This is a genomic window from Streptomyces sp. NPDC104096, assembly GCF_055584385.1.
The window spans coordinates 1-56,880 of record NZ_JBVJMD010000013.1; the positions used below are offsets into that span (position 1 = coordinate 1).

Below are 56,880 nucleotides of genomic sequence, written 5' to 3' on the forward strand. Positions count from 1 at the left end.
TATCAACATATCTGGCGTTGATTTTTGGCACGCTGTTGAGTTCTCAAGGAACGGACGCTTCCTTCGTACTCACCCTCTCGGGCTTTCCTCCGGGCGCTTCCCTTCGATGTCCCCAACTCTATCAGCGTTTTCCCGTCTCCCTGACCACCGTCCCGCAGGCATGCGGAAGGGGATCCCGAGATAGGATCTGACAAGTTGGGTTCTGCCTGGCGAGGGCACCTCGTGGCGCCGCTCATCCCCAAGCAGGAGTACGACTGTACCCGGGCCCACGAGGCGGTGCAAATCCAAACGGGATGTGGTCTAGACCACCATTGGTACGTATCGTGCGGAACCGGCACTTCATATGACATAACCTGCTGCCGAGTGGGCCGACCCGCACAGGCAGTGACGGCCCGTATGCATCTCCACCGCCGGGAGGCTCCTTATGACCACCGTGACGTCCCCTGTAGAAGGACGCGCCATCGGACTGGCGGCTGTGCCGGATCCGGTCTTCTCCGGAGCCATGGTCGGCCCGGGAACCGCTGTCGACCCCGTGCGTGAGCCTTCGGTGGCCGTCGCTCCGGTGAGCGGCGTCATCGTCTCCCTCCACCCGCACGCGTTCGTCGTCGTCGACGAGAGCGGTCACGGTGTCCTCACCCATCTCGGGATCGACACCGTGCAGCTCAACGGGGAGGGCTTCGAGCTGCTCGTCAACAAGGGGGACACCGTGGTGTGCGGGCAGGCCGTCATCCGCTGGGACCCTGCCGCCGTCGAGGCCGCCGGCAAGTCCGCGGTGTGCCCGATCGTGGCGCTGGAGGCGACGGCGGAGGCTCTTTCCGAACTCCGCGAGGACGGTGACGTGAAGGCCGGCGACAGCCTCTTCGTCTGGAACTGAGGTCAGCGCCGTCCCGCGACGGCGAGTCGGACAACCACCGCGGCGGTGGAACCCGCCGCACAAGCCGGAGAGGGTGACATGGAGACAACTCTGCGAGGCGTCGGCGTGAGCCACGGAGTCGCGATCGGCGAGGTTCGGCACATGGGAACGGCGGTCCTGGAACCGCCGGCCAAGCAGATCGGGCCGGACGAGGCGGAGCGGGAGCAGGGCCGTGCCCGCCAGGCCGTCGAGGCGGTGGCCGCGGACCTGTTGGCGCGCGGCAACCTGGCCGGTGGCGAAGCCCAGGCCGTACTGGAGGCCCAGGCCATGATGGCCCACGACCCCGAGCTGATGGCGGACGTGGACCGGCGTATCGCCGTCGGCAGCACCGCGGAGCGAGCCGTGTACGACGCCTTCGCCTCCTACCGCGAGCTGCTGGCGAACGCGGGTGAGTACCTCGCCGGTCGCGTGGCCGACCTCGACGACGTGCGGAACCGTATCGTCGCCCGGCTGCTCGGCGTGCCCATGCCGGGTGTGCCGGACAGCGACGAGCCGTACGTCCTGGTCGCGCGTGACCTCGCCCCGGCCGACACGGCCCTGCTCGACCCGACCCTGGTGCTCGGCTTCGTCACCGAGGAGGGCGGGCCGACCAGCCACAGCGCGATCCTGGCTCGGGCACTCGGCGTGCCGGCCGTGGTGGCGCTGCCCGGTGCCGGTGAGCTCGCCGAGGGGACGCCCATCGCCGTCGACGGCAGCACCGGTGAGATCTTCGTCCGCCCGAGCGAGGAGAAGACGACGCAGCTCCGGGCCGCGGCCGCCGAGCGCAAGGCCGCGCTGGCGGCCTCGACCGGGCCGGGCGCCACCGCCGACGGGCACAAGATCCCGCTGCTGGCGAACGTCGGAGGCCCTTCCGACGTGCCTGCCGCCGTCGCGGCCGGGGCGGAGGGTGTCGGTCTGTTCCGCACCGAGTTCCTCTTCCTCGACGACAGCAAGAAGGCGCCGTCCGAGGAGAAGCAGATCGAGGCCTACCGTCAGGTCCTCGAGGCGTTTCCCGAGGGTCGGGTCGTCGTCCGCGTCCTGGACGCCGGCGCGGACAAGCCGCTCGACTTCCTGACCCCGGCCGACGAGCCGAACCCGGCGCTCGGTGTGCGCGGGCTGCGGACGCTGCTGGACCACCCCGACGTGCTGCACACCCAGCTCACCGCGCTGGCGAAGGCGGCCGACGGACTGCCGGTCTACCTCGAGGTGATGGCCCCGATGGTGGCGGATCGCGCCGACGCGAAGGCGTTCGCCGACGCGTGTCGGGAGGCGGGACTGCAGGCGAAGTTCGGCGCGATGGTGGAGATTCCGTCGGCCGCTCTGCGGGCGCGCTCGATTCTTCAGGAGGTCGAGTTCCTGTCGCTGGGCACGAACGACCTCGCGCAGTACACCTTCGCGGCGGACCGGCAGGTGGGCGCGGTGTCCCGTCTCCAGGATCCTTGGCAGCCCGCGCTGCTCGACCTGGTCGCGCTGTCCGCGGATGCGGCGAAGGCCGAGGGCAAGAGCTGTGGTGTCTGCGGTGAGGCCGCGTCGGACCCGCTGCTCGCCTGTGTGCTGACGGGACTGGGTGTCACCTCTCTTTCCATGGGGGCGGCGTCGCTTCCTTATGTCCGGGCAGCGCTGGCGAAGCACACGCTGGCGCAGTGCGAGCGGGCCGCCGCCGCGGCGCGGGCCGCGGACAGTGCCGCGGAAGCACGTGAGGCGGCTCGGACGGTGCTGTCCGGCGAGTAGCCGGACCGTGCCGGCCGTCGGCTGTTCGTGAGGGGCGCTCCACCGCCGGGTGGGGCGCCCCTCCTTGTTCAGTGGTGGTGCCCCGGGCTCGACCCGTCCAGTCCGAGGTCGGGCGGTTCGCAGTAGTCGACGTCGGACTCCGGGGAGATCAGGTCCCCGTTCTCCACGTCGGTGCAGTAGGCGTCGAAGACCTCGCCCGCGGTGAGGGGTACCAGGTCCTCGCCGCGCAGGCGCCATCCGTAGATCCGGTCGGACTTGCCGGGTGCGCTGGTCCTCATGACGATGCCGCCGGGGCTCCGGGTGCCGATGCCGAGTGCCAGGACCGTGGTGAACTCGAGCGCTTCGGCCTCGTCCAGTGGTGTGTCCCCCTCGATGTCGTCGTCCGCGTGGAGGACGGCGACGAGTGCCTCGGGTGTGGTGGAGACGCTGCATACGAGGTGTCGGTCGCCGGGCGGGGCGGTGTCGAGGATGCGGGCCACGAGATGCCAGGCGCGGGCGAAGGCGGCGCGGCCGATGTCCTCGCCGCAGGATGCGCAGGCGCCGAGGCGGGCGAGGAGGGTCGTCGCGTACTCCCAGGTGGCCTGTCGGACGGCCTCGTCGACGAGGGCGGGCACGAGGTCGCTGAGCGGGCCGCCGTCGTAGGGGACGGTGGGGCCGGTGGCAGCGAGCTCGGCGGTGAAGCGGGTGCGGCTGGCGGGGTCGTCGGGGTCGAGGTCGGCGGCCGCGCAGTACTCGGCGTACTCCTGCGGGTCGAAGAGCGCGACCGTGGTGTGGCTGCCCTGCGTCGCCCGGTTCTTGAGGAGCGTCTCCACCTGTTCGAGGTAGGTCGCGTGATCGTCGAACGCGAAGCTGCGGTAGCGGAGCATGGCGCGGAAGTCGTGTTCGTCGGTCAGCAGGCCGATGGTGCCGGCGATTTCGCGGCCCAGAACCCGTCGCATGGTCCGGGCGTCGGTGAGTGCCATGTTTCCCCCTGTGCACGGTCGATCAATTCTCACTCACAGTAATCGTCACCGCTGACAATGGGGTTCGATGGGCCGCTCACGGACCACACCTTGCTGAAATACGCAGGTCAAAGCGATGAAGTCGGCGCAGGGGGCCCAGCCTGCCGGTCCCGCGACGACGGCGGTGGTGACGTTCGGTGGGCGGCCGGCCTCGGACCTCGCCGTCGTACTCGGCGGGTCCGGGCCGGCTGCGGAGGATGGCCGACTCCTCCCGGAGGAGGGTCAGGCGCGCTTGCGGGCGAGGTCCTCGTAGAAGTGGAGCAGTTCGAGGTTGTCGATGGAGCCGGGGTTGACCGCCTTCTCCAGCGCGGTGCCTTGGAGCAGTCGCTTGACGGGGACCTCGATGCGCTTTCCGGTCAGGGTGTGCGGGATGCCCGGCACCTCGATGACCTCGTCGGGGACATGGCGGGGTGAGAGCTGTTCCCGGATGGTCCGCTTGATGCGGTCCAGCAGGGCGTCGTCGAGGACCGCTCCCGGGGCCAGGTGCACGAAGAGGGGCATCCAGTAGCCGCCGTCGGGCTGTTCGATGCCGATGACGAGGGATTCCTTGATCTCGGGGAGGCGTTCGACGGCTTCGTAGATGTCGGCGGAGCCCATCCGGACGCCCTGGCGGTTGAGGGTGGAGTCGGAGCGTCCGTGGATGACGACGGAGCCGCGTGCGGTGACCGTGATCCAGTCGCCGTGGCGCCACACACCGGGGTAGGTGTCGAAGTAGCTGTCGTGGTAGCGGCTGCCGTCCGGGTCGTTCCAGAAGCGGACGGGCATCGAGGGCATGGGGTTGGTGACCACGAGTTCGCCGACCTCCTCGACGACGGGCCGGCCGTCGGGGTCCCAGGACTGGAGGTCGGTGCCCAGGCCGGGGGCCTGGAGTTCCCCGATGTACACGGGGAGGGTGGGGACGGCTCCCGCGAAGCAGGAGCAGACGTCCGTGCCGCCGCTGACGGAGGCGATCCAGAGGTCGTCGCCCACCTCGTCGTGCAGCCACCGGAACCCGTCGGGCGGCAGGGGCGAACCGGTGGTGGCGACGCACCGCACCCGGGAGAGGTCGAAGTCGCGCGAGGGATGGACCCCCGCCTTGCGGCACGCCATGACGTACGCGGCCGAGGTGCCGTAGAGGGTGGCCCCGGTGCGTTCGGCCACCCGCCACTGGGCGCCGGTGTCGGGGTAGCCGGGGCTGCCGTCGTAGAGGACGACCGTGGTGCCGGTGAGCAGGCCGGAGACGAGGAAGTTCCACATCATCCAGCCGGTCGAGGTGTACCAGAAGAAACGGTCCTCGGGGCCGAGGTCGCAGTGCAGGCCGAGCTGCTTGAGGTGCTCGACCAGGATGCCGCCCTGGGACTGGACGATGGCCTTGGGCAGGCCTGTCGTGCCGGAGGAGTACAGCACCCACAGCGGGTGCTCGAAGGGCACCTGTTCGAAGACGGGCTCCACGTCCGCGGCGGTCAGCGCCGACCATTCGAGTGCGCCTTCGGGGGCCTCGGTGCCCAGGAGGGGGATGTGGACGACGGCGCGCAGGGTGGGCAGTTCGCGGCGCAGTTCGGCGACGGTCTCGCGGCGGTCGTGCTCCTTGCCGCCGTAGCGGTAGCCGTCGACGGTGAACAGGACGACGGGTTCGACCTGCTGGAAGCGGTCGAGGACGCTGCGGGCGCCGAAGTCGGGAGCGCAGGAGGTCCAGACGCCGCCCACGGCCGCGGTCGCCAGGAGGGCCACGACGGCCTGCGGGATGTTCGGGAGGTAGCCGCTGACGCGGTCTCCGGGGCGTACGCCGAGCGCGCGCAGTTCGGCGGCCAGGGAGCCGACCTGGCGGCGCAGTTCGGTCCAGGTCACCGGGCGCGGGTCATGGGTCTCGTCGACGTGCAGGAGGGCCGGTTCGTCCGGGCGGGTGGCGGCGGCGCGCAGCGCGTGTTCGGCGTAGTTCAGCGTCGCGCCGGGGAACCACTCGGCGCCCGGCATCGACCGGTCGCCCAGCACGCGCGTGCAGGGCGTGGAGAACCGTACGTCGAACCACTCCGTGACGGCCTTCCAGAAGGTGTCCAGCTCGTCGACCGACCAGCGGTGCAGCGCCGGGTAGCCGCCCCCGGCCGGGGCTCCGTGCCGTTCGGCCGCCCAGGCCTGGAACCTGGTGACCTGTGCCTTGGTACTACGCTCCGGATCGGGCTGCCAGAGCGGCTGGGGGTTCTCGGTCGACATGGGGCGGCTCCCGGACTGTGCGCGTGGTGTGCGTCGGTCGCGCACGGGCTGGGGTGTGCGCGTGACGCGGCTGACACGGACGATGCCATGTGATCGACATCCGCACCAGGGCGAGTCCCACATAGTCCGCGTCATGAAGATGTGGTGCCAGCCAGGGTGAACGGAAGTTGAACGCCACGCATTCGCGGTGCAGTCAATGGCAGGGTGAGCAGCATGGACGGTCGTGACCTGGTGCGTTCGATGATGGCGGTCGGCTCCGCGGGGGCGGCCCGGAGGTTGCGTACCATGCGCGCCGCGTGGCGCAGGAGGCGTGTGGATGCCGTCGGTCTGCCGCCACGGGGCGCGGAACGGGCCCGGGTGCCCGGTCCGGTGCAGAGCGCCGAGCCGGGTCCGGGCGGGGGCACGCTGCGGTTCAGCCGCTCCGAGCTGCGGATCCTCGTCGCCATGAACGGGGCGGTGTTCTGGGGGTGGGACGGGGCCGGTCCCGAGCCGTCGTACGCGTTGTCGGGGCGCTGTCCGCGGCCCGATCCGCGGGCGGTGCTGGAGCCGGACAAGGACGGTGGCTGGCGGGTCGTGGCGGAGCGGGTGACGATCGCGGTCTCGCGGCACGGCGCGGTCGAGGTGCGCACCCCGGGAGGTGTGACGCTGCGTCGTGACCTGCCGCCGCGTTGGTGGGAGCCCGTCGCCGGTGGGCAGGCCCGTTGGATGCAGCGATCGGAGGTGGCCGCGGACGCGCGGTTCTTCGGGCTGGGAGGGCGGGCTTCCGGCCCCCGGCTGCGGAACGGGACGTACCGCCTGTGGAACACCGGCCCCGATCGACCCTTCGCGGCCGGCGACGACCCGCTGCACGTCACCATGCCGGTGCAGCTCGTCGTGGCCGACGCGGCCACTCATCTGGTGTTCCACGACACCTCGTGGGACGGCACGGTGGCTCTGCGGGAGGGTGAGGAGGGCGCCGGTTCCGGGCACGACCGGCCCGGCAGATGCGAACTGCGGATGGACGGCGGCCCGCTGCGCTGCTGGGTGATGGTGGGCACCCCCGCGCGCGTGCTGCTCGCCTGGGCCTCGCTCACCGGTGCGCCCGCGCTGCCGCCGGCCTGGGCACTGGGGCACCAGCACGTGCGCCAGGGGGTCGGCGGTGAGCAGGAGGTTCGGCGCATCGTCGCGGGCCACCAGGAGCACGGTCTGCCGCTCGACGCCGTCCACCTCGGCGTCGAGCACTGCGACGAGCAGCAGGTGTTCACGGTCGACCGCGACCGCTTTCCCGGACTGCCGGGGCTCGCCAAGGAGCTGCGCCGGGACGGGATCCGTCTGGTGTCGATCGTCGACCCGGCGGTCAGGGCCACCGCGGGGAATCCGGTGCACGACGGCGGGGACGCCCTGAACGCCTTCGTCCGGGACGCCGCCGGGGAGTTCGTCCAGGGGGTCGCGCGGCCGGGGGAGGCGGTGTACCCGGACTTCACGCACGCGCGCGTACGCAAGTGGTGGGGTGGTCTGTACGCGGAGCGGCTGGCGCAGGGCTTCTCGGGGTTCTGGCACGACATGGACGAGCCGACCTCGTTCACCGCGTTCGGGGAGTCGACCCTGCCGCGGTCGGCCCGGCACTCGCTCGACGGGCGGGGCGGCGACCATCGCGAGGCGCACAACGTCTACGCGCTGTGCATGGCCCGGGCCGCGCACGAGGGGTTGCGGGAACTGGCGCCCCAGGAGCGTCCGTTCGTCCTCTCCCGGTCCGGGTGGGCGGGCATGCAGCGGTACGGGGGCACGTCGTCCGGGGCCGTGGCGGCCGGCTGGCCCGGGCTGCGGGTGTCGCTGTCGCTGGTCATGGGGCTGGGGCTGTGCGGGGTGCCGTACTCGGGGCCGGACGTGGGCGGCTTCGGCGGGACTCCGTCACCCGAGCTGTATGTGCGCTGGCTCCAGCTGGGCTCGTATCTGCCGCTGTTGCGCACCCGGGCGAGCCTGCGCGCGGGGCACGGGGAGCCGTGGGAGTTCGGCACGGACACACTGGAGCACGCGCGCGTGGCGCTCGCGGGGCGGCGGCGGCTGCTGCCGTACTTCATGACGCTGGCGCATCTGGCCAGACGCACGGGTGCGCCGTACGTACGCCCGCTTTGGTGGAGCACTCCCGGGGACCGGATGCTGCGTGACTGCGGGGACGCGTTCCTGCTGGGCGACTGTCTGCTGGTGGCACCGGTGCTCGATCCGGGTGCCAACCGGCGTGCGGTGCAGCTGCCGCGCGGTCTCTGGTACGACACGGCGACGGAACAGCCGTACGAGGGACCCGGTCAGGTGCTGGTGGACGCCCCCCTGTCGCGGATACCGGTGTTCGCGCGCGCGGGTGCGGTGATTCCCGTGCGGGGCGAGGACGACCGCCTGGAGCTGGAGGTGTGGGCACCGGCCCCGGACCGCACGGGAGGCGGCCTGGTGGTCCGGGACGGGGGCGACGGCTGGGACGAGGCGGAGCCGGAGCGCTACACGACCCGCTGGGAGGACCGGCGCGTGGTCGTCGAGCGGGACGGCGGGCGTGAACCGTCCTACCCGGTGCGCGTACGGGGACTCGCCGGGCGCGGGGTTCAGGCGTAACGGCCCTCGAAGAACGCCCGCACGGCCAGGGTGTGCAGCGGGAAGGCGAGTTCCTCGGGCCGGCGCAGCAGGTGCCAGCCCTCGGTCTCGTCCGTGGCCGCCGACGCGGGGAGCCGGTCCGCCGGGCGTTCGGGAAGGAGTCCGAACAGCAGCAGGTGGCCGTCCGGGGAGCTCATCGCGTCGGCGAGCCGGACCTCGCGGCTCGGGGCGTCGATCCCGGTCTCCTCCATGAGCTCGCGCACGACGGCGTGCCGCCAGTCCTCGCGGTCGTCGATGTAGCCGCCCGGCAACGCGGTGCCCCCGCGCGCGGGGGTGATGGTCCGGGTGATGACGACCAGCGCGGTGCCCGACGTGTCGTACACGGGCTGGAGCGCGACCGCCACGGGAAGCGGGTTGCGGTAGGTCACGCCGCCGCAGGCGGGACAGGTGCGGGGCCAGTCGGAGACGCCCTCTCCGTAAGGCGCTCCACAGCTCGAACAGTGGGCACCGGGCGCGGAGTTGGGCGCGGAATGTGGATTTTCGGACACGCGGCGGACTGTATCCGATGACGGGGAGGGCGTCGCCCCTGGCCGTTCAGCGACGTCCGGCGAGGGACCTCGCGGAGACGGGGAAGTCGAAGTAGGTGTCCGGGTAGGGCTCGGGCTTGAAGGTGTAGTGCCACCATTCCTCGGCGAGGTTCACGAAGCCGAGGCCTTCCAGGGTGCCCTTGAGCAGCAGCCTGTTCGCGCGCTGCTCGCCCTGGACGCGCGGGTCGAGGGTGTGGGCCAGGGTGTCGAAGCAGTCGAACCCGGTACCCATGTCGACGGAGTTGTCGGGGAAGCGTTCGCTCCTGGGCGCGTGGCAGGACACCAGGGGCTCGCCCGGGACGTAGGGCCGGGTCGGCGCGGCCGGGAGCCTGACGATCGTGAGGTCCGTCGTCGAGCCGCGGCTGTGACCGGACTTCTCGGCGATGTAGCCGTCCTCGAACAGTCGGGTCTTGTCCACGTCGGGGTAGAACTCGCTCTTCATCCGCTGGTCGTCGAGGTTCTCGGCCCAGCGCACGAAGTGGTCGACGGCGCGCTGCGGCCGGTAGCAGTCGTAGACCTTCAGGCTGTAGCCCTGGCGCAGCAGGCGGGTCTGGGCCCGGTGGAGGGCTTCGGCGGCGGGGCGGGTGAGGAGGCACAGGGGCTGCTCGTAGCCGTCGACGCGCGCGCCGACGAAGTTGTGCGGGGTGATGTAGCGCATCTCCTGGATGATCGTGGGGTCGACGGTTCTCAGGGCCACGAAGTCGGTCGGTGCCTCGGGGGCGGTCCCCGCCCGCACGGTCGCGGAGGCGGCGGTCACGGAGGCGGCGGTCACGGCCAGCAGGGCGGCGAGCGCGGTGATCAGAGCGCGTAAGGCGCCGGAAAGTCGCGTCATGCCTCATGCGTCTATCAAGAACAGGTCGGGCGGGGGAAGCGGTCGTGTGCGGTCCTGCCCAATTCCGGTGACCCGTGGCACACTCCTGACGTACCGTCAGATCTGCTGTCGAGGAGGTGCCGTGGCGCGCACCCGCACACCGGTGGTCGCCGGATGGTTCGCCGGCGGTCCGGGGGACTTCAGACTCCTGGGCACCCGCTGCTCCGTCTGCGCCTGTGTCTTCTTCCCGCGCGAGGACACCCACTGCCGCAATCCAGGCTGCCCGGGTGGCGAGTTGACGGAGGTGCCGTTGTCGCGGCGCGGGCGGGTCTGGTCGTACACGGACAGCAGGTACCGGCCACCGTCACCCTACGTGACCGATCCGGAACTTCCGTGGGAGCCGTACGCGTTGATCGCTGTGGAGCTGGAGTCCGAGCGGATCGTGGTGCTGGGTCAGGCGGCTCCAGGGGTCACCGTCGCCGATCTGACGGTGGGCATGGAGGTGGAGGTCGTCCCCGGCGTGCTGCACGAGGACCCGGAGACGACCTGGACGACCTGGCACTGGCGGCCGACGGGGGTGTGAGGGCATGACGGACGACGTGGCGGTGCTCGGCGCGGGGATGCACCCGTGGGGCAAGTGGGGTCGCGGCTTCGTGGAGTACGGGGTGGTGGCGGCCCGCGCGGCCCTCGCCGACGCGGGGCTGGACTGGCGGGACGTCGGCTCGACCGTGGGCGCGGACACGGTCCGCGGTGGCTATCCGGGGTATGTGGCGGGGGCGACCTTCGCCAAGGCGCTGGGCTGGCAGGGGGCCCGGGTGACCAGCGTGTACGCGGCCTGCGCGTCCGGTGCCCAGGCCGTGGGCACCGCGCGGGCACAGATCCTCGCGGGCCTGGCGGACGTCGTGCTCGTGGTGGGGGCGGACGCCGCGCCCAAGGGGTTCTTCCGGCCAGCGGACGGGGACCGGCCCGACGATCCCGACTGGCTGCGTTTCCGGGTGCTCGGGGCGACGAATCCGATGTACTTCGGGCTGTTCGCGCGCCGGCGCATGGCCGTGCACGGAGACACGCCGGAAGACTTCGCGCAGGTCAAGGTGAAGAACGCGGCGATGGGGTCGCTGAATCCGTACGCGCGCTACCGCTCGCGGGTCACCGCGGAGGAGGTCGCCGCCTCCGCGGTGGTCGCCGATCCGCTGCGGCTGCTCGACATCTGCGCGACCTCGGACGGCGGGGCGGCACTGGTGCTGTCCAGCATGGAGTTCGCGCGCCGCAACTCGTCGCCCGAACCGGTGCGGATCCGCGCGGTCTCCACGGTGACACCGCGGTATCCGCACACCGTCCTGGACCTTCCGGACATCGCCACGGACTCGGCGGCCGTGGTGACGCCCGCCGCCGAGCCGTTCCGCGCGTCGATCGCGCGGTCCGCCTACGAAGAGGCGGGCGTCGGTCCCGAGGACCTGTCCCTCGCCGAGGTCTACGACCTCTCCACCGCCCTGGAGTTGCAGTGGTACGAGGATCTGGGGCTGTGCGCCGGGGGCGAGGGCGCGAAACTGCTGCGCGAGGGCGCGACGGGGCCGGGCGGGCGCATACCCGTGAACGCGAGCGGAGGGCTGGCCTCCTTCGGGGAGGCGGTTCCGGCCCAGGCGATCGCTCAGGTGTGCGAGCTGACCTGGCAGTTGAGGGGCACCGCGGGGGAACGCCAGGTCCCGGGCGCTCGCGTGGGGATCAGCACCAACCAGGGGTTGTTCGGGCACGGGTCGGCGGTCGTCGCCGTCCGCTGAGCGCAGGACGGACGGCCGCGGCGACCGGGAAGCGAACCCGGGCGCGCACCCCGGTTCTCCCACTCTGTGTGATCACCTCGGAATGCTGCGTGAACGTCTCATGAACTGGGCTTGGGTGTACGCCGGTAGCGCCATCATGCTTCCCGTGCACTCCTGGGCGGATACTCTCCGTTTCGCGTTCCAACCGGTGATCAACCTCTCGACCGGCGGGGTCGCGGGGCTGGAGATCCTTGCCCGCCCCGAGACCGGCGACATCCTGGCCGAGGCCCGGCGCAACCCCGAGGTCGACGGCAGGCTGGCGGTGCTGGCGATCCGGGCGGCGGCTCGCAGGGAGGCGCTGCTGCCGCTGCACGTGAACGTGTTCGCGGGCACGCTGGCCGACCTCGGCGGACTCACCACGCTGCACAGCGCGGTGCGGCAGGCCGGGCGGATGCCCTGGGAGGTGACGGTCGATGTCGGACCGCCCTTCACCCATGTGCCGCAGACCGCGTTCCTGGAGGCGGTGCACACGCTGCGCGGGCAGGGCTTCCGGATCAGCGCGGACGGGGTCGGGGACGGGGACGTACCCCTGCGCCTGCTCACGGACATGGCGCCCGACCTGGTGAAACTGGACGCGTCACTGCTGGCGCGGCCGGCCGCGGTACGAGCGATGCGCACCCTGTGCGACGGACTCGGAGCGCTGGTGTGCGTCGAGGCCGTGGAGACCGAACTCCAGTGTGCCGCCGCGCTCTCGGCCGGTGCGCAGCTGGCGCAGGGCGAGCTGTTCGCAGCGCCGTCCCGGTTGCCCGCGGTGGACGTATACGTTCCGCCGCGCTCCCCCGATGCCGTGCCCCATCCACGCTCGGGACTGTCGATCCGGGAGTTCGTGCGCCCGGCCGCGCTGCTGCCCGTGACCGCGTCCGCCGCACAGGTACGGCAGCTGCTGACCGGGGCGCCGGAGGTGTCCGGGGTGCTGCTCGTGGACCGGGCCGGGGTGCCCGTCCGGTCCGTGCACCGCTCCAGGTTCCTGCTGTCGATGTCGGGGCGGTACGGGCACGCGCTCTACGCCGATCGGCCCGCGGTGAAGCTGGGCGACGCGCCCCGCACCGTCGGCATCGACGCCACCGCCTGGGAGGTGCTCGACGTGGTGGCGGTGGGCGGTCGCGGGCGGACCTCGGACGATGTGGCGGTGGTCGACCACGACGGCCGGTGCGTGGGCGTCGTACGGCTCGCGGACCTCGTCCGGGCGCTGGCCGAGTCCCGGATCGAGGAGGCGGCCGGGCTCAATCCGCTGACGCGGCTGCCGGGCTCCGACACGATCACCGGTGAGGTCGACCGGCGGATCGCGGCCGGCCGGACGTTCGCGCTGAGTTGGCTGGACGTGGACCACTTCAAGCAGGTCAACGACGGGGCCGGGTTCGCGGCCGGCGACGAGCTGATCCGGTCGGTGGCCCGCGTGCTCCAACGGGCCGCGTCCGCAGGCGCCCGGGTGGGGCACATCGGCGGGGACGACTTCCTGGTGCTCGCCGATCCGGAGGGCCTGGAGCCGCTGGCCGGTGCCGTGCTGGACGCGCCCTGGTCCGCGGGCGGCCGTCCCGTCACGCTCTCCCTCGCCACGGTCGTGTGCACACCCGGCAGCGTGACGGACCACCGGCAGGCCGCCGCCTGGCTGGCGCCGTTGAAGAAGACCGCGAAGGCGTTGCAGGGCGCCAGCTGGGTCCTGGGGCACGCGGGCCTGTCCGGGTACGAGGTCCTGCGCGGCTCGGGGGCGGCCCCCGCCGGAACCCGGTGGGCGGTGGCCGAGCCCGGAACGGGGTGAGCGGGACGGGGCGCCTGGGCGGGCACCGGGTCTCACGGGACGGGCGGATCCCGGCGGGGCGGCGGATCCCGGCGGGGCGGCGGATCCCGGCGGGACGACTGCTCACCCGGTGCCGGACGCCGGGGCGGCCTGTCCTGCCGGTCCTGGGGCGATCTGCCGGGCGGATGCAGGGGTGTGCTGTCCGGCCGGTCAAGGACCGGCGTGTCGGGCGGATCCAGGAGGGCGGCGGGTCAGAGGCCGGTCCGCGGTCGGTCCGCGGTCGGTCCGCCGCCGATCGGAGGCGCGGGAGACGCGGGAGGCGCGGGAGGCGCGGGAGGCGCGGGGCGGCGCATCCGGGTCGGTGCGGGCCCATGGCGTCCGGCCTGGGGCGGGACGCGCCGGACGGGCCCCCGAGCCCGGCCCGGGGTAGCCTGACACTGAAGGCCGCTCCGACACTGACGAGCTCACCGGACGGCCGCGGTGCGGGCCGCACGCTCCGGCACGTCGGGCGCAACCGTTGCTGTCGGTGCGCTTGACGCTCCTCGGGTGCCGGTGAAAACTTCCCGGTGTCAGTCGACATCGCCGTACATTCTCGGCGGATTCCGGCACTGCGCCGCGCGGGCCCCTGGGCCGAGGGCCGCTCCCCCGTGGGCGGTTCGGCTGCGACGGCACGCTCGTCACGGACGCCGGGCGGGGTGCGGGACTCCCTGCCCCGGCAGAAGTGACCGAGAGAACCGCACGCTGCACGGAGCAGCCGGGGCCGACCCCGGGCCCGGCCTAGGAGCCGCCATGAGCAGTGGAGACACAGTCGTCGGCGAGATCACCGGTGCCGCGTTCCTCGTCCTGTCCGGCGCCGGCGCCCGCGCGGCCGTCACCCTGCCCATGGCCGGTATCGGCCTCTCGCCCGGCGGACCGACCGGCTGCGCCGTCGACCCGGCCGGCGACCTCGGCCGGCGTACCGTGCACACTTTCCCGCCGATCCCGGACAAGGGCACCTCCGACCGGGCGGACGTCCGGGTCCTGGTCGCCGGTCCGTCGTCCGGCGGGGTACTGGCGGGCCTCCTCCGCACCGCAGCCTTCTGAACCCGAGCCCAAGGGATAGCCATGACGGACAACGCCGAGAAGTACGTGGCCGCGATCGACCAGGGCACCACGTCCAGCCGTTGCATCGTCTTCAACCAGGACGGCGCGGTCGTCGCCGTCGACCAGCGCGAGCACCGCCAGATCTTCCCCAAGCCCGGCTGGGTGGAGCACGACGCCACGGAGATCTGGGCCAGGGTGCAGGCGGTGGTCGCCGGGGCGCTCGCGAACGCCGGCCTGCGGGCCGACCATCTCAGTGGGCTCGGCATCAGCAACCAGCGCGAGACGACGGTCCTGTGGGACCGGGCGACCGGCAAACCGGTGCACAACGCCATCGTGTGGCAGGACACGCGCACCACGGCCCTGTGCAACCAACTGGGCGGCGGGGACGGACAGGACCGCTTCCGCGACCAGACCGGGCTCCCGCTGGCCAGCTACTTCTCCGGCCCCAAGGCCGCCTGGCTGCTCGACAACGTGCCGGGCCTGAGGGACCGCGCCGAGCGCGGCGAGATCGCCTTCGGCACGATCGACTCCTGGCTGATCTGGAACCTGACCGGTGGGACCGACGGCGGGAAGCACGTCACCGACGTCACCAACGCCAGCCGCACCATGTTGATGAACCTGGAAACCCTGCAGTGGGACCCCTCGATCCTGTCCGCGATGAACGTGCCGGAAGCCGTCCTGCCCGAGATCAAGTCGTCCGCCGAGGTGTACGGAACCGCCGTCGGCCAGCTCGCCGGCGTGCCGGTCGCCTCGGCCCTGGGCGATCAGCAGGCGGCCTTGTTCGGCCAGGCCTGCTACGACGTGGGGACGGCGAAGAACACGTACGGCACGGGCAGTTTCCTTCTGCTCAACACCGGAGACCGGCCCGTACCGTCCAAGAGCGGGCTGCTGACGACGATGGGCTACAAGATCGGTACCGCGGCGCCCGTCTACTGTCTGGAGGGCTCCATCGCGATAACGGGTGCTCTGGTGCAGTGGTTCCGCGACCAGCTCGGCATCATCCGGACCTCCGACGAGATCGAGACCCTGGCGGAGTCCGTCGACGACAACGGTGGCGCGTACATCGTGCCCGCGTTCTCGGGTCTGTTCGCGCCGTACTGGCGCTCCGACGCGCGCGGTGTCATCACGGGCCTGACCCGGTACGTCACGAAGGGACATCTCGCGCGAGCGGTGCTGGAGGCGACGAGCTGGCAGACGCGCGAGGTCGTGGACGCCATGTTCCAGGACTCCGGGGTGCAGATCACGACCCTGAAGGTGGACGGCGGCATGACGAAGAACAACCTGCTCATGCAGCACCAGGCGGATGTGCTCGACGTTCCCGTGATCCGGCCCAAGGTCTCCGAGACGACCTGCCTGGGCGCCGCCTACGCGGCCGGGCTGGCCACCGGTGTCTGGAACGACCTCGGTGAACTCAAGGCGCACTGGCAGGAGGACGTCGAGTGGACACCGGGCATGAACCCGTCGGTGCGCGACCACGAGTACCACAACTGGCGCAAGGCGGTGGAGAAGAGCTTCGGCTGGATGGAGGACGACGACGACCACTAGGGCCTGTCGTCCGCATCAGCGGAGACCACTCGGCCCTGTCGTTCGGATCGGACCGCGCGGTCAGGTGGTGACGGCGCGGCGGCGGTCCGCCGCGAGGGCCATCGCGTGCTCGACGACGCCGACGAGGACGGCCTTGACCGACTCGCGATCGCGGGCGTCGCACAGCACGAGCGGCACGTCGTCGTCGAGGTCGAGGGCCTTGCGGACGGCTCCGGCCGGGTAGCGCGCGGCCCCCTGGAAGCAGTTGACGCCGACGAGGAAGGGTATGGAGCGCCGCTCGAAGTAGTCGATGGCGGCGAAGCAGTCCTCCAGGCGCCGGGTGTCGGCGAGGACGACGGCGCCGAGCGCGCCCTCGGAGAGCTCGTCCCACATGAACCAGAAGCGCTCCTGGCCAGGTGTTCCGAACAGGTACAGGACCAGGTCCTCGCGCAGGGTGATGCGTCCGAAGTCCATGGCGACGGTGGTGGTGTGCTTGCCCTCGACGCCGCTGAGGTCGTCGACCGGGCGCCCGGCCTCGGTGAGCAGTTCCTCGGTACGCAGCGGCCTGATCTCGCTGACCGCGCCGACCAGCGTGGTCTTGCCGACGCCGAAGCCGCCGGCCACCAGGATCTTGAGCGTGACGGGCTCGATCAGGTGCTTGCCGCGCTCAGAACGCCCGAGGATCATCGATCTCTTCTCCTGCTGTGTGGGGGTCGGCCGACGGCGGGCCGTAGCCTCCGCCGCCGGGGGTTTCGACGACGAGCACGTCGCCGGGGCGGACGTCCACGGAGTCGCTGCCGCGGAGTCGGACGACGGTGCCGTCCGCGCGTTCCACCCGGTTGGCGCCCAGGGCGCCGGGCGCGCCGCCCGCCATGCCGTACGGCGGCACTCTGCGGTGCTGGGACAGGGTGGAGACGGTCATGGGTTCACCGAACCGGATCCGGCGGACGGCTCCGTCCCCACCGCGCCAGCGTCCGGCGCCACCGCTGCCGGGCCGGACGGCGAACTCCTCCAGCCGGACCGGAAGCCGCCACTCCAGGACCTCGGGATCCGTCAGCCGCGAGTTGGTCATGTGGGTCTGGACGACGCAGGCGCCGGGGAAGCCGTCGCCCGCGCCTGATCCGGAGGCGACGGTCTCGTAGTACTGGTGGCGTTCGTTGCCGAAGGTGACGTTGTTCATGGTGCCGGAGCCCTCCGCCTGGACCCCGAGCGCCGCGTAGAGGGCGCCGGTGATCGCCTGGGAGGTCTCCACATTGCCCGCGACGACGGCGGCCGGCGGCTGCGGGGCGAGCATGGAGCCCGGCGGTACGACGATGTCGAGCGGACGCAGACAGCCGTCGTTGAGCGGGATGTCGTCGTCGACCAGGGTGCGAAAGACGTACAGGACGGCCGCGTCGACCACGGAGAACGGTGCGTTGAAGTTGGTGGCGAGCTGGGCCGAGGTGCCGGTGAAGTCGACGGTCGCCCGGCGGTTGTCGCGGTCCACGCGCACGCGTACGCGGATGACGGCGCCCGAGTCGGTCTCGTAGGCGCACTCGCCGTCGTCCAGGGTGTCGATGACCCGGCGCACCGCTTCCTCGGCGTTGTCCTGTACGTGCCTCATGTAGGCCTGGACGGCGTCGAGGCCGAAGTCCTCGATCATGCGGCCGACCTCCTCCACGCCCCGTTGGTTGGCCGCGATCTGGGCACGGAGGTCGGCGAGGTTGGTCCTCGGGTTGCGCGAGGGGTGCGGGGCCTCGGTGAGCAGGCGGAGGGTCTCCTCCTCCCGGAACCGGCCCCCTTCGGCGAGCAGCCAGTTGTCGAACAGGACGCCCTCCTGCTCGATCGTGCGGCTGTCGGCCGGCATGGAACCCGGGGCGATGCCGCCGATCTCCGCGTGATGGCCGCGGGAGGCGACGTGGAACAGGATCCGGTCACTCTCCGTGCCGTCGGCCGTCCCGGCGCCGAAGACGGGGGTGATCACGGTGACGTCCGGAAGGTGGGTGCCGCCGTGGTACGGGTCGTTGACCGCGTAGGTGTCGCCGGGCCGCATCGTGTCGCGTCGGCGGCGGACGACCTCCTTGACGCTGGTGCCCATCGAGCCCAGGTGGACGGGGATGTGCGGGGCGTTGGCCACCAGGTTCCCGTCCGGGTCGAACAGGGCGCAGGAGAAGTCCAGCCGCTCTTTGATGTTGACGGACTGGGCGGTGGACTCCAGCCGGACGCCCATCTGTTCGGCGATCGACATGAAGAGGTTGTTGAAGACCTCAAGCAGAACCGGGTCGGCTTTCGTGTCGAGGTCGGAACTCTGCGTGACCGTCGCGCGTTCCATGACCAGATGCCCGTCGTGGGTCGTCGCGGCCCGCCAGCCGTCGTCGACGACGGTCGTGGCACCGGCCTCGGCGATGATCGCGGGGCCGGCGACGGTCTCGCCGGGGGGCAGGCTCTCGCGGTGATGCAGGGGTACGTCGCGCCAGACGCCGCCGGTGTGGAGGCGGACGGTCTCCGGCGCGCGGGTGCGGCCTTCGTACGGGGCGAGGGCGGACAGATCAGGGGGGTCGGTGAGGCCGGTGGCTTCGACGGAGAGGGCTTCGACGACGATCGGGCGGTCCAGGACGAAGGAGTACGTGGCGCGATGACGTTCTTCGAAGGCGTGTCTCATGGTGTCGGGCTCGGACAGCTCGACGGTGAGGGTGGTGTCGGTGCCGTCGTAGCGAAGCTGGGCGCGGCGGGTGACCCGGACGCGGTCCTCGGGGACGTCCTCGGCCCGGAGTTCGGCGCGGCCCGCGGCCTCCAGGTCGGCGGCCGTCTTGTGGATCCCGGGCATGGCGGACGCTTCCAGCGGTGCCTCGACGGACTGCTCGCGCATGGCCGTGGTGTCGGCGAGGCCGATGCCGAGCGCGGACAGGACACCGGCCATGGGGGGCACGAGGACCGTGCGGACGCCGAGCGAGTCCGCGACCATGCAGGCGTGCTGGCCGCCCGCGCCGCCGAAGGTGGTGAGGGTGTAGCGGGTGACGTCGTGGCCCTTCTGGACGGAGATCCTTTTCACCGCGTTGGCGATGTTGGCCACGGCGATCCTCAGGTAGCCCTCGGCGACCTGTTCGGGGCTGCGGTCGTCGCCGGTCTGCTCGTGGATCTCGCGTGCGAGGGTGGCGAAACGCCCGCGGACGAGGGCGTCGTCGAGGGGCTGGTCGCCGTCGGGTCCGAACACCCGGGGGAAGTGGGCGGGTTGGATGCGGCCGAGCATGACGTTGGCGTCGGTGACGGCGAGCGGACCGCCGCCGCGGTAGCAGGCCGGGCCGGGGTCGGCGCCCGCCGAGTCCGGCCCCACGCGGTAGCGCGAGCCGTCGAAGTGCAGGACGGAGCCGCCCCCGGCCGCGACCGTGTCGATGTCCAGCATCGGCGCGCGCAGCCGCACCCCGGCGATCTGTGTGGTGAAGACGCGTTCGTACTCCCCCGCGAAGTGCGAGACGTCGGTGGAGGTGCCGCCCATGTCGAAGCCGATGACGCGGTCGAAGCCGGCGAGCTGCGACATGCGGGCCATGCCGACGATGCCGCCGGCGGGGCCGGAGAGGATGGCGTCCTTGCCGCGGAACTGGTGAGCCTCGGCGAGTCCTCCGTTGGACTGCATGAACATCAGTCGTACGCCTTCGAGTTCGCCCGCGACGTGCTCGACGTAGCGGCGCAGCACCGGCGAGAGGTAGGCGTCGACGACGGTGGTGTCGCCGCGCGGGACCAGCTTCATCAGCGGGCTGACCTCGCTGGACAGCGAGATCTGCGGGAAGCCGATGCGGGCGGCCACCGCGCGGACGGCGTGTTCGTGTCCGGGGTGGAGATGACTGTGCATGCAGACCACGGCGACGGCCCGGATGCCGTCGTCGTAGGCCTCCTGGAGGGGACCCGCGAGAGCGTCCGGGTCGGGGGCGCGCAGGACGGTGCCGTCGGCGGCGATGCGCTCGTCGACCTCGACGACCCGCTCGTAGAGCAGCTCGGGCAGTTCGATGCGGCGGGCGAAGATGCGGGGCCGGTTCTGGTAGGCGATGCGCAGGGCGTCGCGGAAGCCGCGGGTGACGACGAGCAGAGTGCGTTCGCCCTTGCGTTCCAGGAGGGCGTTGGTGGCGACCGTCGTCCCCATCCGGACGGCCGCCACGGGGTCCCGGGAGCCTTCGAGGAGGGCGCGCACCCCTGCGACCGCCGCGTCGGCGTAGCGCGAGGGACTGTCCGACAGCAGTTTGTGCGTCAGCAGCCGGCCGTCGGGGCGCCGCGCGACGATGTCGGTGAAGGTACCGCCCCGGTCCACCCAGAACTGCCAGCCTGTCACGTCTTCACCTCGCTTCCGCGCTGCTCACAGCGCCCGGAGGCCGTCGATCACGTCGCGCAGAATACTCTCGTCCGGCAGTTCGGCAGGGGGTACGGGCCGGTTCACATGGACGAATTCCCCGGTCACGAGGTCACCGACGAGGACCCGGACCACTCCGATGGGCAGATCGAGCTCGGCGGCGAGTTCGACGACCGACTGCGGGGTGTCGCGACACAGCTCGACGATGTCCACGTGCTCCGGGGACAGGCTGTGGTCCCCTTCGGGGTCGTCTCCGTGGGGTTCGGTGACGACCACCGCGATCAGGTCGAGGCGGTGCTGAGCCGCACCCGCGGTGCGGCCGCGCGTCATGGCGTACGGACGGACGACCGGTCCGGCGTCGTCGTCGAACCAGAGGCTTCTGCGCTGACCGTCTGTGCTCATGCCATCTCACTACCCGCCCGAGGGCAGGTCGGTGCGCGGGGAGGCACCCAGATGTGCGCCCACTCTCTTGACCAGCAGCGTCATCTCGTAGGCGACCTGGCCCACGTCGGAGTCGGCGTCCGCGAGCACGGCGAGGCAGCTGCCGTCGCCGGCGGCCGTCACGAACAGGAAGGCCTCCTCGAGCTCGACGACCGTCTGGCGGACGTTGCCCGCGTCGAAGTGCCGGCCCACACCCTTGGCGAGGCTGTGGAATCCGGACGCGACGGCGGCGAGGTGCTCGCTGTCCTCCCGGGTCAGGTCCTTGGAGACCCCGATGGCGAGACCGTCTCCGGAGAGCACGACGGCCTTGCGAATGCTCGCGACGCGGTCCACCAGTTCGTCGAGGAGCCAGTTCAGCTCGCCCTTGCCGCTCGTGGTGTGGTCGGTTGCCTTCGGTGCGGTCATCGACCGTCCCCCTCTGTCGTTCCTTGTGATGCCGTGTCGCTGTGGGAGTCGTCGCTCTCGGCGTTCTCCTGGCGGCCGCGTTGCCAGCCGCGCTGGAGTGAGGCCATGCGGCTGCGCACCTCGTCGGCGTCGCGTTCCGCGAGCTCCGTGCTGTCCTGCGGGCGCCGCCCGGGATCCTGTTTCAGTTGCGGTGCCAGGCTGGCCTGCCGCACCCGCCGGGGCAGTGGGCCGGTGCCGGGGGCCGTCTCGTGAGCAGGGGTGCGCGGGGGGTGTTCGGTGGCGTCCTGGCCGCTCGGCGGGTCCGTGCGGCGCCGGGTGCGGGCGGGCAGTGCCGGGGCGGCCGGCGACTCGTCCGGCCCGCCGGCCCGGGGGGCGGTGAAGTCGGGGAGCCCGTCGCCGCGGTCGGCGGCGCCTCGGGCCCGGCCCAGGGGCGCGGTGACCCCGCGGCGGCGGGTCGGCAGGGGGGCCGGGAGGTCCGTGGCCGGGCTGCCCGTGCCAAGGCCGCGCGGGCCTGGCACCGTGGACGGTTCCTCGTCCGGCTCCCGGCGCCGGGAGCGCTGCTCGGCCACGGGGCGGCCGTGGGAGCTGACCAGCTTGGGAGAACTGCGGCGGGGCAGCGGGAGCGGGGCGCTCGGATGCTCGCCGGGGTCGACGCGGTCCGTCGGGCGCTGGGGGTCGGTGTATCTGCGGTTCCGCTCACCGCCGGGGCCGCTCGGTCCGGCCGCCGCGCCCGCCCCTTCGGGCCTGCTCTCCCCGTCCGGCGCGGGGACGATGGAGCGGCGCGGGCGGAACAGCCCGCCGGCTTCGTCCTCCTCGCCGTCCTCGCTGTCGAGCACGCCCGGGAAGCCGTCGAGGCCGTCGAGGTCGAGGGGGCCTTCCAGTTCGACCGGCCCGTCCAGGAGCGAGGCGGGCAGACCGGGCAGTTGCGCGGGCGCCGGGGAGAGGGTGGTGCGCCGGTTGTCGACGGGAGATCCCACGGTCGACGCCCGGGGCCGGTCGAGGCGGAATCCGACGCCGTTGGTGTCCGGCACGTCGTCCGTCAGCAGGACGTCCGGGATGAAGACGACGGCGGTGGTGCCGCCGTAGGGGGACGGCTGGAGGGAGACCCGGACGTTCTGCCGCTGGGCGAGCCGGCTCACCACGAACAGACCGAGCCGGTCGGTGTCGGAGAGCTCGAACTCGGGGGTCTCGGCGAGCCGGAGGTTGGCGTCCAGCAGCGCTTCCGCGGTCATGCCGAGGCCGCGGTCGTGGATCTCCAGGGTGAAACCGTTGGCGACCCGTTCGCCCAGCACCTGGACGGCGGTGTGCGGCGGCGAGAACACCGTGGCGTTCTCGAGGAGTTCGGCGACGAGATGGGTGAGGTCGGCGACCGCCGGGCCGGTGATGGCGGTGCGGGGCAGCCGGCGCACCTCGATGCGTTCGTAGTCCTCGACCTCGGCGACGGCGGCGCGCACGATGTCCATGAGCTGGATGGGTTTGCGCCACTGCCGCGAGGGGGCCGCGCCGGAGAGGATCACCAGGCCCTCGGCGTGCCGCCGCATACGGGTCGTGAGGTGGTCGAGGCGGAAGAGGTCGGCGAGTTCCTCGGTGTCGTCGGTCCGGCGTTCCATGGTGTCGAGCAGGGTGAGCTGCTTGTGGAGCAGGACCTGGCTGCGGCGGGCGAGGTTGACGAACACCTCGGAGACTCCGGCGCGCAGCTGGGACTGTTTGACGGCGGCCTCGACCGCGGCCCGTTGCAGGGTGTTGAGCGCCTGGCCGACCTCGCCGATCTCGTTCCTGTCGTACTCCAGACGCGGCATCTCGGTCTCCACGTCGACCTGCTCGCCCGCGGACAGCCGGCGCATCACGCTGGGCAGCCGCACACCGGACGCCTCGTGGGCCTCGAGGCGCAGTTGGCGCAGGTCGCGGATGAGGCTGCGTCCGATGCGTACGGACAGGAAGAGCGAGAGCAGCAGGGCGATCAGGCCGAGCACGCCGACGACGGCCGACTGGACGATGACGCCCATCGCGATGGGGCGGACCCGGTCCTGGAAGCGGTCGCTCGCCTGGTCGTCGAGGTGGGCGAGTTCGTCGAGCACATTGCCCGCCGCGACGTCCCAGTTCTCGGCGGTCACGCCACGGGGCATGCCGTCCGGCCGGGTGGCCAGGACGGACTGCTCGGCCGTGCGCAGCGGGGCGGTGGTGGCGTTCTTCCAGAAGCGCTCGTAGCGGTCGCGTTCGGCGGTCGGCAGCTGCGGAAGGCTGATGTCGTACACCGCGGCCCGCTGTGCCTCGATGTTCGAGAGGTGGTGGACCTCTTCGCGCGTGACCCGGCCCACGACCAGGGCGGAGCCGAGCAGGGCGTCCTCCTGGGAGAGCAGTTCGCGGGCGCGCGCGACGTTGACGAGGGCGCGGTACTGCTTGTCCATGTCCGCGCTGTCGACCACGTCGATGGTGGCCAGCAAGGCGTAGCAGGGGTCGATCAGACGGTTGTAGAGATCGAGGGCCTGGGCCCGGGAGAGGGTGCCTTCCTCGACGCTGCGGCGCAGCGAGCCGATGCCGTCGAAGGCGTCCAGGACAGCGGTGAGGGCCTCGGCGTCGTCCTGGTCCAGCACATCTCGGACGTCGGCGCTGCCGGAGTTGCCGCGGAACTCGGCGATGACCGCGTTCGTGGTCCGGCGGGTGCGGCGGAGCGCGGCGAGGGCGTCGGCGGCGCGCGGGTCGGCGAGGTAGACCAGGGTCTGGCGGCGTTCCTGCTGGATGGCGCGAGCCGTGTCCTCGACCGGGTAGCCGATCCTGTCGACCATCGACGACACGTTGAACAGCCTGTTCACTTCGCGGCCCATGAGTACCGTGGCGAAGCCCCAGACGGCTGTCAGGGACACCAGCGGCACGAGAAGCAGCGCCACGATCTTCCGGCGGATCGACTTCCCGCGAAAGCGCATGGCCTCCCCCAGCTCGACCCCCACAGGGAAGGGGGGTACACATGTGCGTCAACAAACGGCGCGAGCCTACTACTGACGCACGAGTAACTCGAAGAGCCATCCGGAAGCAGAAATTCCGAACCAGCCTCGAGACATGGCGAGTTGTCCTGCCATTACGGGAGATTGCCTCCCCGAAACCGGCGGCGACCGAGGAGTCCGTTCCCGCGTTCCCGTACGGGTAGTTGGCCAGAATTTTTCGTTCATTGGGAATCTTCGGGAGGCTTCGTTCGTCTTTTTCTACGGGAGTCGGGGGCGGAATCGGCCACAGGAGCCGCATCTCGCACCCGGGCGGCGTAAAACAGCGCAAGCCGGGCAGCCACTGGGGAGTCGGGGTCTTCGGACCGGGCGAGGGGTCTGCTGGCGGTGGGGAGTGACACGGTGATGGGCACGGCGGAGCGGCATGACGCGCCGGAGTACGGCGCGGTGACGCACAGGACGGTGCCTCGGCGGCGCGAGGCACCGGATCACGACATTCCGACGGACGGACACGGACCGGCACCGGAGGCGGTCCGGGAGACGGTGCGGGAGACGGTCCAGGACCGGCCGCGGTACCGGCCGTTGTGGGTCGAGGAACCCGCCCGTCGGCGCCGGATGCCGGACCCGGTGCGCACCGCGGCCGTGCGCGCGGTGCTGATCATCGCGGTGACGTTGATCATGGCGATGACGGCCGTGCTGTGCACCCTGGCAAACTCGTGGCTGGCGTTCCCGATGGTGATCGGCAGCGTGACCGGCACCGTGGTCGCCACCTGGGGCGCGCTCGACGTCTGGGTCACGCGCCAGGTCTGGAGCCAGCGCAACGGCGTGGTGTCGGTCCCCAGCAGCACCGCCCGGTCGCTGCGCCGCGAGCGGCGCCGGGCCCGGCGGCAGGCACGGGTCGCCGAGCGGACGAGGAAGCGCATAGGCAGGGCCGACGGCGCCGGACAGCTGTCGCACTCCTGACCGGGTTCCGCGTCGGCCCCGCTCGCGGGGAGAACCGCTCGGCTCTCCCCGCGAACCGCGGCACGCACCACAGTGCGACCCACGACGCGGGCCACGGCAGTGCCGCGGCCCGTCCGGGCCACGGCTAGGCGGGCCGCTTGAACATCCGGGTCGCCGTGATCTCGCTGTGCACCGACTCGCCCTCCCCCGCGGGGGCCTGCTGGGGCAGACCCGGGCGCAGGTGCTCCTCCACGCTGATGTACTTCAGGCCGGCGCGCAGGTCGGCGTCGTTGCGCAGTCGGATGACCAGCGGGAACTCCGCCAGCGCCGTGGTGTCGAACAGGCCGGTGGTGTAGAGGAGTTGGACGCCGAGCGCGTCGGACACCGCCCGCTGGAGTTCCAGCAGATAGGTGGCGTTGGCGCGCCCGATGGGGTTGTCGAGGAACAGGGTGCCGGCGTGCCGGTGCTTGTCCCGGCCCCGGTCGTTGGAGCGCAGGGCGGCCATCGTGCAGTACAGGGCGATGGCCGCGGTGAGCAGCTGGCCGCCGGAGAACACGTCGCCCATCTGACCGACGGGGACCCGCTCGGCGCGCAGGACGGCGTCGGGCTTGAGGATCTCGACCGCGATACCCCTGGGCTGGAGAGCGGCGGCGACCCCGCGCAGCAGCAGGGACATGCCGTCGCGCCGGAGATCGGAGTTCTTCTTCACCGCGGCCCGGGTCGCCTCGTCGACGACCTCACCGAGGCGTTCGGTCAGCGTGGCCTGGTCGGGTTCCTCGAAACGGATGCGCAGGAACTCCTGCCCGGACCACTCGCCGAGCCCCTCGGGCAGCCGGGACAGACGCTGGGCCGAGCGCAGGGTGGCGAGGGACGACTCCACCAGTCCCCTCAGCCGGTCCACGATCGAGTCCCTGTTCCGCTCCAGCTGCGCCAGTTCGTCGGTGAGGACGCGCAGCCGGGGTGCGAAGGCGTCGGCCCACTTCTGGGCGTGCTCGGGCAGCGACGCGGCGGGCAGCTCGCGGATCTGCTGGCGGGCCGGGGTGCGGACCTGCTCGTAGCGGGTGGAGTTGGCGTGCCGGACCAGGATGTCGCCGGCTTCGCGTACGGACGCCTCCGCGGTGGACAGGTCGGCGGCGCAGCCGCGCAGCGAACGGCGGGACTCGGCGGCCGACTGCCGCGCCTCCTCCAGGCTGCCGGGGTACGGCTCGACCTCCTCCTGCTCCTCCTCCGACGCGTGTTCGCGCAGCAGGTCGCGGAGCATCGCGGCGGTCTCCTCGAAACCGCCGACGGCGTCCTCGGCGGCCCGGTGCGTGTCCAGCAGTTCGGCGTGCGCCCCGCGGGCCTCGGCCAACGCCTCGGTGCGGACGGCCAGTTCCGTGGCGGCGGTGCGCCGCAGCGCCTGCGCGTGGTCGGCGTCGCGCGGCTGGAGCTCCTCGGACAGCTCGGTGTGCGCCTCGCCGTCCTCCGGGGCGTGCCGCTCGGCCTCGCCGCGCAGCCGCCCGAGCTGCTCGCTCGCGTGGGACATCCGGGTCTCCAGGAGCTGCACCAGCTCCTCGGCCCGTGCGGCGGCGGCCTGCCGGGACGGTCCGTCGGAGCCGTCCGGCGACTGGAGCAGCTGCTCGGCACGGGTGCGGACCTTGTTGCTCAGCCGGTCCAGTTCGGTCCGTGCCGCGCTCTCGTCGCTCTCCGCGCGGGCCTGCTCGGCGCGCAGGTCGGCGCCGACGCCGACCTTCTCGTAGACCTGGGAGGCGGCCCGGTAGGCCTCGCGCAGGGCGGGCAGGGACGCCTGGGACGCGTTCGGGTCGTCCTGCGGCACGTCGTCGGGGGCACCGGCGATCTCGGCGCGCTCGGCGCGCAGCGCGCGGGCCGTGCGACGGCTGTCGTCGGCGGCGCGCTGGGCGGCGCGGCGGTCCTCGTCGGCGGCCCGGGCGCGCTCCAGACAGGTCTGCGCGCGGGCTTCCGACTCGGCCGCGTCGTCGGCCAGTTCACGCAGTTTCACCTGCCAGCCGGCGCGCTCGCGCAGCCGGAAGGCGAGCCCGGCGAGGGCGTCCGCGGCCCGCCGGGCCTTCTGCGCGCTCTCCTGGCGTTCGTCACGCATCCGTGCGGCCTCGGCGGCGGTCTCCTCGGCCTCGGCCCGCACGGTCCGCGCCTCGACCAGGTCGGCCTCGGCCTCCTCGGCGAACGCGCGTGCCTCCTGGGCGAGCTGGTCCAGCTGCGCGAGCCGGCCGGCCGGGCAGCCCGTGCGCCACGAGGCGAGCCGGGCGGCAAGTTCCCGGTCCTTGCCCAGGCGGGCGGCGAGGCCGCGGATCTCTTCGTCGCGCTCCGCGGCCCGCGCCCGCAGGGCCTGCCGCTCCTCGTCGGCGGCGTGCTCGTCGTGCATGGCCGGGTTCGGCGGTACGAGGAAGACGCCGCTGTCCTCCGACTCCGCGGCCGGGGCGGGCGCGAGGAGGGCGGCCGCCGTGCCGACCGCCACGGTCGACCGGGGCAGCAGCGCCGCGTTGCCGAGGGCTTCCCGGGCCCGCGCGTGCGAGTCCGGATCGGTGATGATCACACCGTCGACCAGTTCGGGGCGGGCGGCCAGCACCCGCGCGTGGTCGGTGGGGTCGACGGCCTGGGCGAGGTAACGCCAGCCGGGCAGCGCGGGAATGCCGTGCTCGCCGAGGAACTCCACGGTGGCCAGCACGTCCGGGCCGGGCGGCAGCAGACCCCCGTCGCCGAGCGCGCCGAGGATACGGGCGTCGTCGGCGGCCGCGGTGCGCAGCTCGAAGAGCTGCCGTTCCGCGGCGGAGACGGCGTCGGCGAGCAGTTCGCGCAGCTCGTCGGCGAAACGGTCCAGGTCCGTGGGCGCGAGGACGCCGTCGCGGGCGTCCGGGCCGGTGTCCTGCCGGGTCCGCGGGCCGTCCGGCTGCGCGTCACCGTGCGCCAGTCCCAGCAGTTCGGCCAGCCGCTCCTCGGCGGCGAGTGCCTCGGCGAGGCGCAGTTCGGCCTCGCGGGAGCGCTCTGCCGCCGTCGCGGCGTCCGCGGCGCGGGCCGCGGTCAGTTCGGCGCGGGACTCCGCGGAGGCCGCCTCGCGGGCGTGTTCGCCCGCCCGGCGGGACGCCTCGCGTGCGGTGTCCCAGGCCGCGACGGCCGTCTGCTCGGCGTCGCTCGCGGCGAGGGCCGCGCGCGCGGGGTCGGCGTCGGGCGCGCTGTCGTCGAGCCAGCCCGCCCGCACCGCCTCGGCCGTCTCCTGTTCCACCTCGGCCAGGCGCTGGCGCAGGTGTCCGATCTCGCTGCGGGCGCGCTGGGACTCGGTCGCGGCGGCCGTGGAGTCCCGGTGGGCCGAGTCGCCGGCCTCCTGGAGCGCCGCGGACCGCTCCTCCTCCTCGTTGGCGAGGGTCTCGGCGTTCTCCGCGGCCGTGTGCAGGGCCCGTACGAGGTCGACGGCGGCCTTGGTCCTGGCGGCGAGCGCGGGTGCGGCGTCGCGTTCGGCCTCCTGGATCGCGGCGGACACCCGGGTGACCCGGTCGGTGGCGGCCCGGTGGCGCAGTACGGCCTCGGCGGCCTGCCAGGCGGCGTGCAGGGTGCGCGCCTCGGCGAGCTCGCGCTTCTGCGCGGCGGCCGACTTCTCGGCCGCGGCCAGCGCCAGCGAGGCGTGCCGGTAGGCGAGTTCGGCGGCGACGAGGGCGCTGCGCTCACGCGCTCCCTCGGCGTGGGTGACGGCGTAGGCGGCGGCCGTGACCCGCTGGGCGAGGTCGGTGGCACGCGTGCGTTCGAGCACGGCACGGGTGGACAGCCGGCGCGCCAGCGTGCGGGTGCGGCGCTCGGCCGCCGTGTGGATGTCACGCGCGCGTGCGCGTGCCTCGGTGGCCTCCACGATCCGGCCGAGCAGGTCGACCGACCCGGCGGTGAAGTCGCGTTCGGCGATCAGCTCGGCGCGTCGCCCCAGCTTGTTGCCGAAGCCGCTGACGAGATCGGCGAGTCCGTCGGTGTCGCGGGTGTCGGTGACGGCCCGCAGCAGCAGGTCGGTGAAGTCGGAGTCCTTCTTGACCGCGAACAGGCCGGCGGCCTCGCCCTCGTCGGCGTTCATCTCGCGCTGGTAGCGGAAGAGTTCGGGGTCGAGGCCGAGGTCGCCGAGGTGTTCGATCCAGCGGTCGTGGATCTCCTCCCAGTGCACCTCCAGGTGCGGGTAGGCCTTGCCCGCGTCGGTGATGGCGTCCCGGAAGCCCTTCATGGTGCGCCGCCGGCCCTGCGCGCCGGACTGGCCCTCGACGGGCGGCCGTACCGCGGTGGCCTCGGCGACCGGCAGGTTGTCCAGGCTCAGCCCGGGACCGGGCCGGAAGGAGTACCAGGCCTCGGCGAACTTCCGCGGGTCGTTGGAGACCTGGCGGCCGCGCCATTCGCTGGCCTTGCCCACGACCACGCACTCGCCGGTCAGCACGTGCTGCCATTCCAGAGCCACGTGCCCGCAGTCGTCGGCGAGCAGGAACTTGCGCAGCACGCCGGAGCTGGCGCCGCCGAGCGTGTTGCGGTGGCCGGGCAGCATCACCGAGAAGATCAGCTTGAGCAGGACCGACTTGCCTCCGCCGTTCTCCAGGAAGAGCACGCCGGCGGGTGCGGGCCGGCGCGGCGGGCCGACGGGCTCCTCCTCGAAGAACTCCGCCTGGGTGGGCGCGGGGTCGGGCACGACGTCGCCCACACCTCGCAGGTCAAGCACGGTGTCGGCGTAACGCGCACCGGCGGGCCCGATGGAGTAGAGACGGACCCGGGACAGCTCGTACATGGCGGACTCTCGTAAGTCTTCGGCAGATCGGTCGGCATGGCGGGGGCGGAAGCCTCCGGCGGTCCAGCGGCTTCCGGCGCGCTTCGGGGCCTTCGGGGACTCGGGCCCTTCGGGGACTTCCGGCGCGCTGTGGGCGCTGTGGGCGCTGTGGGCGCTTCAGGAGTGGAACGGGAGGCCCGCGTCGGCGACCAGTTCCAGGTCGTCCGTGTCCTCGGCGGGCAGCAGGCTCGGCGTGCCGTCGGTGACCGGGACGACGCCCAGCTCGATGAGCTCGGCCAGGGCCGCGCCGCCCGCCATGTCCCGCACCTGGAGCTGGTAGCGGGCCGTGGTGCGGTAGGTGCCGCCGCCGTCGTCGCCGGTGCGCTGGAGGAAGCCGGAGTCGGTGAGGAAGGCGACCGCCTTGCCGACGATGCCGGTCGTGGAGCCGGCGAGGCGTCGCGCGTCCTTGGTCGCCCCGGTCGCGCTGCGTCTGGCCCAGATCCGCCAGGCGGCCTCCAGACCGGGGGCGTCGGTCGCGGGGTCGCTGTTCCGGCCCTGTTCGTCCGCGCGCTCCTCCAGCCGACGGCAGGCCTGGCGGACGAACGCGTCGACGCCGTTGACGCTCACCCGGCCGATGTACCCGTCGTCGGCGAGGTCCTCCGGCCGGGGGAACGCCAGCGCGGCGACGGCGAGGTGGGCCAGGCCGTGCAGGAAGCGGTCCCCGGAGTCCGCGGACGTCCGGCGCGCGTAGTCGCCCATGCGTACGGCGAACACCGAGTCCTCGGCCGCGGTCACGGCCATCCCCGCCCGTGGCGAGACCTCCAGCACCACGAGCCCGAGTCCGGCCGCCACGGCGTCGGCGAGTCGCGCGAACGGCGGATCCTCCCGGTAGCGCCGCAGCAGCTCGGCGTACTCCTGGTCGCGCGCGGGCTGCACCTTGGGCTGGAGCCCGAAGGCGACGAGGCGCGCCGCGTCGGCGGTGTCGGCGGGGGTGACGGCGGCGGTCGCCGGAACGGGACCGGCGTCCGGCTCACTCCACTCGGCGTACTCGCTCACGGTCGGGACTCCTTGTCGCGTCGACGGTCGTTCGTTCGGTTCTCGGGCCGGCTCATGCCGCCTCCGTCCGGTCCGCCGCCATCCCGGCGGCGTCCAGGAGCGCGGTGCCGACGATCAGGTCGGCGCCGCCGAACTCCGGGTCGTCCAGCTCGGTCCCGTCGTCCACGGCGAACAGCAGCTTCTCCTCGCCCTGGCGGTAGGCCGTGCCCACCGCGGGGCTGGCCGCGTGGACGGCCAGCAGCGCCACCAGATAGGGCAGTTCGGCGTCGCGTCGCCGGGCGTCGGCGAGCAGACCCGAAAGCCGCCGCGGCGCGTCCGCAGGCAGGGCGAGCAGCTCCATCGCCGCCGCCAGCTGCTCCTCGCTGAACCGGCTGTCGTCCGGCGTGGCGATGAGGTCGGGCTCGGGCATCTCGGCGCCGAGGTGCTCGCGCTCCACCGGCGGCGTCAGCAGGATGTCGACGAGGTCCCCGACCCGCACCGACACGGGCGTGCGCAGACCCGTCCCGCGGGCGAAGAACGCGTCGGTGACCCGGACCGCCTGCTCGACCGGCAGCGGCAGCGCCGGGGCGACGAGGTGTCCGTACAGGTCGATCCCGGACGTCGTCATGGGGGTGGCGAAGGCCTGCCGGTCCTGCTCCGCGCGGAACAGCGGTCCGGCCTCCAGCAGCCGCGACTGCAACTGCGTGTGGCGGCGGATGCAGTCCTTCACGATGTCGACGAGCTCGGCGGCGCGCCGCTTCTGCTCGGGGTCCTCGGACTCGTCGCGGGCCTTGCGGATGTTCGTGAGGATCGCGTTCTCGTGGCGGTAGCGGTCGGCCACGTGGTCGAGGGCCTCGGCGATCATGTCGGGCACGGAGTTGAGCCAGTCCACGGCCCGGACGTTGCGCCGGGTCGCGTCCAGCGCCCGGCGCAGGGTCTCGGAGTACTGCACGGTGCGGTAGCGGGCCTGTTCGGCGGCGAGCTGGGCGTCGGCGAGCCGACCGCGGCTGATGAGCACCTCCAGCTTGACCTCGGCGGCGATCTGGGCGCTGGTGACATCGGTGTCGAGGGCGCCCACGAGGACGTTGACCGCCTCGTCCGTCGTGCGCAGATAGACGCTGCCGCCGGGGCCGGGGACCTCCTCGATCAGCTTGAAGTCGTAGTCGCGGCGCACATAGCTGCCGTCGGTGGCGAACGTGCCGTACACGGCCCGGAAGCCGCGGTCGACGCTGCCGACGTTGATCAGGTTCTCCAGGACCCAGCGGGCCACCCGCTCGTGCTCGGCGGCGGTGCGCTGCGGGGCCTGGGCGGTGATGCGCGGGACGAGCCTGGCCACTATCTGGTCGTGGTCGGCGCCCGTGTCGAAGTCCATGTTCAGCGTGACGAGGTCGATCGCGGCGAGGGCGATCTCCGCCATGCCGTACACCGAGTACGCGCCCGCCAGGTTGGCCTTGCGGGCGTCGAGGTCGTGGATCGGCGCCGTGCAGGCGAGCGCGCGCAGCCGCCGCGCCAGCCCCTCGTCGGCGGCCGGACCCGGTGCGGGTCGCGGCGCCACGCTGAGCTGGGGCGGAACGCTGTCCGGCGATGCAGGCGAAGTCACGGTGCACAGACTAGGTCCTGGATCTGACAACGACCCAAACGACGCAGATGGGTCCCGGCGTCACGCTTCTCACACCGCCCCGGCGACAGCCCCTCCCGCACCGGTCCCCAAGCGGTTGCGTCCGCGCCTGCCCCGAGGCCGTACCGCCCGCGCGGCCCCTGTGGCGGTCCCGCTCGCACCCGTCCGGCGGTGGTCTCCCTCACACAAGCCCCACCGTGGTCCCTCTCACACGAGCCGCACGGCGGTCACCCTCGCGCCCGGCCGCCGGCCGACTCCGGTGGTGGACCCCCGGCTCACCCCGCGCCCGCCACGCGCCGCCGGCTCACACGTCCGCGGCGGCCGGCCCCTGCTCGTCCTCCCCGACCCTTCGCCGGTACACCTCCACGACCCGCTCCAACGAATCCGCGAGGTAGACCTCCAGCAGCTTTTCGGCCTCGTCCTTGTCACCGTTCTCCAGCGCCCGGAGGATCTGGCGGTTGCGGGCGAGGTAGGGCTCGTGCAGTTGCCGGGGGTCGTCCACGACGTGGAAGGCCAGCCGCAGCTCGGCGAAGACGCTGCGCATCAGCTCGTCGGTGCGCTCGCTGCCGGCCAGGGTCACGAGTTCCCGGTGGAAGTGGATGTTGGCCGTACCCACTGCTTTCCAGTCGTTCCCGACGACCGCCGACCGCCCCTCGGCGACCGCCGCGGCCAGACCCTCCACCGGGTACGGCGGCTCCCCCAGACCGCGCACGACGGCGCACTCCACGAGGATCCGGGTGCGGTAGATGTCCTCGACGTCCTCGACGGTCAGGACCCGGACGAAGACGCCCCGGTTGAGCTCGTGGACGAGCAGGCGTTCATGGGTGAGCAGCCGGAACGCCTCGCGCAGCGTGTTGCGCGAGATCCCGAGCGCCCCGCCGATGCTGTCCTCCGACAGCCGGGTCCCCGGTGGGAAGTAGCCGTCGGCGATGCGGCTTCTGAGGATGTCGGAGACGCGTTCGGCGGTGCTGGTGCGCCCCAGGAGCGCGCGGTCGTCGGCCAGTCCCGTCAGCTGCTCTGCCATGCCCGGAATTGAACCGCAGACACCAGGACGAGACAACAGGGGTATTGAGGGATCGTTGAACAATCCTCTACGGTGCTTCGCACGGCACGACAGCGCCCGGCCCAGGCCCACCGCAACGCTCGGCACCGCAAGGCTCGGCACGCCCCCGCACGGCACGACAACGCACGGCACGACAACGCACGGCACGGCACGGCACGGCTCACCCAGCACCCCTCCGTCATCCCTCTGCGAGGTGCCCATGAGCACGACCCCTCCACCCGAGGCCTCGGCCACCACCGCCGCCACCGCCGACCTCACCGCCACGGGCGAACACCCCGTCGGCGACGGCGCGTCGGGCTGGCTGCGGGCCCTCGGTCCACGCGGCCGCCGCGCCTTCGCCGGCGCCTTCGGCGGCTACGCGCTGGACTCCTACGACTACTTCACCCTCCCACTGACCATGGTCGCGCTGGCCGCCCACTTCGGCCTGGACAGCGGTCGGACCGGTCTGTTCACCACCGTCACCCTCGTCGTCTCGGCCCTCGGCGGCGCCCTCGCGGGTGTCCTCGCGGACCGGGTCGGCCGGGTACGGGCGCTGATGGTCACGGTGCTCACCTACGCCGTGTTCACCGTCGCCTGCGGCTTCGCACCCGACTACGGGACCCTGCTGGTCTTCCGGGCCCTCCAGGGCCTCGGCTTCGGCGGTGAGTGGGCGGTCGGCGCGATCCTGGTGGCCGAGTACGCGAGCGCCCGGCACCGCGGCCGCTCGCTCGGCGCGGTCCAGAGCGCGTGGGCCGTGGGCTGGGCCCTCGCCGCGATCGTGTACACCCTGGTCTTCTCGTTCCTCGGCGACGACCTGGCCTGGCGCGTGATGTTCTGGACCGGCGCCCTGCCCGCCCTGCTGGTGGTGTGGCTGCGCCGCCGGGTGCAGGACGCGCCCGAGGCGGCCGTGGCGCGGCGGCGGGACCCGCGGCGGGGTTCGTTCGCCGCGATCTTCCGGCGCGGCACGGCCGACACGCCGGGCCTGCTGCGTACGACGGTCTTCGCCGGCCTGCTCTCCACCGGCGTCCAGGGCGGCTACTACACCCTCGCCACCTGGGTTCCGACGTATCTGAAGTCGGAGCGGGGTCTGTCGGTCGTCGGCACCGGCGGCTATCTGACCTTCCTGATCTCGGGCGCCTTCACCGGCTACCTCACCGGCGGCCATCTCACCGACCGACTGGGCCGCCGGCCCAACATCTGGCTCTTCGCCCTCCTGTCGGCGGTGTGCGTCCTGGCGTACGCCCACATCCCGGACGGCGCCGACACCCTGCTCCTGGTGCTCGGATTCCCGCTCGGTTTCTGCATGTCGGCGATCTTCAGCGGCTTCGGCTCGTACCTGAGCGAGCTGTACCCGACGGCCGTGCGGGGCACGGGCCAGGGCTTCACGTACAACACCGGCCGCGCCGTGGGCGCCGCCTTCCCCACCACGGTCGGCTTCCTCGCCGACAGCTGGGGCGTGGGCGGCGCACTGGTCTTCGGCGCGATCGGTTACGGCATCGCGGCACTCGCGCTGCTGGGGCTGCCGGAGACGCGCGGGAGGGAACTGCTGTGAACCGTACGCAGGACCGGCCCTCGCCCGGCACCACGGACCGACCCTCGCCCGACATCACGGACCGGCCCTCGCCCGGCACCGCCGACCGTCCCCTGCTCCTCGCCGACGAGCACGCGCACGCGTGGACCCCGAGAGCCGCCCGGACCCGCTTCCGTGACGGCCTGTCGGGTCCGACGGCCGGGGTCGCGGCCGGCCACACCCAGGTCAACCTGATCTCGGTCCCCGCCGACTGGGCGTACGACATGCTGCTGTTCTGCCAGCGCAACCCCAAGCCCTGCCCCGTCCTGGACGTCACGGACGCCGGTTCGTGGACCACCGTCCTCGCGGACGGCGCCGATCTGCGCACCGACCTGCCGCGCTACCGGGTGTGGCGGGACGGCGAGCTGGTGGACGAGCCGACGGACGTACGCGCGTACTGGCGCGAGGACCTGGTGTCGTTCCTGATCGGATGCAGCTTCACGTTCGAATGGGCGCTGTCCGGGGCGGGCGTCCCGATCCGGCACATCGAGCAGGGCCGCAACGTCCCGATGTACGTGACGAACCGCCGGTGCCGCCCGGCGGGCCGGCTGCGCGGCCCGCTGGTGGTGTCCCTGCGCCAGGTGCCGCCGCAGCACCTGGCGGCCGCGATCCGGGAGAGCAGTCTGCTTCCGGCGGTGCACGGCGCTCCGGTGCACTGCGGCGATCCGTCGGGGCTCGGCATCGCCGACCTGGCCCGGCCCGACTTCGGCGACCCGGTGGACGCCGAACCGGACGACATCCCGGTGTTCTGGGCCTGCGGGGTGACGGCGCAGGCCGCGGTGGTGGCCTCGCGGCCGCCGTTCGCGCTGACGCACGCGCCGGGACAGATGTTCCTCACCGACGCCCGCGACGAGCAGTACCGCGTGGCCTGAGCAGGAGAGACGTGACATCCATGACCTCCATCGACCTGAACGCCGACCTCGGCGAGGGCTTCGGCCGCTGGCGGCTGACCGACGACGAGCAGTTGCTGTCCGTCGTCACCAGCGCCAATGTGGCGTGCGGCTTCCACGCCGGGGACGCGGCCACCATGCGGCGGGTGTGCGCGCAGGCGGCCGAGCGCGGGGTGGCGATCGGCGCCCAGGTCTCCTACCGGGACCTGGCCGGATTCGGACGGCGCGCGATGGACGTGCCGGCCGCCGAGCTGACCGCCGAGGTGGCCTACCAGATCGGTGCCTTGGAGGTGTTCGCCCGCGCGGCCGGCGCGCGCGTGGCGTACGTCAAGCCGCACGGCGCGCTGTACAACCGCGTGGTGCACGACGAGGAGCAGGCGCACGCCGTCGTGGACGGCGTGCGCCTGGCCGACGCGACGCTGCCGGTGCTCGGACTGCCCGGTTCGCGCCTGCTGGAACTGGCCGCGAAGGCCGGGCTGCCGGCGGTCGCGGAGGCCTTCGCGGACCGCGCGTACACCGAGGAGGGCACACTCGTGCCGCGCGGCCGGGACGGCGCGGTGGTCACCGACGCGGCGGCGGTCGTGGCGCGCTCGGTGGGCCTGGCCCGCTCCGGCACGGTCACCGCCCACTCGGGGGTGCGGATCGAGGTACGCGCGCGGTCCCTGTGCCTGCACGGCGACACGCCCGGCGCGGTGGACCTGGCCCGGCAGGTACGGCGGCGGCTGGAGGAGTCGGGCGTGCGGGTGGAGGCGTTCGTATGAGGGCACTGCCCGTGGGTGAGGACGCGCTGCTCGTCGAGGTCTCCTCGGGCGAGGAGGCCCAGGCCCTGCACGCCGAGTTGGTGCGCAGGCGCGCGCAGGGCCTGCTCGTCGTCCGCGAGATCGTCCCGGCGGCCCGTACGGTCCTGCTCGACGGGGTCGCGGCCCCGGACCGGCTGGCCCGCGAACTGGCCCGCGCCGAGTTGCCGGCCGCCGTCCCGCGCGACGCGGCGGTGGTCGACATCCCGGTGCGCTACGACGGCCCCGACCTCGCGGACGTCGCCGCGCACTGGGGTGTCGGGGCGCCCGAGGTGGCCCGTGTCCACACGGCGGTCGAGTTCCGTGTCGCGTTCTGCGGCTTCGCCCCCGGCTTCGGCTATCTCACCGGTCTGCCGCCGGGCCGCGAGGTCCCGCGGCGGACCACGCCGCGTACGGCCGTCCCGGCCGGGGCGGTGGCGCTGGCGGGCCCCTACACGGGGGTGTACCCGCGGTCGTCGCCCGGCGGCTGGCAGCTGATCGGCCGTACGGACACGGAGTTGTGGGACCCCGCGCGGGTGCCGGCCGCGCTGCTGTCGCCGGGTACCCGGGTGCGCTTCGTCGCGGTGGAGGGCGCATGACGGACCGCGCGCTCGCCGTCGTACGGGCCGGGGCGCTGACGACCGTGCAGGACCGGGGGCGTCCCGGGCACGCCCACCTCGGGGTGCCGCGCTCGGGGGCGCTCGACGGACCCGCGGCGGCGCTCGTCAACCGGCTGGTCGGCAACCCGCCGGAGGCGGCCGTCCTGGAGACCACCCTGAACGGCTGTGCGCTGCGCCCGCGTTCGGCGGTCACCGTGGCGGTGGGCGGCGCGCCCTGCCCGGTCACGGTGGACGGGCGGCCGGTCGCCTGGGGGGCGCCGGTACGGGTGCCGGCCGGGGCTCTGCTGGACGTGGGGGCCGCCGTGCACGGCGTTCGCAGTTACGTGGGCGTCGGCGGGGGCGTCGCCGTCGAGCCGGTCCTCGGCAGCCGCTCCACGGACCTGCTCTCGGGGCTCGGGCCGCCGCCCCTCGCGGACGACTCGGTACTTCCCCTGGGCCGGGTCGCCGGTCCGTACGCGCGCGTGGACACCGCTCCGCAGCCGCGGCCGCCGACGGAACTCGTCCTGCGGGTGTCGCTCGGCCCGCGCGACGACTGGTTCACGCCACGGGCCGTACGGGCCTTCACCACCGGCGCCTACCGGGTGTCGGCGGCGAGCAACCGCATCGGCCTGCGCACGGAGGGGCCCGCCCTGGAACGGGCCCGCCCCGGTGAACTGCCCAGCGAGGGCATGGTCCTGGGCGCGGTCCAGGTGCCCCCGGACGGGCGTCCCGTGGTCTTCCTGGCGGACCACCCGACCACCGGGGGCTACCCGGTGATAGGGGTCGTGCGGGCCGCCGACCTCCCCGCGGCCGCGCAGGCGCTGCCCGGGATCCCGGTCCGCTTCGTGGCCGTGGGCCGGCGCTCCGGGCGGCCGGGGCCGGTCTGACCGCTCCCGCCTGCCGCGCCGTCCGCGGGTGGACGACGGGAACGGCCGGACCGGCCCTACGCGGCGTCCACCTGATCGACCGACGACAGCGCGGCGAGCGCCGTGGAGACCGCCGCGGAGGCCCGCAGGTCGAGCCGGGCGCTCGTGCCGCGGGCCCGGTGGCGCATCTCGTCGGCGGCCAGCGTGAGCAACTGCGGCAGCAGGTCGGTGCATCGCCTGACCACCCAGGCGGTGCCCGCGGTGGCCAGCCACAACAGGCTCGCCGATCTGGTCGGCGCGGGGAACTCGGGCTGGGGCGAGGGCGCCGCCCCCTTCGCGACGCCCGCCTGCGCCAGCAGGTCGTGGAAGCGCACCGCGAGCTGCCGGTGCCCGCGCTCACCGGGATGCAGCCGGTCCGAGCTCCACATGGCGCGGTCGGTGAGCCACTCCTCGTCGGCGGCGTGCAGATGCACCGCCCCGTAGCGTTCGGACAGCGCGTGCACCACGGCGTTGACCGCGCGCTGCCGCCGGGCGAGCGGCCGGGCCAGGGCACCGGGGAGCCGGAGCATCGCCCCCGGGTCGGGCAGGCAGGCCGTGAGCAGGACGGCGCGCTGGGCGGTGAACGCCGCGTACACCTTGTCGAGCCGGGCGGCGACGGCGTGGATGTCGAAGGTGCAGCGCAGTGTGTCGTTGACGCCGATCACGACGGACACCACGTCCGGCTCCAGCCCGAGCGCGTCCTGCGTCTGCCGTTCCAGCACGTCACGCGTCTGCGCCCCGCTGACCGCGAGGTTGGTGAACTCCACGGGCCCGGCGGCGAGTCCGTCGGCGAGCAGCGCGGCCCAGCCGCGCCATTTCGCGGCGTCCGCCGGATCGCGCACCGGGTCGCCCAACGGGTCGCCCACGCCCTCGGTCAGCGAGTCGCCGAGGGCCACGAAACGGACGGGTCTCATGCGGCGCCCTCCGGCACGGCGGGACGCGCCCGGACCGTCGGTACGTGGGCGTCGTGCGCGGCCAGGAACGCGTCGACCGCCGCGTCCCAGCCGAAGCACTCCGCACGCGCGCGTGCCACTTCGCGCCGCTCGGCCTCGGACCGGGCGAGGAGGGTCTCGACGGCGTCCGCGAAGGCGTCGCCGCTGTCGGCCGCGGTGGCGCCGGCCGCCCCGATCACCTCGGGCAGCGCGGAGGACGCGCTCGCCACCACCGGGGTGCCGCACGCCATCGCCTCCAGCGCGGCGAGCCCGAACGTCTCGGCGGGACCGGGTGCCAGCGACACGTCGGCGGAGGCCTGGAGCGCGCCGAGCAGGGAGCGGTCGGCGACGTGTCCGAGGAAGGTGACCGGCAGTCCCCGCTCCTTGGCGCGCTGCTCCAGGCGGGGCCGCAGGGGCCCGTCCCCCGCGACCACCAGCACCGTCCGCCGGCCGCGCCGCAGCAGCGCCTCCAGCGCGTCCAGCGCCGTGCCGGGCCGCTTCTCCACGGACAGCCGGGAGCACATCACCAGCAGTGTCTCGTCCTCGCGCGCGTGCAGGTCGCGCAGCGCCGGGTCGCGCAGCGCGGGATGCCGCTCCACCAGGTCGACGCCGAGCGGAGCCCGTACGACGTTGCGGGCGCCGATGCGGACGAACTCCCGCTCGGCGAACTCGGTGGTGCACACCACGCGCGCGTACGTGTGCGCCGTGCGCACGTTGAGGGCGTCGGCGGTGCGGCGCGCCGCCCGTTCCGACAGGCCCCAGGTGCGCAGCACCCCGTCGGCGGTCTCGTGGGAGACCATCACGGCCGGGACCCGGGCGCGCCGCGCCCACCTGCCGGTCCACCGCAGGGTCGTGCGGTCGGACACCTCGAGCCGGTCGGGGCCGAGCTCCTCCAGGAGCCGGGCCACGCGCCGGCGGTCGGTGAGGACGCGGTAGCCGCCGGTGCCGGGCAGCAGCGGGCCGGGCAGGGTGATCACCCTGCCCTGCTCGGTCTCGCTGTCCGTGTGCCGCTCGCCGGGGACGATCAGGACCGGCTCGTGCCCCGCGGCCCTGAAGCCCTTGCCGAGCTCGCGCAGCGCGGTGCGCAGCCCGCCGGAGGCGGGGGCGACGAAGTTGGCGAGCCTGACGATGCGCAACCCGCTCATGCCGCCACCACCGGCTTCCGCCTGCGCGCGGCCAGGACGTCCGCGTAGTGCCCGATGAGCAGGTCGCCGACGGCCGCCCAGGTGCGGCCCTCGACCGTGGCGTGTCCGGCGGCGCCGTAGGCGGCGCGCCGGGCGGGGTCGGCGGCCAGCGCCGCCACCGCGTCCCGTACGGCGTCGGCGTCGCGCGGCGGCACCAGCAGCCCGGTGCGGCCGTGGTCCACCAGGTCCAGCGGGCCGCCGGCCGCGGGCGCCACCACGGGCACACCGCTGGCCATGGCCTCCTGCACGGTCTGGCAGAAGGTCTCGAAGGGGCCGGTGTGCACGAAGACGTCCAGGGAGGCGAAGATCCGGGCGAGGTCGTGACCGGTGCGGCGTCCCAGGAAGACGGCGCCGGGCAGCGCCTCGCCGAGGCTCGCCCGGCTGGGCCCGTCGCCGACCACCACGACCCGCACGCCGTCCAGGCCGCAGACTCCGGCCAGGAGCTCGACCTGCTTCTCGGGGGCGAGCCGTCCGACGTAGCCGACGATCAGCTCGCCGTCGGGGGCGAGTTCGCGCCGCAGTTCCTCGTCGCGGTGCTCGGGGCGGAAGCGCTCGGTGTCCACCCCGCGCGGCCACAGCTTCACCCGGGGCACGGCATGGGCCTCCAGGTCGCGCAGGGCCGCGCTGGACGGGGCGAGGGTGAGGTCGGCGGCGGCGTGGACGGAGCGGATGCGCCGCCAGGCCGCGGCCTCGCCCGCGCCCATGTACGTACGGGCGTATCCGGCGAGGTCGGTCTGGTAGACGGCCACGGCGGGCAGGCCCAGCCGGGCGGCGGCCGCCATGCCGCGGACACCGAGGACGAAGGGGCTGGCCAGGTGGACGATGTCGGCGCGGTGCTCGCCGATGGCCGCGGCGACCCGTCGGCTGGGGAGGGCCACGCGGACCTGGGGGTAGCCGGGGAGCGGTAGGGAAGGGACGCGGACGACGGAGCACGGCGCGTGGGCGTCGGGCCCGCTGCCGAGGGCGGCTCCCGCCTGTTCGAGCGGGGCCGTGAACTTCGGGGAGGTTGCCGGAGCGACGACAACAGGGGCGTGACCGCGATCGACGAGGTGCCGGGCGGTCTGGAGCGCGCAGTGGGCCACGCCGTTCACATCGGGGGGAAAGGATTCGGTCACGATGACGACACGCATACGGGTGTTCTCGCCGTGCTGGACGTGGTCGCGACAACGTGGATCTTTCCGAACGAGGAACGTCCCATGAGCGTTGCGCTGCACACCCGAGCAGGCCAGATCTCGTCCATGCACACCTGGTCCGCGGGTCATCCGAAGTTCACACGACGTGCCGCGCCGCGTGCATCCCCCCGATCCGGTCCGGCCCGGGCCCGCCATGCGGGAGCCGCCCCGATTCGGCCCGGGGGCGCGAGGCCCACCGTCCCGGCCGACGTGGCCGGGGCGGGAACGGGGGCGGGGGCCGGGCGGGACCGCCCGGCCCCCGCCCCCGGCCGACTCACATCGCCGAAGCGTCCGGTCCGATGCGGCTGCGGACCGCCGTTTGGACCTCGTCCTCCTCCGCCGGGTCCGCGGCCAGTCGGCGCAGGCGCTCCACCACGCGCGCGTCGCCCGTCTCGGCGTGCCGGGCGGCGACCTCACGGGTGGACTCCTCGCAGTCCCAGAGGCACTCGACGGCGAATCCGACGGCGAAGGCGGGGTCGGTGGCGGCCAGCGCCCGTGCGCAGCGTCCCCGCAGATGGGACGAGGCCGTCTCGCGGTAGATATGGCGCAGGACGGGGGCCGCGCAGACGATGCCGAGCCGCCCGGCGCCGTCGACGAGGGTCCACAGGGTCGGCGCGTCGGGGCCTTCCCCGCGTACGGCGTCGCGCAGGGCCCCGAGGACCAGGTCGCTGTCCTGGGCCCCGCCGCGGCAGGCGAGCACCCGCCCGGCCGCGGCGCCGAGCCGATCGGGCCGGCGGGCCCAGCCACGGGCGCGGTCGACGACGACGGCACCGCGCATGCGTTCGAAGGCGTCGACGGCGGCCTCCACGACGGTCGTGGAGCCGGTGGCCACGGCCGCCTCGATCAGGTCGAGGGCGGCGGGATCGTCGCGGTCGGCGAGGTAGCGCAACGCGGTGCAGCGGGCGCCGTCGTCGCCGTCCCGGGCGGCCTGGAGGATCTCGGGCCGGTCCTCCGGGCCGGCCACGGCGACCAGGCAGCGGGCGGCGGGCACGTGCAGGGCGGCACCCCGTTCGATGCCCTGCTGGGCCCATTCGAAGACGGCGCGCACGCTCCAGCCCGGCCGGGGGCCGCTCGGCCGCATCTGGCGTTGCCATCGGTCGAAGCAGCCGGCCTCGTGGGCGGCGCGCACGCGGGCGGAGACGTACTCGCGCGGATCCTCGGCCCACAGCCGCCAGGGCCGGGGCTCGAAGGCGTCGCGCACCACGGCGGCCAGCTCGGCCTCGCCCTCGGCGTCGGTGGCGAACCGCGCGAGGACGGGGGCGGCCAGGGCGCGCAGGCCGGCGTCGTCGTCGCGCAGGGCCAGCTCGTCCAGGGCCCAGGTCCAGTTGGAGCCGGAGGCGGCGTATCTGCGCAGCAGGTCGAGGGCGTCCCGCCGACCGTAGGAGGCGAGATGGCCGAGCACGGCGAGGGCCAGCCCGGTGCGTGACTCGCCGGTGTCGAAGGCGTCCTCGGCGTCGAAGAGATGGGCCTCGATCTCGCCGAGGTCACCATCGAGATCGAGGTGGAGACGGGCGTAGTAGAGGGAGCGGTTCTCCACCTGCCAGTCGTGGCGGGGGTCCCGCAGCACACAGTGGTTCAGGGCCGCGAGCGCTTCGGCGCGCGGGGCGGTGAGCGCGTGCAGGGTGCCGTCGCCACGCCCCCGCTGGAGCAGGCCGAGCAGCGTACCGCTGGGCGCTATGACCGGATCGAACATGGGAAACAGCCTCACATCAAGCGTCGACGCAACCGGGGACGTGCATTACCTGGCCGCGTGACAACACGTCGGGGCGCCCGCCGCTTCCTGCTTGCTGTAGACCATTTTCCTCTGCCTCTCGTCGGTGGCCCATGCGGACCGCATCACGGCCCGCGCGGTGCGGCAACGTCTGCCCAGCCATCGCGTCCGTGAATCACGACGTCATGATGACCCGGCGCTTCCGTCTGCCGCGACCGAAATATCCGGCGGCCCCGCTCCGCCTCCCCCTGTGGTGTGTCATGCCTGATCAGGAAACCGGTCCTGGCTGCTCGGAGCGGTCGGTTCAGGTGACCCCGAACAGCTCCAGCAGCTCCGTCTTACCGAACATGCGCGCGGTGTCGACGGCGGACGGAGTACCGGCCGCCGGATCGGCGCCGCCCTCCAGGAGGACCGTGACGACCTCCGTCTCGCCCTTGAAGACGGCGCCGGCGAGCGGGGTCTGGCCCCGGTCGTTCACCCGGTCGGCCTCCGCCCCGCGGGCCAGCAGCGCGCGCACCGTCTCCGCGTGACCGTGATAGGCGGCCAGCATGACCAGGCAGTCGCCGCGGTCGTTGGTGAGTCCGGCCGGCACGCCCGCGTCGACGTACGCCACGAGCGCCTCGGTCCGGCCCTGCCGGGCCAGGTCGAAGATCCTGGTCGCCAGTTCCACGACCTCGGGGTCGGGGACATCGGTCATCGGCCTGACCGCCTCTCGCTACGGACGTCGGGGACAGCGGGACCCGCGCGCCTGCGGGCCGCGGAGCCCGGGCCCCGCGGGGAGCAAGCCTACGACCACGGGTGATGCGGCCGTACGGGTGATTCGCCAGCGTACTGGCTCGGCGCGCACATGACCGGGCCCGTCGAGGCAAAGATCCCCGCAGGACCCGTTCGACGCAATCTTCCTGCTCAGGCGGCTCATCAGACCTTCCGCCGACCGGGGGAAATCGCTCAGATTTCACCCAGTTGCACCTTTTATCCTATGGATACATCCTGTGATCCTGGAAGTACTCATGGTGACTGTCCCCACGAACCAGGAGAGCTCAAATGATCCTGTCCATCTCAGGCGTGGTCCTGCTCGGCATCGTCGTCTTCCTCTTCTTCCGCAAGGACGGCCTCAAGCCGTCGCACTGCCTGGCGTCCACGCTGTTCGGCTTCTATCTGGCGAGCACCGCCATCGCCCCGAGCATCAAGGCCGGCGGAGAGAGTCTGGCGAGCCTCCTCGGCGGCATCAAGTTCTGACCCCGCCCGTCCCGCCCGCACCCACCTCCAGGAGACAGCAGTGGCCCGGCGCCCCCTCCCTCGCATTCTGAGCAACGGCAGCGCGCAGATCGCCCGGAGCCGGGAGCTGGCCCGGACGGCGGCGGACAGCGCCACCGACGTCCTGCATCCGCTGATCACGATCACTCGCGGTCTGCGCCGACTGGCCTCGGCCGGGTGGCGCAAGGTGGCCGAGACCCCCAAGGACAAGCGGGGCCCCCTGCTGTTCATGGTGACCTCGGCGATCCTGGTCGTGGCACTCATGCCGTACGGCCCACTGCTCGCCGCCGTCACCCTGATGGCGGCGGCAGCCTGGCACGGCAGGGACCGCACCCCGCCGGAGCCCGACGGCCCCGACGAGTCCCAGACGCAGCGGCTCCAGTCGCTGCACGAGGCCCTGGTCCCGTACTTCTCGACCGCGGACGACCCCGCGCCGCTGTACGCGCACGGCGGCGACTGGGAGAAGACCTTCCCGGCGTACGAGTTCGACGACACGGGCCGCCTCACCCACCTGGTGATCCGCTACCCGGCCTACTTCACGGACGGCGAGGCCGCGTCGCGCACCCGGATCGAGAACCTGCTCACGGCGAAGTCGGGCCGCGGCCGCGAGTACCACTTCGGCTGGGACGAGGAGGGCAACCAGGTGACGGTCACGGCCCTCGCCCCGCTCCCCACCGACACCGCCGCCCAGCGCTTCGTGACGGCACCGGGCGAGATGGTGCTCGGCTTCACCGACCCCACCCAGATCCAGCGCACCCTGCCCCTGTCCTACGGCGAGGAGCAGCGTGACGTCCCCCCGGTGGTCTGGCGCACCGGAGTCCGCTCCACCGAACCGCACCTGCTGGCGGTGGGCCAGCCCGGCAGCGGCACCTCCACGCTGCTGCGCTCCATCGCGCTGCAGGCCCTTCAGCACGGTGACGTGATCGTCGTCGAGGGCGGCGGCACCGGCGAGCACGCCTGTCTCACCGGGCGGGACGGGGTCCTGGCGGTCGAGTGCGGGCTGACCGGGGCCCTGGCCAGTCTGGAGTGGGCCGCCCACGAGACGGAACGCCGTCTGATCGCCGCCAACCGCGCCCGCCAGGAGGGCCGCCCGCCGCCGGAGGACACCAGACGGCCGCTGTGGATCCTCCTCGACCGGCCCAGCGCGTTCACGCACCTCGCCGCCGCCGACGGCCGCACGGATCCCCAGTCCCTGCTCCAGGCGCCCCTGCGGCACGGCCGCGCGGCCCATGTGACGGTGGTCGTGGCCGAGCAGTTCGACACCGTGGACACGCTCAGCGACGCGGTACGCCGGCACACCCGCGCCCGTGTCGTGCTCGGTCCGGTCACGGCACAGCAGGTCGAGGCCGTCCTGGGCGCTCCCCCGCACACCACGCCCGCCGGCCACGTGCCGCCCGGCCGCGGGTACGCCCGGCTGGGCGTCGGCCCGGTGCACCGCCTCCAGGTCCCGGCGACGCCCGACCCCTACGACGACGCGACCTCCGACGCGCACCGGCAGGCCGTACTGGCGCTGCTTCCCCAGCGCTCGACGCCGGCGGAAGCGCAGCCGGAACAGCGGGAGCAGGAACAGCAGCCCGAGCGGGCGCCCGCGGAGCCGACGCCGGCGAAGGCGGTGGTGGCGGCGGTGGAGCAGGCCTGACCACGGCCGCGGGCCCTGGCCCCCCACCCCCCTCTGCCCCTACGCCACGAAGGTGCGCGGGGCCTCCGCCCCCGTGGTCCCGCCGCTCTCCACCAGCCGCGCCGCGGCCGCCAGCCGTGCCGCGGCCTCGTCCGCCACCGCGCCCCCCACGGTGAACGGCAGCCGCACGTAGCCCTCGAAGGCCCCGTCGACGCCGAAGCGGGGTCCCGACGGCACCCGCACCCCGACCCGCTCCCCCACCTCGGCGAGCCGCGAGCCGGACAGCCCGCCCGCCCGCACCCACAGCGTGAGCCCGCCGCGGGGCACCTCGAACTCCCACGTCGGCAGCTCCCGCCGTACCGCCGCCACCAGCGCGTCGCGGTTGTCCCTGGCCTGGGCGCGCCGCAGCCGCACGGCCTCTTCCCACCCGCCGGTGCTGAACAGCCAGTTCACCGCGAGCTGCTCCAGCACGGGGGTGCCGAGGTCGGCGTACGCGCGGGCGGCGACCAGGCTGCGGATCACGTCCGGTGCCGCCCGGACCCAGCCGATGCGCATCCCCGCCCAGAAGGCCTTGCTGGCCGACCCCACGGTGATCACCGTGGATCCGGCCGGGTCGAAGCCGCACACCGGCCGGGGCATCTCGACGTCCTCGTCCAGCCAGAGTTCGCTCATGGTCTCGTCGCAGACGAGCACGGTGCCCGCCGAGCGCGCCGCCTCCACCAGCCGTCGCCGCTGGTCCTCGGCGGCCAGCGCGCCGGTCGGGTTGTGGAAGTCGGCGACGACGTACGCCATCCGCGGCGCGGCCTCGCGCAGCACCTGACGCCAGCGCTCCAGGTCCCACCCGGCGAGCCCCTCGGCCATCGCGACGGGCACCAGCCGGGCCCCCGCCTCCCGCATCAGCTGGAGGATGTTGGCGTACGACGGCGACTCGACCGCGATGCGCTCGCCACGGCCGGCGAAGAGATGGCAGATCGCGTCGATGGCGCCCATCGCGCCGGTCGTCACCATGATCTGTTCGGGCATGGTCGGGATCCCGCGCGCGGTGTACCGCTCGGCGATCATCGTGCGCAGCGCGGGCAGCCCGGCCGGGTAGTCGCCGTGCGTGTGGGCGTACGGAGGCAGTTCCTCCAGGGCGCCCTGCACCGCCCGGGTCAGCCACGGCTCCGGCGCGGGCAGCGCGGCGCAGCCGAGGTCGATCACCGAGCCCAGGGCCTCGGGCGGCAGGGGCTCGAGACCGCGGGCCGGGAGCGGGTTCCCGGCCGGTACGGCCGTCCAGCTGCCGGCGCCGCGCCGGGACTCCAGGAAGCCCTCGGTGCGCAGCGTCTCGAAGGCGGTGGCGACCGTGGTGCGGCTCACGGCCAGGGAGAGGGCCAGTTCGCGTTCGGCCGGCAGCCGGGCGGCGACCGGCACCCTGCCCTCCAGGACCAGCAGCCGGATGCCGTCGGCCAGCGCACGGTAGGCGGGCGGGCGGCGGGTGCCGGGGCCCGCGGGGCGGTCCTGCTGCGACCTGAGCAGCCGGGCGAGCTGAGCGGCACCCACCGCGGAAGTCCACTGCGCCATTTTTTCCAGTCCACCTTCCTCGAATTGGCCATGGTTGGCTCTGGTTTCCAAGCCACAGAGTGTCATGCGCCAGGCCACTACCACCACAGGGAGCCCCCGTGTCCGCGTCACAGCCCCTCGCGCGCCGGCTGATCCAGCTCTACGCCGGTCTCGTGCTGTACGGCGCGAGCTCCGCTCTGCTGGTGCGGGCGGACCTCGGCATGGAGCCCTGGAACGTGCTGCACCAGGGGATCGCCGAACACACCGGTCTGACCATCGGCGCGGTGTCGATCGTCGTGGGCGCGGCGGTGCTGCTCCTGTGGATACCGCTGCGGCAGCGTCCCGGCCTCGGCACGGTCTCCAACGTGTTCGTCGTCGGTCTGGCCATGGACGGCACGCTCACGCTGCTCCCCCAGGTCCACGGCCTCGCCGTCAGGGTCGGGCTGCTGCTGGCCGGCGTCGTCCTCAACGGCGTGGCCACCGGCCTCTACATCACGGCGAGCTTCGGACCGGGCCCGCGCGACGGGCTGATGACCGGACTGCACCGCCGTACGGGCCGTTCGATCCGGCTGATGCGGACGGCCGTCGAGGTGACGGTCGTCGTCACCGGTTTCTGCCTCGGCGGGACCGTCGGGGTCGGCACCGTGGTGTACGCCGTCTCGATCGGTCCGCTCGCCCAGCTCTTCCTGCGGTTGTTCGCCGCTCCGGCGGCATCCGGCAGCAGCCCGGTGGTTGCCGCCGGGACACCCCGTGGAGCGATACTGCGTCCGTGACCACGCAGATACGCCACCCCTACCTCGACCACCCGGGCCCGATCGCCTTCGCCCACCGCGGCGGGGCCGCGGACGGTCTGGAGAACACCGTGGCGCAGTTCAGGCGCGCGGTCGAGACGGGCTACCGCTACATCGAGACGGACGTGCACGCCACCCGGGACGGCAGGCTCGTCGCCTTCCACGACTCGACGCTGGACCGGGTGACGGACGGCGCGGGCCGGATCGCGGACCTGCGCTGGGAGGAGGTGAGCCGCGCGCGCGTGGGCGGCAGGGAACCGGTGCCGCTGTTCGAGGAGCTCCTGGAGACGTTCCCCGAGGTGCGCTGGAACGTCGACATCAAGGCGGAGCCCGCGCTGCACCCGCTGCTGAACCTGATCGCCCGCACCGACGCCTGGGACCGGGTCTGCGTCGGCTCCTTCTCCGAGGCCCGCATCGTGCGCGCGCAGCGGGTGGCCGGGCCCCGGCTCGCGACGTCGTACGGCACCCGCGGGGTGCTCAATCTGCGGCTGCGGTCCTGGGGGGTGCCGGCCGCGGTGCGCGACTCCGCCGTCGCGGCCCAGGTGCCCGAGGCCCAGTCGGGCATCCCGGTGGTGGACCGGCGCTTCGTGCGCACCGCCCACGCGCGCGGGCTCCAGGTGCACGTGTGGACGATCAACGAGGCGGATCGGATGCACCGGCTCCTCGACCTCGGGGTCGATGGCATCATGACCGATCACATCGACACGTTGCGCAAGGTCATGGAGGACCGGGGCGTCTGGGTCTGAGCCCGGGAGCACCGGCCCCGCCCTTCGCACACCACCTCCAGCGGGGAAGCGAGGGGCGCGGGTGGGCATCGACACCGTGCGGACCACGACGGCCGACGAGGCCGCCGGGCGGCGGCGCGAGCAGCGCGGCTGGTACTTCTACGACTGGGCGTGCTCCGTCTACTCGACGAGCGTGCTCACCGTGTTCCTCGGTCCCTATCTGACCTCGGTCGCCAAGGCGGCCGCGGACGCCGACGGGTACGTCCATCCGCTGGGTGTGCCGGTGCGCGCGGGCTCGTTCTTCGCCTACTCGGTGTCCCTGTCGGTGATCGTGGCCGTCGTGGTGATGCCGCTGGTGGGGGCCGCAGCCGACCGGACGGGCCGCAAGAAGCCCCTGCTGGGCGCGGCCGCCTACGTGGGGGCCGCGGCGACGACGGGCATGTTCCTCCTCGACGGCGACCGCTATCTGCTCGGCGGCGCGCTGCTGGTCGTCGCGAACGCCGCGCAGTCGGTGGCGATGATGCTCTACAACTCCTACCTGCCGCAGATCGCGCCGCCCGAGGAGCGCGACCGGGTCTCCTCCCGCGGATGGGCCTTCGGGTACGCGGCCGGAGCCCTGGTCCTGGTCGCGAACCTGGTGCTGTATCTGGCCCATGACTCCTTCGGCGTCTCGGAGACCATGGCGGTACGGATCTGTCTGGCGTCGGCGGGTCTGTGGTGGGGCGCGTTCACGCTGGTGCCGCTGCGGCGGCTGCGCGACCGGCCCTCGACGGCGCGGGAGGCCACGGCCCCCGGCCTGCGGCAGCTCGTGGCGACCGTCCGGGACATGCGCCGCCACCCGCTGACGCTGTCCTTCCTGCTCGCCTACCTGATCTACAACGACGGCATCCAGACGGTGATCTCGCAGGCCTCGGTGTACGGCTCCGAGGAGCTGGGGCTCGGGCAGTCCACGCTGATCGGGGCCGTGCTGCTGGTCCAGGTGCTGGCGGTGGCGGGCGCACTGGCGATGGGCCGACTGGCCCGGACGTACGGGGCGAAGCGGACGATCCTCGGCTCGCTGGTGGCCTGGACGCTCACCCTGGGCGCCGGCTACTTCCTGCCGGCCGGGGCGCCGACCGGGTTCTTCGCCCTGGCGGCCGCGATCGGGCTGGTGCTCGGCGGCAGCCAGGCGCTCTCGCGCTCCCTGTTCTCCCATCTCGTCCCGCCCGGCAAGGAGGCGGAGTACTTCTCGGCGTACGAGATGAGCGACCGGGGCATGAGCTGGTTGGGCCCCCTGCTGTTCGGGATCACCTACCAGCTGACCGGAAGCTACCGGGACGCGATCATCTCGCTGGTGATCTTCTTCGTCGTGGGGTTCGCGCTGCTCGCGCGGGTTCCGGTGCGGCGGGCGATCGGCGACGCGGGCAATCCCGTACCCGCGAAGATTTAGCACTCGGGGCGAAAGGGCGGTAGTGTACGCGTTTGGCCTGCCAGACGTACCGTTACTGCGCGTCAAAGATGCCGAAACGCTGTGTGACATCTGCTAGCAGATGTGACAAACCGGGCGCTGGTGGGTACAACAAGGGGCGGCTACGACGGCGACGCATGACCCGGAACGGGAATCTTTACCGCCGACCGGACGTTGACCGGATGACGACGACAGCGACACCTGTCCTGTGGGCGACAAGCCCGGGAGGCACGATTCATGAGTGAGCGAGCTCTTCGCGGCACGCGCCTCGTGGTGACCAGCTACGAGACGGACCGCGGCATCGACCTGGCCCCGCGCCAGGCCGTGGAGTACGCATGCGAGAAGGGACATCGCTTCGAGATGCCCTTCTCGGTCGAGGCGGAGATCCCGCCGGAGTGGGAGTGCAAGGTCTGCGGGGCCACGTCACTCCTGGTGGACGGCGACGGCCCTGAGGAGAAGAAGGCCAAGCCCGCGCGTACCCACTGGGACATGCTGATGGAGCGGCGCACCCGCGAGGAGCTCGAAGAGGTCCTCGAGGAGCGTCTGGCAGTTCTGCGGTCCGGGGCGATGAACCTGGCGGTCCATCCCCGCGACAGCCGCAAGTCCGCCTGATCCCCGCGGGATCCGAGCGGCACACAGCGCACCACGTACAGGACGGCGGGCGCCCTACCGGATTTCCGGTAGGGCGCCCGCCGTCCTGTACGTGGTGCGGCCGGGCGGCCCGCGCTCACCACGTCAGCGGTGGGCGCGGTCCCTGCTCACCGCGTCAGCGGCGGGCGCGGCCCCTGGGGCGTCTCGCCCGGCTCGTCCCTGATGACCTCGCCCTTGATGACCTCGCCCGGGACGACCTTGCCGTCGGGGCGGTGGATCCTGGCCTGCTGGAAGGCGTCGCCGAAGGTGCCGGGGGCGGACCGGCCGAAGGTGCGGTCGAAGGAACGCTCCGCATAGCGGGCCACGACCTTCTGGACCGGCGGGACCAGCAGGAGCAGGCCCAGGGCGTCCGAGATCAGGCCGGGAATCATCAGCAGCAGCCCGCCGAGCATGAGCAGGCCGTTGCCGCTGCCCCTCGACGGGGAGCCGCCGCCCTGGAGCGCCTCGTTCAGGTTGCGGAAGGCACGCCGGCCGGCTCGCTTGATGACCACCGCGCCCAGCACGAACCCGGCCACCAGCAGCAGGAACACCGTGAAGCCGCTCGTCGCGCCCGCGACCACGGTCAGCAGCCAGATCTCCAGCACCACCCACGCCGCCACGCCCAGGGGCAGGAAGGTCCGCAGCCGGGAACGCGGGGGCCGGGTGGAGGAGGGGGTCGGAATGCCTGTCGTCATGCGTCCAGTGTGCCCGGACCGGGCTCAATGCCGGATAAGGGGCCGATCAAGGGTGCCCGTGCGGCCACGGGGCACCCGTGACCGCGGGCTCCGTACGGTTACCGCTTCGGCGGCTTCGCGGCTGCGCCACGACCCGTGATCCTGCCGACCCGCTCCCCCACGCCCCACGCAGTGACCCGCCACAGCGCCTCGACGAGGATGTCCTTGCTCATCTTGGAGTCGCCGAGCTCGCGCTCCACGAAGGTGATGGGGACCTCGACCACCTGGTAGCCCGCCTTGACCGCGCGTCGGGCCAGGTCGACCTGGAAGCAGTAGCCCTGGGAGGAGACCTCGTGGAGCCCGAGGCCCTCGAGGGTCTCGCGGCGGAAGGCGCGGTAGCCGCCGGTGATGTCGCGCAGCGGCAGGTCGAGGGCGATGCGCGAGTAGAGGCTGCCGCCGCGGGAGATGAACTCGCGGGACTTGGGCCAGTTCACCACCCGGCCGCCCGCCACCCAGCGGGAGCCGAGGACGAGGTCCGCGCCCTTGAGCGCGGTCAGCAGCCGGGGCAGCTCCTCGGGCTGGTGGGAGCCGTCGGCGTCCATCTCGATCAGGACGCCGTAGTCGTGCTCCAGACCCCAGCGGAAGCCCGCCAGATAGGCGGCGCCGAGGCCCTCCTTGCCCTTGCGGTGCAGCACATGGACCTGTCCGTCATCGGCCGCCAGTTCGTCCGCGAGCTTGCCGGTGCCGTCGGGGCTGTTGTCGTCGGCCACGAGCACGTGCGCCTCGGGAACCGCTTTGCGCACCCGGCCGACGATCGCCTTGATGTTCTCCGCCTCGTTGTAGGTGGGGATGATCACCAAGGCCGTGCCGAGCGGACCGAGCTGCCTGCCCCGGGCCTGTCCCGCAAGGGTCCCGTCGCCGTCGTTCACTGCTGCCCCTTCATTTCCGTACGCCGAGGTCCACCATAGTGGCCACCGCCTGCGCTGACGTGACACCACGGACCTACGGCGGTGTCGATTCGGCAAGAGCGGGGTAAGAACATATGTTTCGCCCGTGATCGACCGATCGGTGTCCGGCGACGGCGGTCGGGGAGCGGCTGCGGCCCGGGGTGACCGGGCCGGGGGGCGGCTGGGGCCGGGGGCGGCCGACCGATCGCCGGCCGGGGACGGCGGATGGGGGCCCGGCGCTCTTCGGGCCGACCTGGGACCCGCCGGCTGCGGGTCGGCCGAAGGCCGTTGTCTACTGAGCGCCCGGGCCCCATCCCGGTCACACCTTGCCGACCGGCCGGAACGTTCCCTCGCCGGCGCGGACGCTGAGCCTGGCTACCGGTGGAGGTGCCCCGGTACGGCACACCGTCCCTGACCCAGCGGCGCTGCGACGAGTGCGCGGACGTTCCCCGGTCGGGCGTCCGGTGGTGGACTCCGCCGAACCTACCGGCCACCGGCCGTGACCTGTCAACAGCCGTCCGACCTGCTGGTTCTTCACAAATACGCAGGTCAGCGCATGGGATACACAGGTCGCGCGCCGGATCACTCGCCCGGCCGTACGAACACCGTCCGTCCGCCGACCACCGTGCGCAGGCAGACGGGGAGGTCGGCACCGGGGGTGAGATCGGGCAGGCCGGGGGTGCCGGAGCGGGGGTCGGTGGACCAGCGCGCGACCCGGTCGTCCGGGGCCTGGACGACGAGGGCGTCGGTGCGCCACACGGCGTAGTCCGCGGGCGCGCCCGGCACCAGGACGCCCGCGTCGTCGCGTCCGATCGCCCGCCAGCCGCCACGCGTGTGCGCCGTGAAAGCGGCTCGGACGGAGACGCGGTGCTCGGGCGTGCGGTGGAAGGCGGCGGCCCGGACCGTGCCCCAGGGGTCGAGGGGCGTGACCGGGGAGTCGGAGCCGAAGGCCAGCGGCACACCGGCCCGCAGCAGCGCCGCGAACGGGTTCAGCGTCCGGGCCCGCTCGGCGCCCAGGCGGTCGGCGTACATGCCGTCCTCGCCGCCCCACAGCGCGTCGAAGGCGGGCTGGACGGAGGCGGTCAGTCCCAGCTCGGCGAAGGCCGCGACGGTCTCCGGGGTGAGCATCTCGGCGTGCTCGACCCGGTGCCTGGCGGCCCGTACGCGGGCGAGGCCGACCTTCTCGGCGGCCGCGCGCACGCCGTCCGCCACCGCGGTCACGGCGGCGTCGCCGATCGCGTGGAAGCCCGCCTGGAGGCCCGCCTCGGTGCAGGCGACGACATGGGCGGCGACCGCCTCGGCGTCGAGGTAGGCGGTGCCGGTGTGGTCGGCGTCGGTGTAGGACCGGTGCAGACAGGCGGTGTGGGAGCCGAGGGCGCCGTCGACGAACAGGTCCCCGGCGGCACCGAGGGCGCCCAGCTCGCGCGCCCTGTCGATGTCCCGGTCGGCCCAGTAGCCGACGACCCGCGGCCCCGGCTCCTGGGCGGCGAGCCGCAGCAGGCCGGTGAAGTCGTCCTCGGAGGAGATCTCGGGACCGCCGCACTCGTGCACGGACCCGATGCCCAGGGAGGCCGCGTGGGCGAGGGCGGCGCGCTGGGCGGCGGTGCGCTGCGTCGGCGTCACGGCCGCGAACGCGGCGGCGCGCACGGCGTGGTGGGCCGCGCGGGTGAGGGGCTCCCGGTCCGCGAAGCCGGGCTCGGTGCGCGCGCGCGGCGCCAGGTCGAGCAGGGCGGTGGTGACGGCGGCCGAGTGGACGTCGATCCGGCTGAGGTAGAGCGGCCGGCCGCCCGCTGCCTCGTCCAGCTCGTCCCGTCGGGGGACCCGCCGTTCGGGCCAGCGTGCGGCGTCCCAGCCGTGGCCGAGCAGCACCCGGTCGTCCGGGCGGCGGGCGGCGAAGTCCCGCACCAGGTCGAGCGCCGCCGCCAGGGAGGGCGCGGACGACAGGTCCAGGCCGGTCAGCGCGAGGCCGGTGGCGGTGCTGTGCACATGGGCGTCGGTGAAGGCCGGGGTGACCAGGGCGCCGTCCAGGTCGACCACCTCGTCGACACCGTCGGCGAAGGCGTCGGCGGCGCCCTCGGAACCGACCCAGGCGACCTGGCCGCGCTCGACGACCATCGCGGTCGCGAAGGGGTCGGCGGGGCTGTGGACCTCTCCTCGGCGGAGCAGGACGGTCTTCGGTTCGGCGGTGCGCTCACTCATGTGAACAGTCTCGCGCCTCGCCGCGGCGGCGCTGCACGCAGGTGGGTCAGATGCGCGGCGGCCGGGCCTCGTACGGTGTCGAGAGCACCACGGTGGTCCGGGTGGACACGCCCGCCAGGGAGCGCAGCCGGGCCAGCAGCTCCTCCAGCTCGTGCGGGGTCGCCACACGCACCTTGAGGATGTAGTTCTCGTCGCCCGCGACGCTGTGGCAGGCCTCGATCTCGGGGACCTCGGCGAGGCGGTCGGCGATGTCGTCGGGCGCGCTGGGGTCGAAGGGTTTCACCGAGATGAAGGCGGTCATGGGCAGCCCGACGGCCTCGGGGTCGACGACGGCCGCGTAGCCGCGGATCACGCCGCGCTGTTCCAGCCGGCGCACCCGCTGGTGCACGGCGGACGTGGACAGGCCGGTGGCCTTGCCGAGGTCCGTGTAGCTCATCCGCCCGTCCTTGACGAGCAGCTGCACGATCTGACGGTCGAGCTCCTCCATGGCGCAAGAACCTACAGGGCGCTTGATCTCCTCCGATACCCGAGCAGCCCAGGTCATACCCGGTTCGTGATGTGAAGGAGCGCCGCCGGGGCGCCGGACGGCGACGCCCGGCGGGGGACGGGTCCCGCGCGCGGGGCACCCGCGGTCCCCCGCACGGGGCATCTGCGAGCGGCATGTGACGAACACCACAGCACCCGGACCGTCTCCGTGCCGGTCTCGCGATTACCGCCGAGATCGGACGGGAAGTGCTTGCTGTGGTCGAGGCCGCAGTGCCTTCACGGCCCAGCCCGAGGGGGAGAATCCCATGCAGAGTCTTAAGCGCCCTGGTCGTACTTTTGCCAAGCGGCAGCAGCCCGTCGTCGAGCCCGCGCCGGAGGGCGTCGAACCCGACGACTTCGACGGCGACGAGTTCGACGCGTACGACACCTTCGAGATGTTCCGGGTGGTCTGCCCGGACTGCGCGCAGCCCATCGCCCTGCTGGCGGACGAGGAGTTCCTGCCGGAGCACGCGCTGTGCGCCTCACCGTGGAACCCCTTCGGGCTCACGGTGTGCGCCGGTACCGGCCGGGAGGCCTCCGCGGCGCAGCCCGCGGACGAGTCCATCGAACCCCAGGAGCAGGACACCGCACTGCTGTTGACGCTTCCCCAGGGACTCGACTGGCGGACGCAGCCCTTCTCGCACGTCGGCGGCCCGGGCTCGCGCCCGATGCGCGTGCCGGTGATGCGCCGGGCCGCCTGAGGCCCCTCGCTCCATCCCCGTAGCCGCCCTGCACCATGGCCCGCAGGCTGCCGTGGTGCGGGTTCGGTGTGCCCGGATCCACCGGGACGGCGATCCCGCCGAAGTGCGCCCGGCGGCAGGCGATCCACCGATCCTCCGCACGGCACCGGCGCGCCCACGCGTCGCGCATCCGGACGTGGCAGTCCTGAACCTCGGCGTGTGGCCGGTGAGTTGGGCATACCGCCCTGGAAGCAACACGGTCGACGGTGCGTCGGATGCGCGGCGACAGCCCTGCGCACGGCATCCCGGCCTCGGGGGCACACGGCGAACTGAGGGTCGATTGTGCGGGAAGGTGACCTGCCCGCCGCCGTCGCGTTGCCCTGGTATGACCCTTGCCCAGTCGGTGCCCGCAGTCACGCGCCGGGTGTTCGTCCCGGCACCCGCGGAATCGGTTCCGCTGCCACCCCCACAGCCCCAGGACCCGCCCATCTACCGTGCCCTGATGCGCGCCTGGGCCGACCGGGGCCGCACCCTGCCGGGCCGCCACGACCCGGAGTGGGTCAGGCTGGCGGCCCCGCAGGTGCGGCCGGGTCAGTTCAGCGGGTCTCCGGACCCGCGAGGTGACGGGCGATGACCATGCGCTGGATCTGGTTGGTGCCCTCGACGATCTGGAGGACCTTGGCCTCGCG

At 73.1% G+C, this 56,880-nt stretch carries 46 protein-coding genes (1 of these 46 only partly in view); 22 read left to right on the forward strand and 24 right to left on the reverse strand.

Annotated elements, in window-relative coordinates; translation table 11 throughout:
- The first annotated feature begins 424 nt into the window (after positions 1-424).
- The gene (locus ACZ60B_RS16155; protein ID WP_152890945.1) at positions 425-874 is read left to right on the forward strand and encodes a PTS sugar transporter subunit IIA; all 450 of its coding nucleotides are present in this window, start codon (positions 425-427) and stop codon (positions 872-874) included.
- Positions 875-952: 78 nt separating this feature from the next.
- Positions 953-2,623, forward strand: a complete 1,671-nt coding sequence (gene ptsP / locus ACZ60B_RS16160) for a phosphoenolpyruvate--protein phosphotransferase (protein ID WP_469387353.1) — start codon at positions 953-955, stop codon at positions 2,621-2,623.
- Between the two features lie 68 nt (positions 2,624-2,691).
- Here the strand turns inward: ptsP and ACZ60B_RS16165 are convergent, their stop codons facing one another.
- Both ACZ60B_RS16165 and ACZ60B_RS16170 read right to left on the reverse strand, forming a co-directional pair.
- The gene (locus ACZ60B_RS16165; protein WP_469387355.1) at positions 2,692-3,585 is read right to left on the reverse strand and encodes a hypothetical protein; all 894 of its coding nucleotides are present in this window, start codon (positions 3,583-3,585) and stop codon (positions 2,692-2,694) included.
- A 261-nt stretch (positions 3,586-3,846) separates the two neighbouring features.
- A complete protein-coding gene (locus ACZ60B_RS16170) occupies positions 3,847-5,814 on the reverse strand; it encodes an acetoacetate--CoA ligase (RefSeq protein WP_469387357.1) in 1,968 nt (655 codons plus the stop codon).
- A gap of 213 nt (positions 5,815-6,027) precedes the next feature.
- On the opposite strand from ACZ60B_RS16170, the gene ACZ60B_RS16175 reads away from it, so the two are divergent.
- Positions 6,028-8,397, forward strand: a complete 2,370-nt coding sequence (locus ACZ60B_RS16175) for a glycoside hydrolase family 31 protein (RefSeq protein WP_469387359.1) — start codon at positions 6,028-6,030, stop codon at positions 8,395-8,397.
- Here ACZ60B_RS16175 and ACZ60B_RS16180 read toward each other — a convergent pair.
- Positions 8,388-8,924: an NUDIX domain-containing protein gene (locus ACZ60B_RS16180; RefSeq protein ID WP_469387361.1), complete on the reverse strand. Its 537-nt coding sequence runs from the start codon at positions 8,922-8,924 to the stop codon at positions 8,388-8,390. The genes ACZ60B_RS16175 and ACZ60B_RS16180 overlap by 10 nt on opposite strands.
- Positions 8,925-8,970: 46 nt before the next feature.
- A complete protein-coding gene (locus ACZ60B_RS16185; RefSeq protein WP_469387363.1) occupies positions 8,971-9,795 on the reverse strand; it encodes a M15 family metallopeptidase in 825 nt (274 codons plus the stop codon).
- Between the two features lie 142 nt (positions 9,796-9,937).
- Between ACZ60B_RS16185 and ACZ60B_RS16190 the strand changes: the two genes are divergently transcribed.
- The 5 genes from ACZ60B_RS16190 to glpK all read left to right on the forward strand — a co-directional run bounded on the left by ACZ60B_RS16190 (position 9,938) and on the right by glpK (position 15,957).
- On the forward strand, positions 9,938-10,357 hold the full coding sequence (locus ACZ60B_RS16190; protein WP_469387629.1) for a Zn-ribbon domain-containing OB-fold protein: 420 nt from the start codon (positions 9,938-9,940) through the stop codon (positions 10,355-10,357).
- Positions 10,358-10,361: 4 nt separating this feature from the next.
- Positions 10,362-11,552 (forward strand): lipid-transfer protein, encoded by a 1,191-nt coding sequence (locus ACZ60B_RS16195; protein ID WP_469387365.1) that lies wholly within the window; start codon positions 10,362-10,364, stop codon positions 11,550-11,552.
- A 145-nt stretch (positions 11,553-11,697) separates the two neighbouring features.
- Positions 11,698-13,350: an EAL domain-containing protein gene (locus tag ACZ60B_RS16200; protein WP_469387367.1), complete on the forward strand. Its 1,653-nt coding sequence runs from the start codon at positions 11,698-11,700 to the stop codon at positions 13,348-13,350.
- Positions 13,351-14,118: 768 nt separating this feature from the next.
- The gene (locus tag ACZ60B_RS16205; protein ID WP_469387369.1) at positions 14,119-14,412 is read left to right on the forward strand and encodes a hypothetical protein; all 294 of its coding nucleotides are present in this window, start codon (positions 14,119-14,121) and stop codon (positions 14,410-14,412) included.
- A 21-nt stretch (positions 14,413-14,433) separates the two neighbouring features.
- A complete protein-coding gene (gene glpK, locus ACZ60B_RS16210; protein WP_469387371.1) occupies positions 14,434-15,957 on the forward strand; it encodes a glycerol kinase GlpK in 1,524 nt (507 codons plus the stop codon).
- 60 nt (positions 15,958-16,017) lie between these two features.
- Here glpK and ACZ60B_RS16215 read toward each other — a convergent pair whose 3' ends face one another.
- The 5 genes from ACZ60B_RS16215 to ACZ60B_RS16235 are packed head-to-tail and all read right to left on the reverse strand — an operon-like array spanning position 16,018 to position 24,027.
- Positions 16,018-16,623: a GTP-binding protein gene (locus ACZ60B_RS16215; protein WP_469387373.1), complete on the reverse strand. Its 606-nt coding sequence runs from the start codon at positions 16,621-16,623 to the stop codon at positions 16,018-16,020.
- Positions 16,604-20,239 carry a hydantoinase B/oxoprolinase family protein gene (locus ACZ60B_RS16220; RefSeq protein ID WP_469387375.1) on the reverse strand — a complete coding sequence of 1,212 codons (3,636 nt, stop codon included), beginning with the start codon at positions 20,237-20,239 and terminating at the stop codon, positions 16,604-16,606. Before ACZ60B_RS16220 ends, ACZ60B_RS16215 begins: the two co-directional genes overlap by 20 nt.
- Before the next feature lie 24 nt (positions 20,240-20,263).
- The gene (locus ACZ60B_RS16225) at positions 20,264-20,659 is read right to left on the reverse strand and encodes a DUF742 domain-containing protein (RefSeq protein WP_450666148.1); all 396 of its coding nucleotides are present in this window, start codon (positions 20,657-20,659) and stop codon (positions 20,264-20,266) included.
- 9 nt (positions 20,660-20,668) lie between these two features.
- Complete coding sequence (locus tag ACZ60B_RS16230; protein ID WP_469387377.1) at positions 20,669-21,103, reverse strand: roadblock/LC7 domain-containing protein; 435 nt, start codon at positions 21,101-21,103, stop codon at positions 20,669-20,671.
- A complete protein-coding gene (locus ACZ60B_RS16235) occupies positions 21,100-24,027 on the reverse strand; it encodes a sensor histidine kinase (RefSeq protein WP_469387379.1) in 2,928 nt (975 codons plus the stop codon). The genes ACZ60B_RS16230 and ACZ60B_RS16235 overlap by 4 nt, the downstream gene beginning before the upstream one ends.
- Before the next feature lie 420 nt (positions 24,028-24,447).
- Here ACZ60B_RS16235 and ACZ60B_RS16240 point away from each other — a divergent pair, with 420 nt between their 5' ends.
- Positions 24,448-25,005, forward strand: coding sequence for a hypothetical protein (locus ACZ60B_RS16240; protein WP_469387631.1), 558 nt, complete (start codon positions 24,448-24,450; stop codon positions 25,003-25,005).
- Positions 25,006-25,129: 124 nt separating this feature from the next.
- Here the strand turns inward: ACZ60B_RS16240 and ACZ60B_RS16245 are convergent, their stop codons facing one another.
- The 4 genes from ACZ60B_RS16245 to ACZ60B_RS16260 all read right to left on the reverse strand — a co-directional run bounded on the left by ACZ60B_RS16245 (position 25,130) and on the right by ACZ60B_RS16260 (position 33,402).
- Positions 25,130-29,746, reverse strand: coding sequence for a coiled-coil domain-containing protein (locus ACZ60B_RS16245; protein ID WP_469387381.1), 4,617 nt, complete (start codon positions 29,744-29,746; stop codon positions 25,130-25,132).
- A gap of 156 nt (positions 29,747-29,902) precedes the next feature.
- The gene (locus tag ACZ60B_RS16250; protein WP_469387383.1) at positions 29,903-30,781 is read right to left on the reverse strand and encodes a hypothetical protein; all 879 of its coding nucleotides are present in this window, start codon (positions 30,779-30,781) and stop codon (positions 29,903-29,905) included.
- Between the two features lie 52 nt (positions 30,782-30,833).
- Positions 30,834-32,360, reverse strand: coding sequence for a hypothetical protein (locus tag ACZ60B_RS16255; RefSeq protein ID WP_469387385.1), 1,527 nt, complete (start codon positions 32,358-32,360; stop codon positions 30,834-30,836).
- A 322-nt stretch (positions 32,361-32,682) separates the two neighbouring features.
- Positions 32,683-33,402 (reverse strand): GntR family transcriptional regulator, encoded by a 720-nt coding sequence (locus ACZ60B_RS16260; RefSeq protein WP_469387386.1) that lies wholly within the window; start codon positions 33,400-33,402, stop codon positions 32,683-32,685.
- Between the two features lie 238 nt (positions 33,403-33,640).
- Between ACZ60B_RS16260 and ACZ60B_RS16265 the strand changes: the two genes are divergently transcribed.
- The 5 genes from ACZ60B_RS16265 to ACZ60B_RS16285 are packed head-to-tail and all read left to right on the forward strand — an operon-like array spanning position 33,641 to position 38,142.
- Entirely contained in the window at positions 33,641-34,972 is a 1,332-nt protein-coding gene (locus ACZ60B_RS16265; RefSeq protein WP_469387388.1) for an MFS transporter, read from the forward strand.
- Between the two features lie 53 nt (positions 34,973-35,025).
- Positions 35,026-35,862 (forward strand): putative hydro-lyase, encoded by an 837-nt coding sequence (locus tag ACZ60B_RS16270; RefSeq protein ID WP_469387633.1) that lies wholly within the window; start codon positions 35,026-35,028, stop codon positions 35,860-35,862.
- A gap of 20 nt (positions 35,863-35,882) precedes the next feature.
- Positions 35,883-36,641 (forward strand): LamB/YcsF family protein, encoded by a 759-nt coding sequence (locus ACZ60B_RS16275; RefSeq protein WP_469387391.1) that lies wholly within the window; start codon positions 35,883-35,885, stop codon positions 36,639-36,641.
- The gene (locus ACZ60B_RS16280; protein ID WP_469387393.1) at positions 36,638-37,255 is read left to right on the forward strand and encodes a 5-oxoprolinase subunit B family protein; all 618 of its coding nucleotides are present in this window, start codon (positions 36,638-36,640) and stop codon (positions 37,253-37,255) included. Before ACZ60B_RS16275 ends, ACZ60B_RS16280 begins: the two co-directional genes overlap by 4 nt.
- A complete protein-coding gene (locus ACZ60B_RS16285) occupies positions 37,252-38,142 on the forward strand; it encodes a 5-oxoprolinase subunit C family protein (protein ID WP_469387395.1) in 891 nt (296 codons plus the stop codon). Before ACZ60B_RS16280 ends, ACZ60B_RS16285 begins: the two co-directional genes overlap by 4 nt.
- A 56-nt stretch (positions 38,143-38,198) precedes the next feature.
- Here ACZ60B_RS16285 and ACZ60B_RS16290 read toward each other — a convergent pair whose 3' ends face one another.
- From ACZ60B_RS16290 to ACZ60B_RS16310, 5 genes are all read right to left on the reverse strand, one after another.
- Positions 38,199-39,074, reverse strand: coding sequence for an SGNH/GDSL hydrolase family protein (locus tag ACZ60B_RS16290; protein ID WP_469387397.1), 876 nt, complete (start codon positions 39,072-39,074; stop codon positions 38,199-38,201).
- Positions 39,071-40,237 carry a glycosyltransferase gene (locus ACZ60B_RS16295; RefSeq protein WP_469387399.1) on the reverse strand — a complete coding sequence of 389 codons (1,167 nt, stop codon included), beginning with the start codon at positions 40,235-40,237 and terminating at the stop codon, positions 39,071-39,073. The genes ACZ60B_RS16290 and ACZ60B_RS16295 overlap by 4 nt, the downstream gene beginning before the upstream one ends.
- Positions 40,234-41,406, reverse strand: coding sequence for a glycosyltransferase family 4 protein (locus tag ACZ60B_RS16300; protein WP_469387401.1), 1,173 nt, complete (start codon positions 41,404-41,406; stop codon positions 40,234-40,236). The genes ACZ60B_RS16295 and ACZ60B_RS16300 overlap by 4 nt, the downstream gene beginning before the upstream one ends.
- Before the next feature lie 316 nt (positions 41,407-41,722).
- Positions 41,723-43,141 carry a HEAT repeat domain-containing protein gene (locus ACZ60B_RS16305; RefSeq protein WP_469387403.1) on the reverse strand — a complete coding sequence of 473 codons (1,419 nt, stop codon included), beginning with the start codon at positions 43,139-43,141 and terminating at the stop codon, positions 41,723-41,725.
- A 322-nt stretch (positions 43,142-43,463) separates the two neighbouring features.
- Positions 43,464-43,856, reverse strand: coding sequence for an ankyrin repeat domain-containing protein (locus tag ACZ60B_RS16310; RefSeq protein WP_469387405.1), 393 nt, complete (start codon positions 43,854-43,856; stop codon positions 43,464-43,466).
- A 347-nt stretch (positions 43,857-44,203) separates the two neighbouring features.
- Here ACZ60B_RS16310 and ACZ60B_RS16315 point away from each other — a divergent pair, with 347 nt between their 5' ends.
- Both ACZ60B_RS16315 and ACZ60B_RS16320 read left to right on the forward strand, forming a co-directional pair.
- Positions 44,204-44,398: a hypothetical protein gene (locus ACZ60B_RS16315; protein ID WP_152894702.1), complete on the forward strand. Its 195-nt coding sequence runs from the start codon at positions 44,204-44,206 to the stop codon at positions 44,396-44,398.
- A gap of 40 nt (positions 44,399-44,438) precedes the next feature.
- The gene (locus tag ACZ60B_RS16320) at positions 44,439-46,055 is read left to right on the forward strand and encodes a hypothetical protein (RefSeq protein WP_469387407.1); all 1,617 of its coding nucleotides are present in this window, start codon (positions 44,439-44,441) and stop codon (positions 46,053-46,055) included.
- A gap of 39 nt (positions 46,056-46,094) precedes the next feature.
- Here ACZ60B_RS16320 and ACZ60B_RS16325 read toward each other — a convergent pair whose 3' ends face one another.
- Positions 46,095-47,594 carry an SCO1417 family PLP biosynthesis transcription factor gene (locus tag ACZ60B_RS16325; protein WP_469387409.1) on the reverse strand — a complete coding sequence of 500 codons (1,500 nt, stop codon included), beginning with the start codon at positions 47,592-47,594 and terminating at the stop codon, positions 46,095-46,097.
- Positions 47,595-47,692: 98 nt separating this feature from the next.
- Here ACZ60B_RS16325 and yczE point away from each other — a divergent pair, with 98 nt between their 5' ends.
- The 4 genes from yczE (at position 47,693) to ACZ60B_RS16345 (ending at position 51,148) form a co-directional block, all read left to right on the forward strand.
- Positions 47,693-48,346 carry a membrane protein YczE gene (yczE, locus tag ACZ60B_RS16330; protein WP_469387411.1) on the forward strand — a complete coding sequence of 218 codons (654 nt, stop codon included), beginning with the start codon at positions 47,693-47,695 and terminating at the stop codon, positions 48,344-48,346.
- A complete protein-coding gene (locus ACZ60B_RS16335) occupies positions 48,343-49,110 on the forward strand; it encodes a glycerophosphodiester phosphodiesterase (RefSeq protein WP_469387413.1) in 768 nt (255 codons plus the stop codon). The genes yczE and ACZ60B_RS16335 overlap by 4 nt, the downstream gene beginning before the upstream one ends.
- 61 nt (positions 49,111-49,171) lie before the next feature.
- The gene (locus ACZ60B_RS16340; RefSeq protein ID WP_469387415.1) at positions 49,172-50,518 is read left to right on the forward strand and encodes an MFS transporter; all 1,347 of its coding nucleotides are present in this window, start codon (positions 49,172-49,174) and stop codon (positions 50,516-50,518) included.
- 255 nt (positions 50,519-50,773) lie between these two features.
- Positions 50,774-51,148 carry an RNA polymerase-binding protein RbpA gene (locus ACZ60B_RS16345; RefSeq protein WP_152894188.1) on the forward strand — a complete coding sequence of 125 codons (375 nt, stop codon included), beginning with the start codon at positions 50,774-50,776 and terminating at the stop codon, positions 51,146-51,148.
- Between the two features lie 146 nt (positions 51,149-51,294).
- Here the strand turns inward: ACZ60B_RS16345 and fxsA are convergent, their stop codons facing one another.
- From fxsA to ACZ60B_RS16365, 4 genes are all read right to left on the reverse strand, one after another.
- Entirely contained in the window at positions 51,295-51,861 is a 567-nt protein-coding gene (gene fxsA, locus ACZ60B_RS16350) for an FxsA family membrane protein (protein WP_469387417.1), read from the reverse strand.
- Positions 51,862-51,959: 98 nt separating this feature from the next.
- Positions 51,960-52,769: a polyprenol monophosphomannose synthase gene (locus tag ACZ60B_RS16355; RefSeq protein ID WP_469387419.1), complete on the reverse strand. Its 810-nt coding sequence runs from the start codon at positions 52,767-52,769 to the stop codon at positions 51,960-51,962.
- A 600-nt stretch (positions 52,770-53,369) separates the two neighbouring features.
- Positions 53,370-54,986: an amidohydrolase gene (locus ACZ60B_RS16360; protein ID WP_469387421.1), complete on the reverse strand. Its 1,617-nt coding sequence runs from the start codon at positions 54,984-54,986 to the stop codon at positions 53,370-53,372.
- A gap of 46 nt (positions 54,987-55,032) precedes the next feature.
- Complete coding sequence (locus ACZ60B_RS16365; RefSeq protein WP_469387423.1) at positions 55,033-55,473, reverse strand: Lrp/AsnC family transcriptional regulator; 441 nt, start codon at positions 55,471-55,473, stop codon at positions 55,033-55,035.
- A 304-nt stretch (positions 55,474-55,777) separates the two neighbouring features.
- On the opposite strand from ACZ60B_RS16365, the gene ACZ60B_RS16370 reads away from it, so the two are divergent.
- Positions 55,778-56,212 (forward strand): hypothetical protein, encoded by a 435-nt coding sequence (locus tag ACZ60B_RS16370; protein WP_469387425.1) that lies wholly within the window; start codon positions 55,778-55,780, stop codon positions 56,210-56,212.
- Positions 56,213-56,576: 364 nt separating this feature from the next.
- Entirely contained in the window at positions 56,577-56,825 is a 249-nt protein-coding gene (locus ACZ60B_RS16375; protein ID WP_351608880.1) for a hypothetical protein, read from the forward strand.
- Here ACZ60B_RS16375 and ACZ60B_RS16380 read toward each other — a convergent pair.
- Positions 56,788-56,880: the final stretch of an acyl-CoA dehydrogenase family protein gene (locus tag ACZ60B_RS16380; protein WP_469387635.1), read on the reverse strand. Its footprint extends 1,080 nt past the window's final position; the window shows 93 of its 1,173 coding nt (coding positions 1,081-1,173); its start codon lies beyond the right edge, outside the window; the stop codon is at positions 56,788-56,790. The genes ACZ60B_RS16375 and ACZ60B_RS16380 overlap by 38 nt on opposite strands.

Coding starts and splice junctions, on each gene's coding strand:
- ACZ60B_RS16155 (WP_152890945.1), top strand. CDS start 425: ATGACCACCGTGACGTCCCCTGTAGAAGGACGCGCCATCGGACTGGCG.
- ptsP (WP_469387353.1), top strand. CDS start 953: ATGGAGACAACTCTGCGAGGCGTCGGCGTGAGCCACGGAGTCGCGATC.
- ACZ60B_RS16165 (WP_469387355.1), bottom strand. CDS start 3,585: ATGGCACTCACCGACGCCCGGACCATGCGACGGGTTCTGGGCCGCGAA.
- ACZ60B_RS16170 (WP_469387357.1), bottom strand. CDS start 5,814: ATGTCGACCGAGAACCCCCAGCCGCTCTGGCAGCCCGATCCGGAGCGT.
- ACZ60B_RS16175 (WP_469387359.1), top strand. CDS start 6,028: ATGGACGGTCGTGACCTGGTGCGTTCGATGATGGCGGTCGGCTCCGCG.
- ACZ60B_RS16185 (WP_469387363.1), bottom strand. CDS start 9,795: ATGACGCGACTTTCCGGCGCCTTACGCGCTCTGATCACCGCGCTCGCC.
- ACZ60B_RS16195 (WP_469387365.1), top strand. CDS start 10,362: ATGACGGACGACGTGGCGGTGCTCGGCGCGGGGATGCACCCGTGGGGC.
- ACZ60B_RS16205 (WP_469387369.1), top strand. CDS start 14,119: ATGAGCAGTGGAGACACAGTCGTCGGCGAGATCACCGGTGCCGCGTTC.
- glpK (WP_469387371.1), top strand. CDS start 14,434: ATGACGGACAACGCCGAGAAGTACGTGGCCGCGATCGACCAGGGCACC.
- ACZ60B_RS16215 (WP_469387373.1), bottom strand. CDS start 16,623: ATGATCCTCGGGCGTTCTGAGCGCGGCAAGCACCTGATCGAGCCCGTC.
- ACZ60B_RS16225 (WP_450666148.1), bottom strand. CDS start 20,659: ATGAGCACAGACGGTCAGCGCAGAAGCCTCTGGTTCGACGACGACGCC.
- ACZ60B_RS16230 (WP_469387377.1), bottom strand. CDS start 21,103: ATGACCGCACCGAAGGCAACCGACCACACCACGAGCGGCAAGGGCGAG.
- ACZ60B_RS16235 (WP_469387379.1), bottom strand. CDS start 24,027: ATGCGCTTTCGCGGGAAGTCGATCCGCCGGAAGATCGTGGCGCTGCTT.
- ACZ60B_RS16240 (WP_469387631.1), top strand. CDS start 24,448: ATGGGCACGGCGGAGCGGCATGACGCGCCGGAGTACGGCGCGGTGACG.
- ACZ60B_RS16245 (WP_469387381.1), bottom strand. CDS start 29,746: ATGTACGAGCTGTCCCGGGTCCGTCTCTACTCCATCGGGCCCGCCGGT.
- ACZ60B_RS16260 (WP_469387386.1), bottom strand. CDS start 33,402: ATGGCAGAGCAGCTGACGGGACTGGCCGACGACCGCGCGCTCCTGGGG.
- ACZ60B_RS16265 (WP_469387388.1), top strand. CDS start 33,641: ATGAGCACGACCCCTCCACCCGAGGCCTCGGCCACCACCGCCGCCACC.
- ACZ60B_RS16275 (WP_469387391.1), top strand. CDS start 35,883: ATGACCTCCATCGACCTGAACGCCGACCTCGGCGAGGGCTTCGGCCGC.
- ACZ60B_RS16280 (WP_469387393.1), top strand. CDS start 36,638: ATGAGGGCACTGCCCGTGGGTGAGGACGCGCTGCTCGTCGAGGTCTCC.
- ACZ60B_RS16285 (WP_469387395.1), top strand. CDS start 37,252: ATGACGGACCGCGCGCTCGCCGTCGTACGGGCCGGGGCGCTGACGACC.
- ACZ60B_RS16290 (WP_469387397.1), bottom strand. CDS start 39,074: ATGAGACCCGTCCGTTTCGTGGCCCTCGGCGACTCGCTGACCGAGGGC.
- ACZ60B_RS16295 (WP_469387399.1), bottom strand. CDS start 40,237: ATGAGCGGGTTGCGCATCGTCAGGCTCGCCAACTTCGTCGCCCCCGCC.
- ACZ60B_RS16300 (WP_469387401.1), bottom strand. CDS start 41,406: ATGCGTGTCGTCATCGTGACCGAATCCTTTCCCCCCGATGTGAACGGC.
- ACZ60B_RS16305 (WP_469387403.1), bottom strand. CDS start 43,141: ATGTTCGATCCGGTCATAGCGCCCAGCGGTACGCTGCTCGGCCTGCTC.
- ACZ60B_RS16310 (WP_469387405.1), bottom strand. CDS start 43,856: ATGACCGATGTCCCCGACCCCGAGGTCGTGGAACTGGCGACCAGGATC.
- ACZ60B_RS16315 (WP_152894702.1), top strand. CDS start 44,204: ATGATCCTGTCCATCTCAGGCGTGGTCCTGCTCGGCATCGTCGTCTTC.
- ACZ60B_RS16325 (WP_469387409.1), bottom strand. CDS start 47,594: ATGGCGCAGTGGACTTCCGCGGTGGGTGCCGCTCAGCTCGCCCGGCTG.
- ACZ60B_RS16345 (WP_152894188.1), top strand. CDS start 50,774: ATGAGTGAGCGAGCTCTTCGCGGCACGCGCCTCGTGGTGACCAGCTAC.
- fxsA (WP_469387417.1), bottom strand. CDS start 51,861: ATGACGACAGGCATTCCGACCCCCTCCTCCACCCGGCCCCCGCGTTCC.
- ACZ60B_RS16360 (WP_469387421.1), bottom strand. CDS start 54,986: ATGAGTGAGCGCACCGCCGAACCGAAGACCGTCCTGCTCCGCCGAGGA.
- ACZ60B_RS16365 (WP_469387423.1), bottom strand. CDS start 55,473: ATGGAGGAGCTCGACCGTCAGATCGTGCAGCTGCTCGTCAAGGACGGG.
- ACZ60B_RS16370 (WP_469387425.1), top strand. CDS start 55,778: ATGCAGAGTCTTAAGCGCCCTGGTCGTACTTTTGCCAAGCGGCAGCAG.
- ACZ60B_RS16375 (WP_351608880.1), top strand. CDS start 56,577: ATGACCCTTGCCCAGTCGGTGCCCGCAGTCACGCGCCGGGTGTTCGTC.